Here is a 57,671-nt window from a genome sequence, read left to right on the forward strand (position 1 = left end):
TACTATGAAATTGTGGTGGAGCAAATCCACTTAATAGTGCATTTTGATTCCAAACAGGTTTTTCCATCACACCAGGTGCTAAAAACACAGCCAATGCAAGAGTAGCTAAACCTAATAGAACTCTAAAGAATGATATTTTCCCATATTTTTTCCCGATAAATCCAAATAGATATAATGCAGTTAGTAAAGAAATTACTGTCCATATACCAATAAATACCTCTCTCTTTAATAAATCCCAATGACCTACTAAATCGGCATTTGATAAAAATTTAAAAGCAAAAGCTAATTCTAAGAAACCTAAAACCACTTTAACTGTATTTAACCATCCACCTGATTTTGGTAAAGAATTTAACCAACCAGGAAACAGCGCAAATAAAGCAAAAGGTAAGGCTAAGGCAGATCCAAAACCAATCATACCTGCAGATAATTGCATAGCACCTCCGCTAGATCCTAAAGAACCTGCTAATAAAGATCCTAAAATAGGTCCTGTACAAGAAAAAGATACAATTGCTAGAGTTAGAGCCATAAAGAATGTACCTATAATACCTCCAATATTAGAAGCACTATCAGCTTTATTACTCCAAGAGCTTGGTAAGGTTAATTCATAAAAACCAAAGAAAGAACCTGCAAAGAAAATTAAGACAGTGAAGAAAAAGATATTTAACCAGATATTGGTTGAAATACTATTTAAAATTTCAGGGTCTAACGTGTCTAAATAATGGAAAGGTAAACTTAACAACCCGTAAATTAATACAATAAAGAAACCATATAATAAGGCACTACCAATCCCTTTTCCTTTTTTCTCGGTACGTTTTGTAAAAAAAGATACTGTTAAAGGCACCATTGGAAAAACACAAGGAGTTAGAAATGCTAATAAACCTCCAACAAAACCTAGTAAGAAAATGTTTAATAAAGTATCTCCGCCTTCTTCAGAAGATTTTTGTGTTGTGCTTTTTAATAAAGCAGTATTTTTTAAGTTTAAGTTTAAAGATTGAGATAAAGATTGACTTTTATCATCAACTTCAACAACAGTTTGTGAAACTTCTTCCCCTATTAATGAAAAAGTAAAGTCTTCATCAAAAGGTAAACAATATTCTTTACAAACTTGTGCGTCTAAATTAAGTGTTATTTGAGTTAAGCTAGCATCAGAAATAGTTATTCTCTGTACTAATCTTCCTTCATCTACAAAGAAAATTTCGTCTTTCCCCCAAATTTCACTGAATTCTGTTTCAGTATCACCTTCTTTTGCTTTTCCATTAAGAGTGTAACCTGTTTGTCCTTCAGCAGGAGAAATTGACATAGGTAAAGAAGCATCTTCAGGATTGTACTGTGAGTACAAATGCCAGTCTTCTGCAATTTCAATTTCGAAAATTAAATCGTATTCCGTATCCGAAATTTTTTCAACGGTAGGTGTCACCACAATAGGATTATCATCAGATTGGGAAAATACCGTTAAACCGATGAATAATAAAAATAGAGTAAAGAATTTTTTCATTCGAGTTAGTTTATAAAGGGGTTGTTTTTAATTAGTTATTCTTAATAATTGAGTTGTTTTACTTGAAGGTAAAAAGCGTTTATCTTGTCGCCTTCCAATAATCCATATAATTTCACCATCATTTGAACAAAGCAACCATGTGTTGTTTTTTTCAAAAAGCGACATTTTTTCATCTTTATAGTACTTGCTAATTTTTTTCTTGCCTAGCATCCCTGTCGGATAAAAATGGTCACCAGATTTTTGTTTTCTAATGATGAGGGGGTAATTTAACAAATTTTTATCAACAAAAATACAATTTACATTAATATTTGTTTTTTTGAGAACGTTTTCGAATAACAGGTTAATCGGTTTTGTTATTTTTATCTTATCATTATGAATGATAATCTCTTCATCTTCAGTAATTTTATCTGCACTGGTGCGTAAAAGTAGTAAAAAATCTCTATCTTTTAATAAAGTATATGAATTTGTTGAGACTTTCTTGCCTGATTGTGCATAAATTAAACTGTAAACATCATTCCATTCAGTGAATTTATACGCTTTTAAAAGTTGATATAAGTAAGGCTTAGGATCAGATAGTTTTAATAACTCTAAAAGGCTTAATTTTAATATTGCACCTTCCTTAACAAGTATTTTAGGTGATACTTCTTCCATTCGGTCAGCAATAATTTGCTGAGATTGTTTAAGAAAATCGGTAGTCTTATAGTGTGTTTTTAATAAACTAGGGTTTAATTCTTTTAAAAGCGGAACAATTTGATGCCTTATTTTATTTCGGACATATTTTATTTCAGAATTACTAGCATCTTCTCGCCATTGAATATTATTATCTGTGGCGTAAGTTTCTATTTGTTCTCGTGAAAAATTTAATAAAGGACGCACGATTTTTCCGTTTACGGCAGGGATGCCTGTTAAGCCATCTAAACCTGTACCGCGGGTTAAATTAATAATAAAAGTTTCTAGATTATCATCAGCATGGTGACCTGTTAAAATATAGTCGAAATTATTTTGTTTTATCAACTCATCAAACCAGTTATATCGAAGTTTTCTGGCAGCTATTTGAGTTGATAATTTGTGTTTTTTAGCATATTTGGATGTTTCAAATAGTATTGAAAAAACAGGGACATGTAATTTATTTGCAAGTTCTTTAATAGAAACTTCATCTAAGTCACTTTCTTCATCTCTTAGCTGAAAATTACAATGTGCTAATGAAATAGTAAAGTTTAATTGATGTAATAAATATGTTAAAACAACGCTGTCAACTCCTCCAGAAATTGCAATTAGGAGTTTTTTTTCTTTTAAAAACGAAAAATGGGTGTCAATATGTTCCGATAATTGTTGCAGCATTTTTAGAACTATCTTTATTTATAGTTGATTATTTAACCAGTTAACAATGTCTTGCATCATTTCTTCTTTACATAAATCATGTTGTAGCTCATGGTAACCGCCTTCATAAAGTTTTAGACTTGCTTTTTTTGTTGCATTGGCAAAAGTTTCTGTTGCTTTATAATCGATAATTTTATCGCCTGTACCATGTAATAATAACATAGGTTTTTTTAAGCTTGCTGCATTTTGAATCGCCCATTCACCGGAATCAATAAAAGATAAAGAAAAATTCGGACTAATTTTATCATGCACTAACGGATCGTTAATATATTTTGCTACTTCAGTTTTGTCACGAGAAATATCATTAGCATCTAACTCATTTCCTAAAGTTATTGACGGTGCAATTTTTTGCATCATTTTACCTAAAGAAAGTTTCCATGCTGGCGGATCAAAAGCTAATTTTAGCATTGGGCTAGTGGCAATGATTCCTGTTAAGTTATTTTCTTTACGAAGTGCGTAGTTTATAACTGCGTTACCCCCCATAGAATGTCCGTATAAAAATAATGGTTTCTCTCCGAACACATTTTTTGCTTTTGCGATTAACTTCGATATGCTTTCTAATACAGTATCAAAACCAGGATTATGACCTCTTTTACCTGTGGTTTTACCGTGGCCGAAATGATCAAAAGCAATAACGCCAAAATTATTGTCATTTAATTTTTTAGCAACATGTTCATAGCGGCCAGAATGTTCTCCCATTCCGTGAATAATAACCACCACTGCTTTTACTGCTTTGGGTTGCCAAAATTGACCAAAAAAAGTAGTTTTATGATAATCGAAATTAAATTCTTGATGTGTCATAATTTATTTTTTTGTAGCCATTGCCTTATCTCTTTTCTTAAAGAAACTTCGGGTTTAGGTAGCGGAATTGTTTTACCAAACTGTTTTCCTCTCTTAAATTTAGAGAAGGTGATTTTATGTTGTTTCCAAGCTTCAGGATACAATTCTAAAAATTTATTGAAAAAACTTTGCTCATTTACAGTTCCTTCTATTTTAGGTAATACTTCTTTAAATTTTTCTTCTTGATCTATAATCATTACTTCTGATTTTTTTGAGCGATAAGTTTTCGCATCTCTTTAACACTAATCGTACTTCCGTTATGACTCCATCCCGGAGGACCAAAAATATACATAAATTTATGAACCCAATTACTAGATTTTTTGGTGTCGTTAAAAATATCTTTGTATTCATGGGTTAAAATTATCCAAGGATTATAAGAGTTCGGTGCATGTGTTACGCCGTATTTAATATCAATTTCTTCATCTAATTCTTTCCATGTACCAAATAACCTATCAAAAACATTTAGAAATCCCCCATGGTTTTTATCCATGTATTCAATATTCTTTGCATGATGTACTTGATGCATTGTATGCGTGTTAAAGATTATATCAATATACTTAATTTTAGAGATATATACCGAATGTAGTTGAAATTGCCATAAGGCTTCAATTCCTAAACAAACAACCACCATTTCTGGAGAAAAACCAATTGCAGGTAACCACATGTAAAAAAAAGGTTTGTATAAAATGGTAAACCAACCGTTGCGAACAGCGGTTCCTAGATTAAAATTATTTGATGAATGGTGTACGATATGTGCGGCCCATAAAAAACGAACCATGTGATTTTGTCTGTGAAACCAGTAGTAACTAAAATCATCTAATAGCTGGCAAGCAATCCAAACATACCAAGCATATCCAAAAGATTCCCAACCCATAATGTTCATGCGAATACCATTTACAAACGGATTAAAAACTTCATACACATAATTAAAAATAAGAATTGCAGAAACTGTTTTAATTAAAGGCGCTATAATAACAGATCCGATACCCATTGTTAGGCTAGATACTAAATCCTTCCAGTTATATAAATCTTTTTTATTGTGCGTTTTACTATACGTAAGTTCTAATAAAATAAGACCCAAAAAACAAGGAATACCATATACTAATGGATTGGTAAAATTCATGTAATTTTTAAATATTTAGGGTTCAATATAGTGAACTACTTTGAGTTTAAGAGCACATATTTCATTGCTTTTGCTTTTAGTAAGCACTCTTCATATTCTTTCTCGGGAGTTGACTTGGCTGTAATTGCTCCGCCAACTGAATATGAAACGTAATTTTCATCAGCATTGTATAAAATACTTCTAATAATTACATTAAAATCAAAGTCGCTATTAGGCGTAAAATAACCAATAGTTCCTGAATACAAACCGCGTTTGGTTTCCTCTAATTCTTCAATAATTTTCATGGCTGATACTTTTGGTGCTCCCGTCATGCTTCCCATCGGAAAAGTGTCTTTAATAACATCAACAGGATCTGTAGTTGTTGCTATTTCTGAAATTATTGTAGATATCATTTGATGCACTTGTTTAAAAGAATGCACTTTGCAAAGTTCTTCAACAATTACACTTCCTTTTTTTGCAGTTTTTGATAAGTCATTGCGAACTAGATCTACAATCATCACATTTTCTGCTCGTTCTTTTTCGTCGCGTGATAAATCGAAAGCTATTTTATCATCTTCAATAACATCAATTAAACGTTTTGCGGTTCCTTTAATAGGTTGTGATATAATTTTTGTTCCTTCTTTTTTTAAATACCTTTCAGGTGTTGCCGATAATAAATATAAATTTTCGTGCCTGAAAAAAGTAGCGAAAGGCGGTTCAGAAATGTCGTTTAATTGCGTATATATTTTATAAGGATTGATATTGGTGTTTTCGGCATAAAACTCTTGGCAGAAATTAGCTTCATAAATATCGCCTCTATGAATATGTTTTAAAACTTTCGATACTTTTTGATGGTATTCATCTTTGTGAATGCGAAGTTTTATTTTGATTTTTTCTTGTTCTGATGATTTTTCGACATCACTCAAAGTAACATTTGGATTCGTTTCTAAGATGTCATTAAAATCTTCTTCTAGCTCATCATCTATCATTTGTAAATAATGAAACTCAACCGTATTGCCTTTAATGAAAATTAATTTTTGAGGTTGAAAAAAATACAAGTCAGGAAAATGAAGTCCGTCAAAATTAGTTGACTCTAGTTTTTCAACATCATTTTTTACATCATAAGAAATATAGCCAAAAAGATAATCTTTAGTATATGATTGATATTCTTTTAGTTTATCAAAAGCATTTTGAGCATCAGTTTTTATAGATGTAAATTCATCTGCAGCCAAACAACAATCGAACGAAGAATATTTTTGCTCGTAATTATTAGAATCCAACCAAATAGCAGTTTCAAACTGTTTAGACCAAGCAAATAGTTTTTGCTTAAACTCTTTAGGGTTATCTATTTTAAAATCAGATTGGGTTCTTTTAGACATCTTACAAAAATAAGAAACCCGATAGAATATAGCTATCGGGTTTCTATAAAATATAGTTGTTAAATTATTTTATTTCTTCAATATCAACTTTTATTTCTTTGAGGGTTTTATTGCCTTCTTCTGTGGCGTTGATATTAATTTTATCTCCGCTATCTTCAAAAGCTTTTATTTTCTTTTTTACTTTTTCTAAAGTTCCTTCTATAACTTCTTCTTCTTTTCTAATTTCTTCTCCGTTTCCAGTAGTAGTTGTAATTATTGTAGCTTTTGCAGTTCCGTCAGCATTTTTGCTAATAGCTACTTTAATAATTTTATTGATTTTATTTTTAATGACGGTTGTTTTGCCGTCGTCATTAGTATAAATACCATTATTGAGTTCAACTCTAACCGTTTCACCATTTTTTGTCATGGTAATGTTTTCAGAAAGAGAATTTGCATCAATATTATGGCCGCCTAAAATAGGAGCAATTACCAATCCAATTAAACAGGTAAGTTTGATTAAAATATTCATTGATGGACCAGAAGTATCTTTAAAAGGATCACCCACCGTATCTCCGGTTACAGCGGCCTTGTGAGCATCAGAACCTTTGTAAGTCATTTCTCCGTTGATTTCTACACCAGCTTCAAAAGATTTCTTAGCATTGTCCCAAGCGCCACCAGCATTGTTCTGAAAGATTGCCCAGAGCACACCAGAAACTGTAACACCCGCCATATAGCCACCTAGCATTTCGGCAATTGCTAAATTATTCATTCCGAATAGCATTGGGACAAAGGCAATAATTAAAGGAAATCCGATTGTTAACAATCCTGGTAACATCATTTCTCTTAAAGAAGCTTCTGTCGAAATCGCGACACATTTATCGTATTCTGGTTTCCCAGTACCTTCCATTATCCCTGGAATATCTTTAAACTGACGCCTTACTTCTTGTACCATTTCCATGGCTGCTTTACCAACAGCATTCATCGCTAAAGCAGAAAAAACTACAGGAACCATTCCTCCCACAAATAACATAGCTAAAACAGGTGCTTTAAAAATATTAATTCCGTCTATTCCTGTAAACGTTACATAGGCAGCAAATAAAGCTAATGATGTTAATGCCGCAGAAGCAATTGCGAAACCTTTACCTGTTGCGGCAGTTGTATTACCTACGGCATCTAAAATATCTGTGCGTTCTCTAACGATCGGTTCTTGTTCGCTCATTTCTGCAATTCCACCTGCATTGTCTGCAATTGGTCCGAAAGCATCAATGGCTAATTGCATAGCGGTAGTTGCCATCATTGCAGATGCCGCTAATGCTACTCCGTAAAATCCTGCTAAAGCATACGATGACCAAATTGCGGCAGCAAATAATAAAACAGAAGGAAATGTAGAAATCATACCAGTTGCTAAACCGGCAATAATATTTGTTCCGGCGCCCGTAGAAGATTGTTGTACTATTTTTAAAATAGGAGATTTTCCTAAGCCTGTATAATATTCGGTTACTGAAGAAATAACAGCACCAACAACCAAACCAACCAATGTTGCGTAAAATACTCTCATTGATGAGATATTTTGTAAACCTTCACCAAAGAATTCCATTTGCATGTTTTCAGGAAGCATCCATTTACATAAAACAAAACAAGCGATTGCTACTAGAGCAATAGAAACCCAGTTACCTAAGTTTAAGGCGCTCATTACTTGAGATTCTTTAGCATCATTACTTTTAATTTTTACCAACATGGTTCCGATCATCGAAATTATAATTCCGATACCCGCAATTGCCATTGGTAATAATATAGGTCCAATTCCGCCAAAGGCATCAGAAATACTTCCGCCCATATCTTTAATAACATAATTTCCTAAAACCATTGCTGCTAAAACAGTTGCAACATATGAACCGAATAAATCTGCTCCCATACCGGCAACATCACCTACATTATCACCTACATTATCAGCTATTGTAGCAGGGTTACGTGGGTCATCTTCAGGAATACCAGCTTCAACTTTACCTACTAAATCGGCACCAACATCGGCAGCTTTTGTATAGATTCCTCCACCAACACGGGCAAATAGTGCAATGCTTTCTGCACCTAAAGAGAATCCAGCTAGGGTTTCAAGAACAATAGTCATATCCATCGTGTTTGTCCAAACACCTCCCATAAAGAAATAGAAGAAAGCAATAAAAAATGTGGTTAATCCTAAAACAGCTAATCCGGCAACGCCGAGTCCCATTACAGTTCCACCTCCAAAAGATACTCTTAAAGCATTAGGTAAACTTGTTTTTGCAGCTTGCGTAGTTCTTACATTTGTTTTGGTTGCTATTTTCATTCCCATGTTTCCTGCGAAAGCAGAAAAAATAGCACCACAGATAAATGCGATTACAATTAAATAACTTGTTGTTGGAACAAAGTAGGCTACAATCGCCAGTAAAACACTAACGATAATTACAAAAATTGTTAATAGCTTGTATTCTGCATTTAAGAAAGCTAAAGCGCCTTCATAAATATGGTCAGAAATTTCTTTCATTTTTCCATCTCCAGCATCTTGTGTCATTACCCATTTTTTCTTAATGAGCATGTAAAGTAATCCTATTACAGCAGCTGCAATTGGCATCCAAATCATTATTGATTCCATATAATTTATGTTTTGATTAGTTAATTGATGTTCGTAAATATAACTAAATCAGCGACTAAACAAAAAACCTCTCAGAATATTCTGAGAGGTTTTTGATAATTTATATAGAAATTTACTGATTAAATAGTAAAATCTCCGTTTGCTTTATGCTCGCTGTTTTCGTAACGTTCAATACACTTATCTAAGATTTCATAAGCTTCGTTTGCGTCTCCCCAACCACCTACATCTACTTTTTTCTTTTCTAAATCTTTATAAACTTGAAAAAAGTGAGTAATTTCTTTAACTTGGTGAGGGTTCATATCTTTTAAGTCGTTTAATTGACTCCAGATAGGATCAGAAACAGGAACACAAATAATTTTTTCATCTTGTCCTTTTTCATCTGCCATATGGAAAACACCGATTGGTTTTACTTCCATAACACACATAGGAAAAGTTGGCTCAGCTCCTAAAACTAATACATCTAATGGATCGTTATCTAAAGCTAAAGTTTCTGGAATGAAACCGTAATCTCCAGGGTACATCATTGATGAAAATAACATTCTATCGAAACGAATCTTTCCTAAGTCAAAATCGTATTCGTATTTATTTCTACTTCCTTTTGGTATTTCAATTAAAACATCTACTGTTTTTCTTTCTTTTGCAGTCATATTATCTTGCTTTTCTTTGTTTCTAAAAATCGGTTTGCAAAAGTAATAATTTATTAGTGTTTTTTAACAAAAAAGAACTATTATTTTATTGTTAAACTAATGATTATAAGCCCGGTTTAACTCCTATGCGTATTGCAAACTTCGGTGTTGGTGGTGCAAATGAGCCTGTAGGAGGTTTGTAGTTGCTCCTCCAAATAGCATCTATACGAAAAAAACGCAAGTTACCATACCCAATATTTTCAAGACCAACACTGTATTCGTAATACAGTTTATTAGGAGTGTTGTAGTTAATGTTTGCAGCACCACTACTATTTACTAAACCATCATTAATAGCTCTATTTTCTTTTGAGATTGTTCCATATGCAGCTCGAAATGTAACCAAACTACGTAGCTTGAGTTTTTTTAGTAAAGGAACTCTGTTTAAGATAAAGCCATTAAAATGTTGCTCGAAATGTGTAGCTAAATAAGAATCAGTAACAAAATCATAATAATTCAATAAAGCAAATGTGTTTTTTGTTAATGATAATGTTTGGTTTGCTGGTATTACGTTTAATAAACCTATTGGTAATGTACCAAATGTTTTTCCTGCTTCTAGAGTGGCATCTAAAATACCAAATTTACTTAAAAGAATAGGGTGGTTGTATTTAAATTGTAATTTATCGTAGGTATGTGACCCGTTAAAAACTCCTTTATATCCTCTGCGGTAATTTAAGACTAAAGTCGGAAAAATATTACGCCCGAAACGTCTTTCAACTCCAAGGCCATATACAAATCTACCAGGGGTATAAGAAATATAAAGGTCAGAAGCAACATCAGTTATTCTAGATTTAATGTTTCCGCTTTCATCACGATAGTCCATCGAGAAATCTTTAGGAGATGCAGATTTTATAGTTGCGTGTGAAAAATTAACACCTATATGTAAGTTGGTTTTAATTTGATAATCGAAATTAGTAGCAATTTTTTCAACTTTAGATAAAAAGAAGTTGTCACCTCTAGAAAATAAAGCATCGGTACCAAAAGAAGAACCTAAGAGTTGGGTGGTGTTCAATAAAACGCTTCCTAATTGTTCTATGTCTTTTTGATATGCTAATCCAACTGCTATTCTTGGCTTGTATGATAATAAATAACGACCTTCTAAACCGTATTTAAATCCTTTGTCTTTAAAGCCATAAGCTAAGTGACCACTCAAACGAAAACGATCGTCTTTAGATTTAAAGGTTCTAAAGCCGACTTTGGTCCTGAAGCCTTCTACTTGATTGTTAGCGAAAATTGTCCAAAATGGACCTAATTGAATTCCTGCAGGGGTATTTATAAACCCACTAGCCACAGTGTTTATTAAACCAGTTATGTTTTTAATTTGTTTTTTTTCTTTTACTACTTTTATGAAGTTATATGTTGAATTACTCTCTTCATTTTGTTTTCCTTTCCAATAAGAGTCTTCTTTTTTGTATTGATCTGGCCTTATTTTTACAATCTCTTGTGTGTAAAAATCTTTAGCAAGTGGTTTGTCTAATATATAGTTGTTATAAAGAATTGTTTTTTTGATTGTTAATCCTTTATTGTTTTCATTTTTGTCAATAAACGTAAAATCACCTACATAGGCATTTTTGGTAGGTATGTATATACTATCGTTTCTTAGTTCAAATTCTTTTTCAAATGATAAGTCCCTAACAAAATTTAAGTTGATACTTTTATGGACCTTCATTTTTATTTTTTCGATAGAAAATGTTTTGTCTGACACCCAAAAGTTTCCTTGAAAGGCTAGGTCACCATCTCTGATAGGAAAAAAGTATATGTTGTACGTTTTTTTGTTGTTTTTAACGATACTGTCATAAAGTACATAATCATAGGTTGCAAAACCATCGCTAGATAAAGGGCTAATAAAAGACTTTGTTAATAAAGTAATGTTGTTTTTAAACACATCAACATCTTGAAATGTATTTGACATTTTATCAAAAACAAAACCTTTGGTTCCTATTCCTTCAGCCTTTTCAGCTTCAATATCTTCTCTAACATTATCGTTTTTATTATCTCCGTATATATTTGCTATTTCTTCGTTTAGGTAAATAGGTACGTAGTAGTTAACTCCATCGCTATCATACTTTACGTTGTCTATTGTTTCTTTATATTGATCTTTAAAAATGTTTTTTAAGAAAACAGTATCTAGGTTATTAAGCCCTAATTCAATAGTAGATTGTCTTTTGTATTGATAATAATTAACTAAATCAAGTCCATTTTTCCTCTTTCTTTTCCAAATTTCTTTTAAAACTCTATATGCCGGATTCTCTTTCTTTTTTAAGCGTTTTTTTGGTTTTGAAACAATTACCACTTCTTCTAATTCATTACCTTCTTCTTTTAGAACAATTTTTAAAAACTTAGTTTTTTTATTAACTTTTAAAATTTGCGTTTGAAAACCGATAAAAGAAACGTTTAAGGTGCCTCTAAATTTTTTTGTTTTTAAAAAAAATGTACCATCATCATTTGTTACAGTTCCGTATGCTGTATTTTTTAAAAACACATTAACAAAAGGCATCGGGTTATTAAATTCATCGACAACTTTACCCTTTAATGTGAGTTGAGCATATAAGGAGCTGGTAATGAGTAATAGTAGAATTAGTAGCGAATTTTTCATTTTTTTATTACTGCAAAATCCTTTTGACATTTGTCAAAAGGATTTTTTGTTTCTTTTCAATTTTCTATTTTTCTATTACTTGTTAAGATATAAAACATCTTTAACTGCTTTTACAACATCACTAGCATTAGGTAGCCACTCAGCTAATAAAACTGGTGAATACGGTGCTGGTGTATCAGCAGTTGTAATTCTTTTTATAGGAGCATCTAAATAATCAAAAGCTTCATCTTGTACTCTAAAAGTAATTTCTGAAGAGACACTACCAAATGGCCATGCTTCTTCAAGTATTACTAATCTGTTTGTTTTCTTTACGGATTTTAAAATTGTATTATGATCCATAGGACGAACAGTACGTAAGTCGATAATTTCAACAGAAATTCCTTCTTTAGCTAATTCATCAGCAGCTTTGTATGCTTCTTTAATAATTTTACCAAAAGAAACGACCGTTACATCTGTACCTTCTCTTTTAATATCTGCCACTCCAATAGGAATTATATATTCACCTTCTGGAACTTCCATTTTGTCACCATACATTTGTTCAGATTCCATAAAAATTACAGGGTCATCATCACGAATTGCTGCTTTTAATAAACCTTTTGCATCATAAGGATTAGAAGGTACAATAACCTTTAAACCAGGTGTGTTGGCAAACCAGTTTTCAAAAGCTTGTGAGTGTGTAGCTCCTAATTGACCAGCAGAGCCTGTTGGGCCACGAAAAACAATAGGACAATTAAGTTGTCCACCACTCATTTGACGAATTTTGGCAGCATTGTTAATAATTTGATCAATACCAACTAAAGAGAAATTAAAAGTCATGTATTCAACAATAGGGCGATTTCCATTCATTGCAGATCCAACCGCAATACCACCAAAACCTAATTCAGCAATAGGAGTGTCAATAACTCTTTTCTCACCAAACTCATCTAGCATCCCTTTTGAAGCCTTATAAGCTCCATTATATTCAGCTACTTCTTCACCCATTAAGTAAATGCTTTCATCTCTTCGCATTTCTTCACTCATAGCTTCGCAAATAGCCTCTCTAAATTGTATTGTTTTCATACGTTATATTAGTAGTTGTTTATCAAGATTGCAAAAATAATAAAAATACAAATAAGAAATAGGTTTTTAACTTAAACAAATGATTGCTTACATTTATAGGGTTCTATTGTTAATTAAGAGAGGTAAGCTAAAATATTTATTATGCATGCATAGTAAATTGCAAAAAAAGATGTAACTTCGTGGTTCAAAATTAAGTTTCTTAAAAACAACAATATATGAAAATATTAGTTTGTATCAGTCACGTTCCTGATACTACTTCGAAAATCAACTTTACAGACAACGATACAAAGTTTGATACTAATGGAGTTCAATATGTTATAAATCCTTATGATGAGTTTAGCTTAACTCGCGCAATGTGGTTTAAAGAAAAGCAAGGAGCTACCGTAACTGTTGTAAATGTTGGAGGAGCTTCAACAGAGCCAACTTTGCGTAAAGCCTTAGCTATTGGTGCAGATGATGCAATTCGTATAAACGCAGAGCCAACCGATGGCTTTATGGTGGCTAAAGAATTAGCAGCTGTTGTTAAAAGCGGTGGTTACGATTTAGTATTAGCAGGTAAAGAGTCAGCAGATTATAATGGTCAAATGGTGCCAGGAATGTTAGCCTCATTGGTAGATTTTAACTTTGTGAATGCTTGTGTTGGTGCTGAAGTAGATGGAATAAATGTGTCTTTAAGCAGAGAGATTGATGGAGGTGAAGAGAAAGTGTCTTCAACTTTACCAATAGTAATTGCGGGGCAAAAAGGGTTAGTAGAAGAAAAAGATTTACGTATACCAAATATGCGTGGAATTATGATGGCTCGTAAAAAGCCTTTAGCTGTATTAGAATCAACAGGTGTTGCTGCAAGTACTGCGACTCAAAATTTCGAGAAGCCTTTAGCAAAAGGAGCTGTAAAGTTAGTTGATACTGTTGATGAATTAATCGACTTGTTACACAACGAAGCAAAAGCAATTTAAAAGTAAGATTTAAAACCACGTTGTTGCGAATAAAGTGAGGTAGTTTGTTTTGAAAATTACTTTTCTCGTGAGAATATAAAAAAAACATAAAAATATGTCTGTATTAGTTTTTGCCGATTCATCGGAAGGAAAATTTAAAAAAACTGCTTTTGAAGTAGTTTCATACGGAAAAAAAGTAGCAGAACAATTAGGAAGCGATATGTTGGTGTTAACGATCAACGGAGGAGATGCTTCTGAATTATATGCATACGGAGCAGAAAAAGTAATTGAAGTAAAGAATGACTTAGCATCTTTTAATGCAAAAGCATACGCTTCAGTTATTAAGCAAGTAGCAGAATCAAAATCAGCAAATACAGTAATCATAGATTCTAGTATTGATGGTTTTACAGTTGCGCCTTTAGTAGCTGTTGCTTTGGAGGCAGGTTATGCCTCTAACGTTGTAGCTTTACCAAGTAGTGTGAGTCCGTTTGTAGTAAAAAGAAAAGCTTTTTCAAATAAAGGATTTAACAATACTGAAATTTCAACAGAGAACAAAGTAGTTGGAGTAGCAAAGAACTCATACGGAGCTCACGAAAATGCAGTAAGTGGATCAACAGAAAGTTTTGACGCTACTTTGCCAGAACTAGGAGTGAAATCAGAAAGTATTAGTAAAGCTAGTGGTACAGTAACTATTGCAGATGCTGATATCGTAGTTTCTGCTGGTCGTGGTATGAAAGGACCTGAGAACTGGGGAATGATTGAAGAGTTAGCTACTGTTTTAGGTGCTGCAACAGCATGTTCTAAGCCAGTATCTGATTTAGGATGGCGCCCTCACAGTGAACACGTAGGGCAAACTGGTAAGCCAGTAGCCTCAAACTTATATATTGCCATTGGTATTTCTGGTGCAATTCAGCATTTAGCAGGTATTAATGCATCAAAAGTAAAAGTGGTTATTAATACAGACCCAGAAGCTCCTTTCTTTAAGGCCGCAGATTACGGTATTGTAGGTGATGCTTTTGAGGTTGTACCTCAGTTGGTGGAAAAGTTAAAAGCGTTTAAACAAGCATAATTTTGTTGGGCAAATTTTCTTTTTGTAGAAATTAGAGGTCAACTCATAATTTTTAGTAAATTGTGCCCACTTAAGAAGGCTGTCTAAATTTGAAGCGTAGAGCCTAAAATTAGACAGCTTTTTGTTATTTTATAATTGTACATGAGTTTAATAAAACTAACTATTAAAGGGATTTCGTATAGCCAAACTCAAAGTGGAGCTTATGCATTAGTGTTAAGTGAAATGGATGGTACAAGAACCCTACCTATTATTATTGGAGCATTTGAAGCGCAATCTATAGCAATCGCTTTAGAGAAAGAAATACGCCCACCAAGACCACTTACGCACGATTTATTTAAGACATTCTCAGATAAATTTTCGATCAAAGTAACCCAGGTTATTATACATAAATTGATTGATGGTGTTTTTTATTCTAGTTTGATATGTGAAAGAGAAGGTATAGAAGAAGTTATAGATACCCGTACTTCTGATGCAATAGCATTAGCAGTACGTTTTCAAGCGCCTATTTTTACGTACGAGAATATTTTAGATAAAGCAGGTGTTTATTTAAAATTAGATGAAGAGTTAATTATTGAAGAAGATTTAGAGTCTGACGGAATAGAGTTCTCTTTAGAAGAAGAGTTTGAAGAGGAAAAGGGATATACGCATTTATCATTACAAGAATTACACGAACAACTTAATGAAGCTGTTGCAAATGAAGACTATGAGTTGGCAGCAGAAATTCGCGACGAAATAAGCAAGCGTTCTTAATAAAATATATAAAATGAAGAAATTATGTACTCTCATAATGCTTTGTGCATCAATACTAACTTTTGGTCAAAGCATAGAGAAAAAGTGGAATTTTTCATCGATTACTACTACTGATGGTAATTCGGTAGTAGCCATAAATCCATCAGATGTATTAAATCTAACTAGAGGTAATTTCAATTACTCTATAGTAGCTAAAGATAGCTTACAAACAGCAGGAAACTATATTCATCAGAATAATTTATTAATCCTTAATCATAAACAGCCTATTGATACAGTTCGCTACTATAATGTAGTTGAATTAACAGAAGAATCATTAGTGTTAGCAGAAAAGGATGTGTTATATAATTTTACATCTGGCCAAAACACGGTTTTTATAGCAAGTAAAGTTCAAGAAGATGCCGAGATATCTGAAGCGATTATACCTAGTAAAGGTTTTTCTGCTCAAAGTTTACTGCGTGGTGCTCTGGGAATGATTTCATTGTTAATTATTGCATTTTTATTTAGCGCGAATAGAAAAGGAATCGATTGGAAAACAGTAGGTTTAGGTTTGGCCTTTCAGTTGGTTATAGCTGTAGGTGTTTTAAAAATACCTATTGTACAAAGTGCCTTTGAAATAGTTGGAGGTTTATTTGTAAGTGTGTTAGATTTTACGCGAGCAGGAAGTGAATTTCTATTTAGCGGGTTGGTATCAGATATGAGTTCGTTTGGATTTATATTTGCTTTTCAAGTATTACCAACCATTATTTTCTTTTCAGCATTAACATCATTGTTATTTTACCTTGGTTTAATTCAAAAAGTAGTAAAAGCCTTAGCTTGGCTTTTAACTAAAACGTTAAAAATATCTGGAGCAGAAAGTTTGTCTGTTGCAGGAAATATATTTTTAGGTCAAACAGAAGCTCCTTTATTAATTAAGGCATATTTAGAAAAAATGAACCGATCAGAAATACTGTTAGTAATGATTGGGGGTATGGCAACGGTAGCCGGAGCTGTTTTAGCAGCTTATATTGGATTTTTAGGGGGAGAAGATGAAGGGTTGCGATTGTTGTATGCAAAACATTTGTTAGCAGCATCGGTAATGGCAGCACCAGGTGCTATAATTATTTCTAAAATTTTGTACCCACAAACAGAAAAAGTAAATACAGAAGTACAGGTATCATCAGATAAGATAGGTTCAAATATATTAGATGCTATAGCCAATGGAACAACTGAAGGTTTACAATTAGCAATGAATGTAGCAGCGATGTTATTAGTATTTATTGCTTTTATTGCAATGATAAACGGGATTTTAGGTTGGGTAGGAGATGTTACAGCCCTAAACACTTGGATGGCAGAAAACACAAGTTATGCTAAGTTTTCTTTAGAAGCAATTTTAGGATATGTTTTTGCGCCTTTAATGTGGTTGATAGGGGTAGCAAAAGAAGATATGGCTTTAATGGGGCAGTTGTTAGGAATTAAATTAGCAGCAAGTGAATTTGTTGGCTACATTCAGTTAGCTGAACTTAAAAATATAGCAAACGCAACACATTTAACGTATAATAAATCAATTATTATGGCAACTTATATGCTTTGCGGATTTGCAAATTTTGCATCAATCGGTATTCAAATTGGGGGTATTGGTTCATTAGCACCAGGACAACGTAAAACATTATCAGAATTTGGAATGAAAGCTTTAATTGGAGGAACAATAGCTTCTTTAATGTCAGCAACAATTGCAGGTATGATTATTGGGTAGCGAGTCGCTACTAACAATTTAAAAAGTTAATAACTTATTAATATAAATTTGAAAAGCTTCAGCATTAAATGTTGAAGCTTTTTTATTTTTACAGAAATCAAAAGTAGAAGATGAAGCAATATCTAGATTTAGTAAAACACGTTTTAGAAAACGGTAACGAGAAAGGTGATAGAACAGGAACAGGAACAAAAAGTGTTTTTGGTCATCAAATGAGATTTGATTTAAATGAAGGTTTTCCGATGGTAACCACTAAGAAGTTACATTTAAAATCGATTATATATGAGTTGCTTTGGTTTATAAAAGGAGATACAAATATTAAGTATTTACAAGAAAACGGCGTTAAAATATGGAATTCGTGGGCTGATGAAAACGGCGATTTAGGACCTGTTTATGGTCATCAATGGCGTAATTGGAATAGTGATGAAATAGATCAATTAAAAGATGTTATTGAGACACTAAAAACGAATCCAAACAGTCGCAGAATGTTAGTTTCTGCTTGGAATCCTTCTGTAATGCCAGATACATCAAAATCATTTTCTGAAAACGTTGCTAACGATAAAGCAGCTTTACCACCGTGTCATGCATTTTTTCAGTTTTATGTAGCAGACGGAAAATTATCTTGTCAGTTATACCAACGAAGTGCCGATATATTTTTAGGTGTTCCGTTTAACATCGCTTCATATGCTTTATTTACGATGATGATAGCTCAGGTTTGTGGTTATGAAGCAGGGGAGTTTATTCATACTTTTGGTGATGCACATATTTATAACAATCATATAGCGCAATTAGAATTGCAATTGTCTCGTGATACACGTACACTACCAAAGATGAAAATGAATCCAGAAATTAAAAATATTGAAGATTTTACTTTTGAAGATTTTGAGTTGGTAGATTATAATCCGCATCCACATATTAAAGGTGTTGTAGCAGTGTAATTTAACATTATTTTATGTAAATTCTTTACTAGCTTTGTAATAAGAACCTAAAAAGAAATAAAATGACTACAAATGTTGATGTTTTAAAAGATTCCCTCTATGATAAAATAGCTGATATTAATGATGAAAAAGTTTTAGAAGCAATTAAAACCTTAGTAGATAATATAAAAACAGATGTTTTAGGTGAAGCTATTACAAGAAAAAGAGACTTAACAAGTTATATTAAAGAATGGGTAAAAAGTGTATAGCCATTCATTAAATACTATTTATGATTACAATAATTGCTGCAATAGCCAATAATAATGCTTTAGGAAAAGATAACGATTTAATTTGGCACCTTCCTGCTGATTTAAAACGGTTTAAAAAAATTACCTCAGGACATCATATTTTAATGGGACGTAATACTTTTGAAAGTATTGGAAAACCATTGCCAAATCGCACATCAGTAATCATAACTAGAAATAATGACTATTTTAAAGATGGATGTTTGGTGGCGAATTCAATTGAAGAAGCGATTGATATGTCAAAAGCAGCTTCGGATGTTTTTATAATTGGTGGAGCCCAAATTTATAAACAAGCAATCGAAAAAGGGTTGGTTGATCAATTAGATATTACCATTGTTCATCACGATTTTGAAGCGGATGTTTTCTTTCCAATAATTGACTTAGACGTTTGGAAAGAAGTATCTCGAGAGGATTGTAAAGCAGATGAGAAAAATAAATACGATTATAGTTTCGTTTCTTATAAGAGAGTGTAATTAATCCCGTCATTGCGAGGAACGAAGCAATCTGTTAGCTATAAGATTACTTCAGCTTTTTCGCAGCAACATTTTTTTAAAAGATCAACCAAAATATGTCAATACAACTTACTTCTATATCTAAAGTTTACGGAACACAAAAAGCAGTCAATGACATTTCTTTTGAAGCCGAAAAAGGAGAAATAGTTGGGTTTTTAGGTCCAAACGGAGCCGGAAAATCTACCACTATGAAAATCTTAACCGGATTTATTCAGCCAAGTGAAGGAGCTGTTTTTGTAAGCGGAATAGACGTTGTTAAAAATCCAATTGAAGCACAGAAAAAAATAGGATACTTACCCGAACATAATCCGTTGTATTTAGATATGTATGTACGCGAGTATTTACAATTTCAAGCAGCAATTTATAAAGTTGAAAAAACAAGTATCGCTGAGGTAATCGAGAAAGTAGGATTAACGATTGAATCACATAAAAAAATAGGGCAACTCTCAAAAGGATACCGTCAAAGAGTGGGTTTAGCTGCAGCTATTTTACACGACCCAGAAGTGTTAATTTTAGATGAGCCAACCACAGGATTAGATCCGAATCAATTAGTAGAAATTCGTGAGTTGATTAAAGAATTGGGGAAGAATAAAACAGTTTTATTATCTACTCACATTATGCAAGAGGTAGAGGCAGTTTGCGATCGTGTAATTATTATAAATAAAGGAGAGTTGGTTATTGATAAACCAATTACTGAACTTAAAACAAGCAAGGAACAAACAATTAAAGTAACGTTTGATTATAAGTTAGAAGAGCAATTTATACAGCGTTTACCGAATCTTACTCACTATAAAAATACGGTAGAAAATAACTGGATACTTACTTTTGAAACGACGGAAGATATGCGTCCAGTAATTTTTGATTTTGCGCAAGAAAACGGTTTAAAGATACTTGGCTTAAATACTGAAAACAAAAATTTAGAAAGTTTATTTAGAGAGTTGACTAATTAGAATAATTAGCTCGAAACCATACTTTTTTCCAAACTCTTTTTAATATTAAAAAGACAATACTTTCGGTATAGGTGTCAATATTTGATGCTTCTTTTTTATAAGTCATTACTTCAGGAATATCAACAATATATAAAAGGTTTTTATAGCTGTTTAAATCCGTCAGAATTAAATGTTTTATTACTTTTCTTAACTCATCTTTTAATGTAGCTGGAGTGCTGTTTTTAGTTAAAATAATTGCTAAATTAGCTAAGCTAAAATCTTTATTTAGCTGAGTAATTAAGTTTGCGTACAATTTTTCATTAACTGCGTTTACTAATAAAGCATCACTGTTAAGATGTTTAGGAAACATTTTTAATTTAATTTATAATTAATATGTTGCTCATCCAATAACTTTAAAAATTCATTAGAAATTTTAATTTTAGTATTTCTGCTTGGTAAATTCAGCTCTATTTTTTCTTCGGTGTCCCAAATAGTAAAATGTAAATTTTGGGTTCCTCTATTAGTCGCAAATAAATGTTGTAAATCTTTAATTCTGTTCTCTTTTACATCCTGTAAAGGCATCTTTATGGTTATTTTTTTACACATTTTATCCATAATGTCATGAAGTAACAAGAACTCGTTAAAACTAACTCTAGGTTCTCCTTTTACACCTTCTTTATTTGTCCAGCCTGGTTTTACCATTGTTTTTACAAACAAGAAAGAGTTGGGTACCAAAAAGTGTTTAAATCGAAGGTATTCTTCGCCAAAAATTCTAAACTCGAAATTCTCACTATAATCCTCAATAAAAAATGTAGCCCAACCTTTTCCTGCTTTTGATATACGGTGTTGTACGTCGGTTACAATACCACCGAAAGACAATGCCATACCTTCGTATTTAGGTAAATCGTTGTAATGCGATAGTGCAGCGTTGCAAAATTTTAATTCGTTTTTAAAATCATCTAACGGATGCGCAGAAATATAAATACCGACCACTTCTTTTTCTTTACCTAGTAGTTCCATAGTTGCCCAAGTATCACAAGTAGGAATAATTGGTTCTGGCATTTCTTCTTCAGAAGCTCCACCAAATAAGGAAACTTGAGAAGAATTCTGATTTTCTTGGTATTTGTTACCAAAACGCAATGCTTTTTCTATAAATTTTTGATTCTTTTCATCCTCTACAAAATATTGAGCTCTGTGGGTATTTGTAAAAGAATCAAAACCACCAGCTAAAATTAAACCTTCAAAAGCTTTTTTATTTGCTACACGTAAATCAACTCGTTTAGCAAGGTCGAAAACAGAAGAAAAGTGACCATTCTCTTCACGTTCATTAATAATTGATTTTACGGCAAGGCCACCAACACCTTTAATTGCTGCCATTCCGAAACGGATTGCTCCTTCTTTATTTACTGAGAATTTAGAAAAAGATTCATTTACATCAGGACCTAAAACGGTAATTCCGGCACGTTTACATTCTTCCATAAAAAACGAAACCGATTTAATATCGTTCATGTTATTCGAAAGCACAGCCGCCATATATTCTGCAGGATAATGCGCTTTTAAATACGCAGTTTGATAAGCAATCCAAGCATAACAAGTAGAGTGTGACTTGTTAAAGGCGTAGGATGCGAATGCTTCCCAATCTGTCCAAATTTTCTCTAATTTTTTAGCATCATGGCCGTTTGCACTTGCTTGTGCAACAAACTTAGGTTTCATTTTATCAAGAACCGCAATTTGTTTTTTACCCATTGCCTTACGTAAAACATCGGCTTCACCTTTGGTAAAATCAGCTAATTTTTGCGACAGTAACATTACCTGCTCTTGGTATACTGTAATTCCGTATGTTTCGGATAGGTATTCTTCCATCGCTGGTAAATCGTATTCAATTTCTTCATCCCCGTGTTTTCTTCGGATAAAAGAAGGAATATATTCCATTGGTCCTGGACGATACAAGGCATTCATGGCAATTAAATCTTCAAAAACGGTAGGTTTTAAAGATCTCATGTGTTTTTGCATTCCCGGAGATTCATATTGAAAAATACCAACAGTTTCTCCTCTTTGGAAAAGCTCATAGGTTTTTACATCATCTAACGGAAAATTTTCAGGGTCTAAAAGAATGTCATGTCGTGCTTTTACAATTTTAACGGTATCCTTAATTAAGGTTAGCGTTTTTAATCCCAAGAAATCCATTTTTAGTAAACCAGCATCTTCAACAACCGAGTTGTCGAACTGAGTTACGTACATGTCTGAATCTTTGGCAAGCGCAACGGGCACGAATTTGGTAATATCATCAGGTGTAATAATTACACCACAGGCGTGAATACCAGTGTTACGAACAGAACCTTCTAGAATTCGAGCTTTATTAATGGTTTCTGCCATTAAATCAGATCCGTTAGAAAGTCTTTTTAGTTCGTTTACCAACTCTATTTCTTCGGTTCTAAGTTTCTCTTTTAGTTGTTTTTCATCCAAAGAAAATATTTTCTTCAGTTTCATTCCGGGAATTAGCTTGGCAATTCTATCGGCCTCAAAAAGTGGTAAATCTAATACACGCGCGGTATCCCTAATCGAGGATTTTGCCGCCATGGTTCCGTAGGTAATAATTTGTGCTACTTGATTAGCACCGTATTTATTAATTACATAATCCATTACACGACCACGCCCTTCATCATCAAAATCAATATCAATATCGGGCATTGATACACGTTCGGGATTTAAGAAACGCTCAAAAAGCAAATCGTATTTAATAGGGTCTATATTGGTAATCCATAAACAGTAGGCAACTACCGATCCAGCTGCAGAACCACGTCCTGGCCCTACGGCAACATCCATGTTTCTCGCTTCGCGGATAAAATCTTCAACAATTAAGAAATATCCAGGATATCCTGTTTTCTCAATAACTGATAATTCAAAATCTAAACGTTCTTTAATGCTTTCGGTAATTTCACCGTATCGTTTTTTGGCACCTACATAGGTTAGGTGACGTAAAAAATTATTTTCACCTCTTTTTCCTTTGTCTTCCTCATCTTTAGTGTCTTTAAATTCATCAGGAATATCAAAAGCAGGTAATAAAACATCACGCGCTAAAGTATAAGGTTCTATTTTATCTACAATTTCCTGAATGTTTATAATTGCTTCTGGAAGATCAGCAAATAAAGTTTTCATCTCTTCGGATGATTTAAAGTAGTACTCGTCGTTTGGTAAACCATAACGATAACCACGTCCTCTTCCTTTAGGAGTTGCTTGTTTTTCTCCATCTTTTACACACAGTAAAATATCGTGTGCATTTGCATCTTCTTTACTTAAATAAAAAGTGTTGTTTGAGGCAACTATTTTTACGTTATGCTTTTTAGAAAACTTTAAAAGTGTTTCATTAACAACTTTTTCATCTTCTTGATTATGGCGCATTAATTCAATATACAAATCCTCGCCAAATTGCTCTTTCCACCAAAGTAATGCTTCTTCAGCTTGTGCTTCACCAACGTTTAATATTTTACTTGGTACCTCACCATACAAACTACCTGTAAGTACAATAATGTCTTCTTTATATTGTTCTACTACTTTTTTATCAATTCTTGGGATGTAATAAAAACCATCAACAAAAGCAATAGATGACATTTTTGCTAAGTTGTGATATCCTTTTTTATTTTTAGCTAATAAAACAACTTGATAACCGTTATCTTTCTGGCTTTTATTAGTGTGATCATTACAAATATTAAATTCACAACCAACAATTGGTTTTAAAGGTTGTTGCGTAGGTTCTTCTCCTTTTTCTATTGCTTCAATATTAGCCGAATCAACAGCCTTGTTGTGATTTAAAACGGCTTGTACAAAATGAAAAGCAGCCATCATATTACCAGTATCGGTCATTGCTACTGCCGACATGTTGTCTTTTGCAGCAGCATTTACAATAGCACCAATTTGTATGGTAGATTGTAAAACAGAATATTGTGTGTGATTATGAAGGTGTGCAAATTGGCTGTCTTTTAACTCAGCTAAGCCTTCATTGGTACTTATTGTTGTTGTTTCGCCTTTAGCTTTTTCAATTCTAGCGCGAATTTTTTCACTTTCTCTTTTAAGATTTAAGTGATTTAATCCTATGATTTGAGTAACGCTCGGGTTGTTTTGAGTGTAACGATCAAAAAAATCATCAGTAACCTGAAGTTGTTCTTTGGTAAATTGGCGTAAGCGAATTAATTCTAAAAAACATCGTGTTGTTGCTTCTACATCGGCAGTTGCGTTGTGGGCATCTCCGAAACCATCACCAAATAAATGCTGGTGTAATTCGGTTAATGTTGGTAATTTAAATTTACCACCACGGCCACCAGGTATCTGGCACATTTTTGCAGTGTGCTCTGTACAGGTATCTAATATTGGCAGTTTTGTTAAATTATTATCAACACCTAAACGATGGAATTCACATCCCATAATATTAATGTCGAAAGCAAGATTTTGCCCAACTATAAATTTTGTTTTACTTAAAGCTTCATTAAATAAAGCTAAACCTTCAGAAAGTTCAATTCCTTGTTCTTGCGCTAAATCGGTAGAAATACCATGAATTCTCTCAGCATCATACGGAATATTAAATCCGTCAGGTTTGATAAGGAAATCATTATGCTCAATTAAATTACCTAATTCATCATGTAATTGCCAAGCAATTTGTGTCGCTCTAGGCCAATTATTTGTATCGGTAATAGGAGCGTTCCAACTTTTAGGTAATCCGGTAGTTTCAGTATCAAAAATTAAATACATCTAGAGTGTTTTATTGAAGCGTTTAGGCATTATCAAAGTGTAAAAATACGAAGAAATTGTGGTGTTTTTAGGAGAAGTTATTAACGGGTTTATAGTGTGTTTTTAAGTTTTCTAATCAATAGAAACACATAATCTATTGTTATGTAGATGTTAAGTTTTAGTAATGTTGAAATAAAATTATTTAAGAATCGAATTATAAAAGTATCTTTGCACTTTATTAAATATAATATTTTTTTACAATGAAAGAAGGAACAGTAAAGTTCTTTAACGAATCTAAAGGTTTTGGATTTGTTACTGAGTCAGGATCAAACACAGAGTATTTTGTACATGTATCAGGTTTAATCGATGAGATTAGAGAAGGTGATACAGTAGAGTTTGACCTTAAAGAAGGAAAAAAAGGTTTAAACGCAGTTGATGTTAGAGTATTATAATATCTAAACGCACCAAAATTTTCTTAAGAGCTTGTTTTTCAGGCTCTTTTTTATTGCAATAATGTTACGTTTTTAGTTTTTAGTGAAAAAAAAATTATACATTTGCGCCCACTTATCACGAGATGATAAGATTTGTTAATAATCAAGGTCGCGTACCTTAAAAATTAAAAATTATGCCTGTAAAAATTAGATTACAAAGACACGGTAAAAAAGGAAAACCTTTTTACTGGGTAGTAGCTGCTGATTCAAGATCAAAAAGAGATGGTCGTTATTTAGAAAAAATCGGAACGTACAACCCTAACACTAACCCTGCAATAATCGACTTAGATGTTGATACAGCTGTAGAATGGTTACAAAAAGGAGCTCAACCAACTGATACTGCAAGAAACATTTTATCTTATAAAGGTGTTTTATTAAAGAATCATTTAGCTGGTGGAGTTAAAAAAGGAGCTTTAACACAAGAACAAGCAGATACTAAATTTGCTGCTTGGTTAGAGGAAAAAACTGGTTTAGTAGCTGGTAAAGTTGATGGTTTAGCAAAGGCAGATGCTGATGCAAAAGCAAAAGCTTTAGAAGCTGAAAAAGCTGTAAACGCTGCACGTATTGCTGCTAACACTCCTGCTGCACCTGTTGCAGATAGTGAAGAAGTAGCTGCAGATAACGGAGCAGATAGCGAAGAATAAAAAACTGTACTACAATGATGATGCAAAAAGAAGAGTGTTTTTATCTTGGCAAAATCGTTAAAAAACATAGTTTTAAGGGTGAAGTGGTTATTAAGTTAGACACTGATGAACCCGATCTTTACGAAAATTTGGAATCAGTTTTTGTCGATTTAGGCAATAATCTGGTTCCTTTTTTTATTGAAAAATCTTCGTTAAGTAAAAGCACTATGTTTCGTGTAAAATTTGAAGATGTAGATACCGAGCAAGATGCTGATGCTATCATGAGAGCAGGAATTTATTTGCCTTTAAATTTACTGCCAAAACTTACTGGAAATAAATTTTATTACCACGAAGTTATAGGTTTTACGATTATTGATAAAAACTACGGAGAGGTAGGTACTTTAGCATATATAAATGATAAAGCAGCGCAACCTCTTTTTGAAATTGAAAACGGAGATACCGAGATTTTTATTCCTATGATTGATGACTTTATTAAAAAAGTTGATCGAGATAATAAAACAATTGAAGTAGAAACGCCAAAAGGATTAATCGAATTGTATTTTGAAGATTAACTTTTCCTTTTAGAAAATAAATTAATAAAAAAAGCCTAGAAGATTTAATCTTCTAGGCTTTTTTTAATTAGAGAAAACTTTAACAAAGAAGTATCAATTTTTAAAAATATATTCGAAAACGCTATCCTCGCTATCATCAAAAACACGCTGTAAACCAATGTATTTAAAGCCTAACTTTTTTAAAAGTTTCTGAGAGGCTTCGTTTTTAGGCATCGTAAAAGCTAATACCTTTTCTTGCAGAAACTTAGCTCGAACATATTCAATAATTAACTTGGTAGCTTCTGCGGCATATCCTTTACCTCTTCCTTTGGGTAAAAAGCCGTACCCGACATCAACAAATTCTAATTTATCTCTTTGTAAGGCTGTTGAAGCACCAATAGGTTTGTTCGTTTCTTTTAAGATTACGGTAAAAAAACCTAATCCACCTAATTTAGAGTTTTTAAGTAAAACATCTTTTAAATAGTTTTCAGTTTCTTTAACAGATTTTAAACCTTTGTCGTTTATAAAATTTAACCAATCTGGGTCATTAAATAATTCGAAATAAAAAGGAGCATCACTCACTTTTGCTTCTCGTATAATTAATCTTTCACTTTCTAAATGCATCCGATAAAGATAAAATAAAAATGTATTTTTACAGACCTTAATTTATAGATTAAAAGAATGAGTTTATTAGAAGAATTACAAGATAGAAGTGGAAATCAATGTGAGTTATGTGCTTCAAAAGATAATTTATCAATTTATGAAGTTAAACCAATGCCTATCGGTGGCGTAGATGGTAGCTTGTTAGCTTGTGATACTTGTGTTGAACAAATCGATGATGTTGAAAAAACAGAAGTGAATCACTGGCGTTGTTTAAATGATAGTATGTGGAGTGAGTATAGAGCTGTAAAGGTTGTTGCTTGGAGAATGTTATCTAGACTTCGTAAAGAAGGTTGGCCTCAAGATTTGTTAGATATGTTATATTTAGAAGACGACGATTTGCGTTTTGCTAAAGAAAGTGGAGATCATTTAGATGAGAGTGAAAAAATAATTCATAGAGATGCTAATGGAGCAATTTTACAAGCAGGAGATTCTGTAGTATTGATTAAAGATTTAAAAGTAAAAGGTTCTAGTATGGTTGCCAAGCAAGGTACTGCTGTTCGTAGAATTTCTTTAGATCATGAAAATGCTAATTATATTGAAGGTAAAGTAGGGCCTACTCAAATCGTTATTATTACCGATTACGTTAAGAAAATGGCAGAGAAGGAGTAAGAATCGAACGATGAGATTCTGAAACAAGTTCAGAATGACGTTAAAAAATAACAATTAAAAAAGGGAACGTTTTAAAACATTCCCTTTTTTAATTCTTATTTTTCAGTATTGTAAAATACTTTGTAATATTTCATTTTTTTCTCTTCATCATAACCTTGTTCTAGATATTCTGAAGAAGCATCAGGTGCATCTACATCAATTTTAATTAGAATGTTAGTGTCGAGTTTAAATTCAGTTTTAAACTTACTTTTTTCTTTTTTTAATACTGCATCTGAAACTTCAAAGTTATTACGGATTAAAACATCATTTAAGCCTTCAAAGTGTTTTTTGTAGTCTTCAAACATATCTTTATGTTTTTCATCCTCAAAAATTTCTTCTTTAAAACCATGATAATCTACATTTTCATGTTCTTTAAAATAATCAACTGTACTTGCTAAGAAATTACTTTGTTCTTGTTTTCCGAATTCAGGTTTTATAATTTCTTCAGAAAAATCTTTACACATCTCTAAATAATTCTGAGTATGTAAATTACGGTCATCTGCAAATTTGGCGTTTAAGAAATTTTTAATCCAATATTGGGCATCATAATTATTGTTATCTACTGATAAAATTACGGTTCCTTCAGTATCCGAAGAATTTATGATTAAGCATCCTTTGTCTAGTTTTTTTGTTGAAATTCCTTTCTGAACGACAACATCAAAACTATCCTCATCTAAATAGGTTTGCAAAAAATCTACTTTGCTTTCAATTTTAAAAACACCAACAGCTTCAGTTAAGATGTCTTTATATTCAATGCCTTCAAAATAAACCACTAAAACATCTCCTGTTTTAATATTGGCAGAATTTGATTGTTCATATAAATGATTTACAATGTTTTTAGAATGTTCGATGAAGGTGTTTTCATCTTCAAAAATATCAGAAGTGTATTTGTTAATCTCGTTCAAACGAACATCAGCATGATGGTTAAAACGATAACTTTGTGTTACTGTACCAAAGTTTTTTAATAAAAAAGGCATCAGTAATTCGTAGCTTTCTTCATCGAAACGAACTAAGCTTTCTGAAAAAGCATTTTGGCCACTATTGTATTTATTAGCAACTTTATGAATAATACATTTGCTAATTTCTGCACGCGTTCTTTTAATCATCTTCTAAAATATTGAAAGACAAAAATAGAGAAACTAAAGTTTTAATTTAAATTGTTCGGGAAGTAATTTAAAAGTCATTCTGTGATAAGGAGTTGGTCCAAACTCACGAATAGCGTTTCGATGTTCTTTTGTTGGGTAGCCCTTATTTTTTCTCCAGTTATACTGCGGATATTCTTGATGGATTTTTTCCATATATTCATCTCTATAGGTTTTTGCTAATACAGATGCTGCTGCAATACTCATAAATTTAGCATCACCTTTTACAATTGTTTCGTGCGGAATTTCCTTATAGGGCTTAAACTTATTACCATCAACAATAATAAATGCTGGTTGCGGAGAAAGTTGTTCTATAGAGCGTTGCATACCAGTTATAGACGCTTGTAAAACATTTATGTCATCTACTTCTTTATGGTCAACAAAAGCAACTCCAAAGGCCAATGCGTGTTCTTCGATATAGGGACGCAGTTCTTGACGCTTTTTTTCTGAAATTTGCTTAGAATCATTCAGTAAATCATGATGAAAATCTTCAGGCAAAATAACAGCTGCTGCAACAACGGGTCCTGACAAGCAGCCTCTACCGGCTTCATCTGTTCCTGCTTCTAAAATATGTCCGCTATAATTTAATTTCAACATATTACAAATTAACAGTTTTCAAAGAAATTATTCACAATTTTTGTCGTTTAATTATTTTACTTTTGTCATTATGAAGAAATTTTTTATAATCATCATTTTATTAGGGATAAGTACTCAGTTGTATTCTCAGAAAAGAGACCTTCCGAGAGGTTTAAATGTAGGGAGTAGAGGTGGTTTTAATCAGAATAATGATTCTATATATGAAGGAGAAGTTAACGTAAAACTTAGCGGTAAAACAAAGTACACCGATTATAAGATAATCTCTTTTAAAAACGATACTACGATTGTAGATACAACACTAACGTTAAAAAAGCATTATAAGTTTAATTTTTTAAGAAAGGATAATTTCGAGTTATTACCGTTTCATAACCAAGGGCAAACATTTAATAATTTAGGATATAATTTTAAAGATATCTCTCAGTTTCCGGATATTGGTTTTCGTGCAAAACAGTTTAATTATTTCGAAAAAGAAGATGTAGATTATTACCATGTGCCAACGCCAACAACCGAAGTTTTATACAGAACAGGATTAGAGCAAGGGCAAGTACTAGATATTTTATTTACAACGAATTTTTCGAAACGATTTAACGTAGCATTGTCTTACAAAGGTCTTCGCTCATTAGGTAATTATAGGCGGGCATTAGCTAGTTCAGGTAATTTTAGAATGAGTTTTAAATACGAATCTCCTAAAGGGCAATATGCTATAAAGGGGCAGGCAGTTAATCAAGATTTTTTTAATCAAGAAAACGGAGGTTTAACAGAAACTTCTATGGATGCTTTTTTAAATGATGATCCTAATTTCAGTAGTAATAGAGGTAGGTTAGATGTTAACTTAAATGATGCGGAAAATACGCTTGAAGGAAAGCGATTGTACTTTGAGCATACTTTTAAATTAGTGTCTGCAAAAGATAGTCTACATGAAAATGATTTTTCTAACCTAAAAATAGGACATTCTTTTACAAGAGATTCTAAATACTATCGTTTTAGCCAGACAACTGCAACGCCGTCTTATTTCGGAGACGCAAACACATCAGGAAGTATAAACGATAAAGCCACTTATTTACTATATAACAATCAAGTTTTTTTAGATTTCAACTCTAAATATGTATTAGGTAAATTTAGAGTGAAAACAGGGTATGCATCTTATAGTTATGGTTACGAAAACCTGCAAAATAATTTAGTTGGAATTACTAAGAATAAATTAACAGGAAAAGCGGTTTCTTTTGGGGCAAATTGGAATGGGAAAATTAAAAATTTCTATGTAAATGCATCTGGTAATTTAACACCTGGTAGTGCAAGACTTTCGGGAAACGATTTAAAAGCAGAAGCTTTTTATAAAAAAGATAGTTTATTTACAATAAAAGCCCACTTAGAAATAAGTAATAAATCACCAAATTTTAACTTTTTACTACACCAAAGTAGTTATAATGACTATAACTGGGAAAACGATTTTGAGCCTACAGGAACTAGAACATTAGGTGGTGTATTTGAATCTAAATGGGGAAATGCATCTGTAGATATTACCAATATTAATAATTATACTTATTTTGATGAAACGAGTTCTCCGAGACAGTTTTTAGATAATGTTAATTATTTAAAAGCGAAAGTATCAAAAGAATTTACTTTCGGAAAATTTGCCCTAGATAATACAGTAATGTATCAAAAGGTCGCAAATGGTAATGCGGTATTTAGAGTTCCGGAAATTGTAACAAGAAACACCTTATATTATTCTGACAACTGGTTTAAAGGAGATCCTTTATATGTGCAAATAGGAGCAACGTTAAATTATTTTTCAGAGTATAAAGCAAATATTTATAATCCATTATTAGCCGAGTTTAGGTTGCAAAACGATACAGAGATTGGTTACCCTACGGTTGATTTGTTTTTTAATGCAAGAGTACGTAGAACACGTATTTACTTTAAGGCTGATAATGCGAGTTCTTTTTTCTTGAAAAAGAATTATTTATCCGATTCTAACAACCCATACAGAGATTTTGTAATCCGTTTTGGAATTGTTTGGAATTGGTTTATATAACTATAATGTATAGTTTATTGATAAGTATGAAACAACAAATAAAACAAAACTGGAAATTATTTTTAATAGCGAGTTTAACCTTAGGGTTGGCGCCTTTTAACCCGCCACATATTGTTGGTAAACTAAATTGGATTTTAGGTGGTAACGCATTTTCTGGAGCACAAGCAATGCAGTTTAAAGATTGGTTTGATGTTTTATTACACGGCTCACCTTGGGTGCTTTTAGTAATTTCTATTGTGTTAAATCTTTTTGCATTACTGGCAAAAAACGATTCGGAATAGTACTTTCTTTTTTATCGATTATTATAAATCCTTGGCTTTTATAAAAAGCTACCGCGTTTGGGTCAGCCAGTAAGTTTAATGTGTTAGCGTTCTGTTTTCGTGCTTTCTCAAAAGTATGAAGTAATAATTGTTTGCCAATTCCTTTTCCAATAAATTCAGGAAGTACAAATAACATTTCTAGTTCAATCTTATTTCCTTTTGGTTGATTTAAAATATAAAAACCTATAATTTTATTATTTTGAATGAATTTATAAACGAATACATTTTCAATCATTTTAGAAGTAACAGTTAAATCGCTTTGCCAACTTTCAATTAATTCATCAGTATATCCCCAATATGCTTTAGAGGTTAAAGCGATATCGGTTAATAAATCCGTGTCTTCTATTGTGGCTTTTTGTACCATATAAAAAAGATTCCGTCATTCTGAACAAAGTGACGGAATCTATAAAAAATAGGTTTTTAATTATAAGATTACTTCGGAATAAAAATTCCTCGTAATGGCGTATTTATTTTTTAGCGATTTCTCTAATTTTAATTCTAAAGGCAGCAAAAAGTAAAGTCATAAACGGACTTAAGTAATTAAATATGGCATATAAAGCGTATTCGCCAACACCAACACCTAAAACACCGGCTTGGTAAGCACCACAGGTATTCCAAGGAATTAATACAGAAGTTACGGTTCCAGAATCTTCTAAAGTTCTACTTAAATTCTCTGGGGCCAAACCTTTGTCTTCATAAGCTTGTTTAAACATTTTACCAGGGATTACTAAAGCCAAATATTGATCTGAAGCAATAATATTTAATCCTAAACAGCTAATAACAGTACTAGCAAATAACCCGAATACAGAAGTTGCAATCGCTAATAATTCTTTTGTAAGTTTTGCTAAGGCACCAATAGCATCCATAACACCACCAAAAACCATAGCACATATAATTAGTAAGATTGTCCAAAGCATTCCTACAACACCTCCAGCACTAAATAATTCGGTTAATTTTTCATTATCAGTTTGTACTTGAGTATCTGTTATAACAGCATTTAAAACGGATTGATATCTAGATTCAGATAAAGCATCTAACACATCACCTTGAAAAATAAAAGCAAAAACAGCCGCTAAAATAACTCCGGTACCTAAAGCAACTAATGGTTTTGTTTTTAATAAAATCATAGCAATAACTACTGCAGGAACGACAAATAATACTGGTGAAATATGAAATGTATTTTTAATGCTCGCTAATAAATTGCTTATATCTGTGCTTCCTGTAGTGTTAATTGTAGCGCTTAAAATAGCAAAAACAATAAGTGTAATTATAATTGTTGGCACTGTGGTTAATGCCATGTATTTTATGTGTGTAAATAAATCGGTACCAGCCATTGCAGGTGCTAAATTTGTAGTGTCAGAAAGTGGCGACATTTTATCACCAAAATAAGCTCCAGAAATTACAGCACCAGCAATCATTCCCGTAGGAATTCCTAATGCACTACCAATTCCTACCAACGCAATACCTACCGTTGCTGAGGTGGTCCAAGAACTTCCTGTGGCTACCGATATAATGGCTGCAATTATTACCGATGCAGGTAAAAATATTTCAGGACTCAATACTTGTAATCCGTAATATACCATGGCAGGTATAATTCCACTTACTAACCAAGTTCCTGCTAAAGCCCCAACTAAAAATAAAATCATAATGGGTACAAAAACACTTTTCCAGTTTTCTAAAACTTCAGAAACCATTGTTTTTAATGGCACTTTATTGAAAAAACCAACACCAGCCGCAACGAATCCTCCTATTAATAAAATATATTGATTAGAATAATCTCCTAGCCAAGCTCCGTCTGCATAAAAAATATTATATGCCAACAAGCTCATTAAAATAATTACAGGAATTAAAGCTTCCCAAATATTTAGCTCTTTATTATCAATAATTTTTTGACCTTCTATATTAATTTCAGATAAGTTTTTATCGTCTTGCATTGTATCCTATTTTTCGGTTTGTAATGTTACGATTTTGTATAGAATTATACAAGTAGAATTCGTTTACTACATTTGCTTTATATGGATTCATTAACTCAAATTGTTTTAGGTGCTGCTTGCGGTGAACTGGTACTTGGTAAAAAGATAGGAAATAAAGCATTATTGTTTGGCGCAATAGGTGGTACAATACCCGATTTAGATGTTTTTATTGGTGGATGGTTGTATGGAAATGAAATTGATGCTATGGCTTTTCACCGAGGGTTTATGCATTCAATGTTATTTGCTGTTTTAGGGTCTTTTCTCTTCGGGTGGATAACTTTTAAATTATACAATAAAGGTAAACGTAGCGAGACAACGACATTGAGAAATTGGATTTGGCTTTATTTTTTAGCGATTTTCACACATCCTATATTAGATAGTTTTACACCCTACGGAACACAATTGTTTTTACCATTTTCTGATTATAGAGTCGCTTTTAATAATATTTCGGTGGTAGACCCTTTATACACATTGCCGTTTTTAATATGTTTAGTTGTTGCGATGTTTTATAATCGAAAAAGAACAAGAAGAACAGCTTGGCTAAAAGCAGGTATTTATATTAGTTCGGCCTATATGTTATTTACTTTAGGGAACAAAATTTATATAGATGGGGTGTTTAAAAAATCATTCGATAAAGCTGGTATTTCTTATAGTCGATTTTCTACACAACCAACAATATTTAATAATGTTTTGTGGTACGGAGTTGCAGAAACAGAGAAGAATTATAAAATAGGGTTCTACTCATTATTTGACACCAAAGCAACAGTAGATACAATACTAACGATTCCTAAAAACAGAAAATTGTTAGATGTAAATCATCCCGATATTAAAACCTTAACCTGGTTTAGTAAAGGTTATTACAATTTAGTGCCAATAGATTCGTCAGAAAATGTACAATATTTAGATTTACGTTACCCTTTATTAAACCCTAAAGATTCTACAACATCAGTCTTTCGATTTGAGCTAAAAGAAGATGGAAATCGCTGGGATATGGTTCCGTTTTCAGGAAACCCACCTTCTAAAAAAGATTTAAACGAGTTTTTAAAACGATTTTGGGGAGTTTAAAGAGCGCTAAAAATATCTAATAATATTGGTTTTAATCCGCTAAAGAAAAACTCTACAGCAATAACCATAACAATTAACCCCATTAAACGCATCATAACATTAATACCAGTTTGACCAATAACTTTTATAATTTTAGATGAGCTATATAGTATTATATAAGTTAGTAAAATTACTAAGAAAGCAGTAAAAATTAAAGCTATTTTTTTCTCAATAGAATCAGCATCTTCCATCATAACAATTGCGTTTGTTAAAGCTCCAGGACCACAAATCATAGGGATTGCCAGTGGTGTTACAGAGATGTCGTTTACATAGTTTTTTACTTCAGGATCTTTCAATTTTACTTTTCCTAATCTTGCGTGTAGCATATCCATTCCCATTAAAAAGAAAATTACTCCACCAACAATTCTAAAACTATTAACTGAAATTCCAAAAAAGTTGAATAATAATTGACCAGAAAAAGCAAAAATTAAAATAGTAATGAAACTAACTATCGATGCTTTTTTTGCAGTTTTTGTTCTATGATTTTGATCTAAATCGGCCGTCATAGTCATAAAAATAGGCATGGTGCCAAAAGGATTTATCAACGTAAAAAAAGACGTAAATGATAAAATACCAAAAGCAATTACTTCATTCATGATTTATCTGTTTATTTATAAAATATTAGTTTTTAACATACAAGATTTTATGTTTTTATATGTTCTTTCAATATCGTTATCTAAACCAATAGAAAAACGAATTAAGCCGTCAGATAAACCCATTTCTTTTTGTTCATCTTCTGGTATTTCTGAAGAAGTTGAGGTTCCTGGAGCAGAAAATAATGTTTTGTAAAAACCTAAACTTACGGCTAAATAACCGATGTTTTTTTCTTGCATTAACTCCATTAAAGCATTCGCTTTTTCTAACGATCCTGCATCAATAGTCAACATTCCACCAAAACCGTATTCTTCATTCATCATTGCTTTATATATTTCATGAGACGGATGTGATTTTAACCCAGGATACACTGTCTTTAATCCGTCTTTTTCAAATTTATCAGCTAAATAAGCAGCGTTTTTACTATGTTGTTTCATACGGATATGAAGTGTTCTCATGTTCTTTAAGATTGATGAAGAGCGTAAAGAGTCCATCGAAGAACCAAGCAACATACTGGCACCATCAATTACACTTTTTTGTGCGTTTATAAAATCTGTTGAGGCACAAACAACGCCACCCATAGTGTCAGAAGAACCATTTATAAACTTTGTTAAACTGTGTATTACTGCATCAGCACCTAATTGAGCAGGCGAAATAGACAATGGCGAAAAAGTATTATCAACCACTAATTTTAAATGGTGCTTTTTTGCTAAAGCAACTAATTTTTTAATGTCAGCAACTTCTAATAGCGGGTTACTTACAGATTCGCAATAAATCATTTTTGTTTTTTCGGTAATGGCCGCTTCTACGATTGCTAAATTTGTAATATCAACAAACGATGTTTTTATGCCCATTCTAGGGGTGAAATTTTTTAAGAAAGCATATGTTCCACCATAAATAGTTCTACTAGAAACAATATGGTCATCAACACCGCAAATTTGTAGAATTGTAGGTGTAATTGCTCCCATACCAGAACCAGCAACATTTGCAGATTCAGTACCTTCCATAGCAGCCAAAGCTTCACTTAAATATAAGTTTGAAGGAGATGTGTGACGAGAATATAAATAACATCCATCAGTATTGCCTTCAAAAGTATCAAGCATTGTTTTTGCCTCTAAAAATGTATAGGTAGAAGAATCGGAAATAGAAGGGTTTATGCCTCCATATTCTCCAAAATATTGTAAGTCTTGAATATTATCAGCAGGTTTAAAATCCATAATACAAGTTTTTAGTTGTTTTTATCGCTGTAAATCACTTGTTTTTTTGATTATAAATCAATGTAAATATTAAATTATAGATTATTTTTCTTTAAATTTGAAGCTAAGTAGTTTTAAAAGGTGGTTTTTAGCTTTTTAATGCTTAAAAACAATTAAAATTTTCAGATGAAATTAGATGCAATTGATAAAAAACTTTTAAGGTTACTTCAAGAAGATAGTAAACAAACAACAAAGCAGTTGTCTTTACAATTAAATTTATCGGTAACGGCTGTTTACGAGCGAATTAAAAAGCTAGAAAGAGAAGGGGTTATAACTCAGTATGTAGCCCTCTTAAATAAGAATAAGGTAGCAAAGTCATTTTTAGTTTTTTGTCATTTAAAACTAGAAAAACACACCAAAGAAAACATTGTTGATTTTGAGAGTGAAATAACTAAGCTAGAAGAAGTAACTGAATGTTACCATTTGAGTGGCGATTACGATTATATCTTAAAAGTTTATGTAAAAGATATGGATGAATACCGTGATTTTATGGTAAACAAATTAACTACTTTAAGGCATATAGCTAGTACTTATAGTACTTTTACTATCGGAAAAGTTAAGAGTTCTAATGTGATAGTATTATAAAATATTCTGTTGATTTTTATAAAAAGTATCGGCTTGAAGTTTCATGAGGTTACGTGCCATTTTTTGTTTGTAATTGTATAATTCCTCCTCGGTTTTTAAATCGGAATATACTTTGTTGTTGATGTCAATGTCTGTTTTTAAAATAGCTTCTCGTTGCTGTACTTGTTGCTTAATCCACGTTTTTATAATGGATTCTTGATTCTCTAATTTAAAATCATATTCTCCTTTAGAACTGATAAGTTTCGAGAAGATAGGCGCGGTTTCAATAGCTAAGAACAATAAGAAAATAAAGAAGGACGGTAGCCAAGGAAGTTTATTTAAAGCTTCTATCCGAGCCATTAATCCGTCGAAATTAGAAATTATGGGTTGTGTTTTCGTTTCTGTTAATTTCTGATTTTCTTGTAAGTTTACAATTGCTAATTCTTTCGCTTTAATTTTTTCGTTATTACTTTCCTTTAATAATTGTAGCTCAGCTAAAGCAGCATCGTGTTTGGCTCGTTTTTCTTTGTATACAGGGCCTTTTCCTAAACGCTTCGTTCCTTTTGTGCCTTCAGCTTCTGCAATATAAGTTTCATACAAGGTATTTGTTTCGTTCTCTTTTACAATGTTTTCGTTTTTTAAAGCTTCAATTTCTAAATTAATATTGTTTATTTCGGGTGTAAACTGTTGTGCAATTTGAATTTTGTTATCTAAAGTCATTTGGTTTTTATCTGTCAATAACACTTGATTAATTTCTTTCTCGAATATTTTTAACTCTAGTGGTTTAGAAATTACCACAGCAATAATAAAAGCTAAAAGCAAACGCGGAATTACCTGTGCTATTTCTTGACGTTTTGATTCTCTTTTTTTGATGGTTGAAACAATAAAACGATCTAAATTAAAGATTAGCAACCCCCAAATAAATCCAAAAAAGATAGCTGAGTATAAGTTATCGAAAACTGTAAATAAAGCATAGCTACAAGCAATGGTTGCCATTAGTGCTGTAAAAAAAACAGTAGCACCAATACCTGCGTATTTATTTTGCTCTCCGTTAGAGCAATCTTTAATTAAAAGTAAGTCTACTCCCGAACAAATTAAGAAAAATTGTTTTAACATATAATCGATTATATATAGTAAGAACGATGCTTTTAGAAGAATGTTACAAAAAAAGCCTCAATTAAGAGGCTTTTAACAGAATATGGACTAATAAGACTATTTTTTATGAGATATGATGTATACAGAACCATTGCCATCTTTACTCTTTTTAACATTTACTGATTTAATTTTTTCAGGATTAATTTTGTCTATTTCTTTTTTACTGACAAGTTTTCCATCCAAATAATATTTAGTATTTGCATGACGCGAATTGTTTTTATTTATCTCTTTTCCATTTTCATCAACAGATCTTCCCCATCGGTTAAAATAGATAGTTTCTCCTTCTTTTTTTACATAATATAAAGTTTGATTATTAACCTGTTTCCAACCTTTTTCTTGATTGTCTTTGCTTGTAAATAGAATTACTTTTTTAGTATCAATATTTTGAGTTGATACATTTAGTCCTTTTTTATTTTTTACTAATCCAAGGATTTCTTTATAAGGAACTTTCTTACCATCAAAATAAAAAGTAGCATTAGGATGTTTAAACACCAATTCTTTAGCACTCACTGGCGGAGGTGGTGGAGGAATATTAGAAACCTCACCTTTTTTAACCTTAGGAAAATTCACTTTAGGCGGCGGTGGAATGTTTCCTGTCCTTATCTCCCATGCAGTATAGGCTTTTTTTGCATTTAAGATTTCTTCTTTACTCGCGTTAGGAATAGGAGGTGGAGGAGGAAGTAATAATTTGTCTTCTGCCGTTAACTTATTTTTTAATTTATAAAATATCTTATTATTTTTCCTTAACTTAACATAAGGATGTTGAGGGAAAACAGGTCTTTTAACTTTCTCTTTCTCTAAGCTTGAAAGTTTAAAATACATGCCACTTAGTTCAGAAAATAAATTCTTTATTTCACTTTGTCTTTTTTCTGAGCTTTTTATAAAATGAGGGTTCTTAGTTCTTACTTTTTCATAAGTACCGTTTAATGCAATATATTTTTTAACATCATCATAAGGGAGCTTTTTTGTTAAAACCTCTTGATTTTCTTCAATACTGAATTTAAGAGCATCTACATTTTCTAACTTCAGATTAATATCATCTAAAACTTGTTCAGAAGAAATACTTTGTTTTGACGATTCTCTTTTAATAGGTGCGTCTAAATATTTTTTCTTCGGAGCTTCTTTAATTGTTATCTCTTCAATTTTATACTTGCTTTTTAAAGGAACTTCTTCGGAAATTGTTTCTTGCGCTTCAACTCTTTCAGCAAACAAGAATACGAATCCTACCATAACTGGTAGTACAGCCAGTTTTTTTAATAAGACTTTGGTTGGTGAACTTTGTTTTGTCATCATTAGTAATCTTTTTTTAGTTAATAAATAATTCAAATTACTGGCCAAGTAATATTCGTTGTTCCAAGCAGTTTTATTCAATAATAAATATTGATACTCAGAAATATTTTTATGATTAGAAATCACTTTTGTGTCTGCTAAAAACTCATGATTTAATTGTATTGTTTTTTTTAAGAAGTAAAAAATAGGGTTAAACCAAAAAACAATTTTTAAAACCTCAATAAGCAACACATCAAAAGTGTGTTTTTGTGTAGCATGTGTAAGTTCGTGGGTAAATAATTCTTCTTCAATTTTTTGTGAATTATATGCTGCTTTATTGATGAAAATATAATTCCAAAATGTATGCGGACTTATTTTATCATCAACTAAAACCAACGTCGCTTTTTGATGTTTTATTGTAGTGTTTTTTCGTGCTTTCTGATAAATAGCAACTACGTTTTTTATAAACCGAATTAATAAGATACTCGATATAATAATGGAGAAGCATATTAAGTAATTAAAATAATTAACAGGTGTTTCAATGACTTCTGCAGTTTCAAAAACAATAGGTTCTTGTGTTGTTAGTTGCGCAGTTTCTATAATTTGAAAAGGAGCAACTTTTGTGTAAATTATAAATAACGGCGCTAAAAATGAAAATAACACACTACCTAACAAATAAAAACGATTGAATTTGTGCATTTTTTCTTGCTCTAATACCAAATGATAAAAAAGTAGCAGTAGCGTTAAGCAAATTCCAGATTTTATGAAATAACTAATCATTATTGTTGTTTTTTAATTTGACTATCGATAATTTTTTTTAAGCTTTCTAATTCAGATACGGACAAATCAGTTTCTTTGGTAAAGAAAGAAGCAAACTGACTAGCAGAATCATTAAAGAAATTTTTTATCAATCCGTTTACGTGCTTCGAGAAATAATCTGTTTTTTTAACTAGCGGATAATATTCTCTAGACTTTCCGAATAAATTATATGCAATAAAACCCTTATCATTCATTCTTTTTAACAAAGTTGCTACTGTTGTTGTTGCTGGCTTAGGTTCTGGGAACTCCGCTAATAAATCTTTCATAAAAGCTTTTTCTAGCTTCCATAATAATTGCATTACTTGTTCTTCGGTTTTTGATAATTGCATAGTAATTTGCTTTTATTGCTCTACAAACATAGAGCAAATATTTTAATTCTACAAACGTAGAGTTAGTTTTTATTTGAATTAGATAGTAATGTTAGCGTTAAGGATTGCAGAGAAAATCCTTTTACTGTTGTTTCTAGTTATTTTGAGGAACGAAAAATTATAGGAAAAACAGTAAAAGATTGTAACGGAAAGCCTGCCGTAATTATTCTTAAAATAATTACGGAACGCCCAACTTCTGAATGTAATTTTATGCTTATGTAAAATCAATAAAAGTGACAGGTATAAAAAAAACCGCTCATTGCTGAACGGATTTTTGTTTGTAATTATTAGATAAATTAATGTCTATTGCAGCACTGTCGAGAACTTTTAAAATCGTTCGACTGCACTCAAAGTGATATTATTTAGATAATTCAGTAAAATACTTATAAAAATATGGAATTGTTTCAATACCTTTTAGGTAATTCCAAATACCGAAATGCTCGTTTGGTGAGTGAATTGCATCCGAATCTAATCCGAATCCCATTAAAATAGTTTTACTTTTTAATTCTTGCTCAAATAAAGCCACAATAGGAATACTTCCTCCACTACGTTGCGGAATAGGAGTTTTACCAAAAGTTTTGGTATAGGCTTTGCTAGCTGCTTTATAGGCGATGTTATCGATAGGTGTAACATAACCTTGGCCACCGTGATGCGGTGTAACTTTTACGTTTACTGATTTCGGAGCAATGCTTTCGAAATGATTTTTAAACAATTCGGTAATTGCTCTCCATTCTTGATTTGGCACTAAACGCATTGATATTTTAGCATAAGCTTTACTTGCAATTACTGTTTTTGCACCTTCACCAGTATAACCACCCCAAATTCCGTTTACATCTAAAGTAGGGCGAATAGAGTTGCGTTCGTTGGTTGTGTAACCAGCTTCACCATGCACATCTTCAATTTTTAAAGCATCTTTATATTTGTCTAATGAAAAAGGTGCTTTTGCCATTTCATCACGCTCTTCACGAGATAATTCTTCTACATTGTCGTAAAAACCAGGAATAGTGATATGATTGTTTTCATCATGTAACGAAGCAATCATTTTTGTTAAAACATTGATTGGATTTGCTACTGCACCACCATATAAGCCTGAGTGTAAATCACGATTTGGCCCAGTAACTTCAACTTCAACATAACTTAAACCTCGTAAACCTGTAGTAATTGATGGAATATCGTTAGCGATCATTCCTGTATCAGAAATTAAGATAACATCGTTGGCTAATTTTTCTTTATTTCTTGGTACAAACCAAGCTAAACTTTCAGAACCAACTTCTTCTTCACCTTCAATCATGAATTTTACATTACAAGGTAAGTTTCCTGTACTTGTCATGTATTCCATTGCTTTTACGTGCATATACATTTGGCCTTTATCATCACAAGCACCACGCGCAAAAATTGCACCTTCAGGGTGGATGTCTGTTTTTTTAATTACAGGCTCAAAAGGAGGTGAAGTCCATAAATCAATAGGATCCGCAGGTTGTACATCATAATGACCATACACCAAAACGGTTGGTAAATTTGGGTCAATTATTTTTTCACCATAAATAATAGGGTATCCAGGGGTTTCGCAAATTTCTACTTTATCACATCCCGCTTTTTCTAAACTGTTTTTAACAACATCAGCAGTGTTTAACACATCTTTGCTAAAGGCAGGATCTGCACTTACTGAAGGGATTTTTAATAAATCGATAAGCTCGTTTATAAATCTATCTTTATGTTGAACAATATAATCTTGTACGTTTTTCATGTGTTGTAATTTAGTAAGCATCAAAAATAATAAAAATTTAGTGCTTCTCCTTTGTAGTTTACAAGTATTGTTTATATTTGCAGCCACAATTCAATATGTATGCGGGTGTGGTGGAATTGGTAGACACGCTAGACTTAGGATCTAGTGCCGCAAGGTGTGAGAGTTCGAGTCTCTTTGCCCGTACAGATTTAAAAAAAGCTTCTCATTTACTAGAAGCTTTTTTGTTGTTTTAAAAGTTTGTTGTAATTACCTAAAACTCCAGTTTTTATAATTACTAGAAGCTTCTAGCTTCGCTTCAATAGCATCCGGCAGTTCAGGAAAAAAATCGATTCCCGTTTTTTCCTCTAAGGCATCAATAGAAACTACAAAATCATATAAAGGTTTTTTACTTTCTTTATGAGGAAATAAAAAAGCAATAGCCTTTATTTCTGGCTGTGTATAATCTAAGAGTATCTTATAAAATTCAGTAGGAATACTTACTTTATCTTTTCCAATAGTTTTTAAACCCGGTTTTAAAACACCACCGGTTACTACATATAAATGTTGATTCTTTTTAGCCCAATACCGTGTTTTTTGCTCTAATCTGTTCCAAATACCAGCATTAAAATCATGCTTTTGTGGCGAAATATTAGAGGTGTAAAAAGTTTCATCGTGGGCTTCTTTAGAATAACGTTTATCGGCAGCAGGACATAAATGCCCTTTGTCATACCCAGATTTCTTATAACTCCGCCAATTGGCAGATTTTGTCTTTACTTTCGGGTCGTTAATAAAATAAGGACGCTTAAAATCATTATAAACAATATCATTTTTACTTAAAGAATACGCAACCCATTCCGCTTGTTCATTTTCCTCATTATAAGATAACTGATATCCATCGTGTTTTATAATAACACCCGTTGTTGAGCTTGGTAAATAATTAAAACCATTTACATCTTCAATTACTATATCCGCAGGAAAATCAATAGCATTTTCTTGAGGTTTTAAATAATAAGCAACGATTAAAACGATAATAGCAACTACTAATTTTATTTTTTTAGAACTACTCATTAACTAAACACTTTTTCTGTTAGGGCCTTCTTTTACGTTATTCTGAATTTATTTCGGAATTTCATCTAAAAGAAAGCTAATCATTTGTGATGGGAATCTGAAACAAGTTCAGATTGACGAAATCAATTCATTGCTGAGAAAGAAATTAACTTTTTAGTAGAATCTCTTTAAAATCTTCAGTTTTTTCTACTTGATCAAAAATTGTTTGAAATTTGGTTGGAGGCACCGATAGTTTTCTCTTTACCAGATCTAACCAAGCTCCGTACACGGTAATTACTGCTGATAATTTTCCTGCTTCATTAAAAACTTCATGTTGAATTTTCCAACGTTCTCCTTTACTCGATAACCCAATCACTTTAAGATTCACAGAAATATCGGTTCCCATATGAACTTCACGTAAAAACTTGGTGTTCTCCTCAAATAAAATCGGACCTGTTTTTTCTTTTGTAAAATCCTGAATAGTAATATCATGTTCTTTAAAAAAACGCAATCTTACCTCTGCAGCATAATCGTTGTATGCTGTGTGTCGCATATGTATATTGGCATCAAAATCTGACCATCTTGTTTTAAAATCTACACTAAAACTCATTTTGTATTTTTTTGAAAAGCGAAGATACAAATTTTCATTTTTTTAGCGTTACCACAAGGGTCGGGCTTTTCGCACTCGCTTTTTGTTCGTGCCTAACAAAAGAGCTTAAACAAATGCTACAATCCCTAACGCAAGTATAATTATTAACTTTCAGTGAAGTATTAAAGTTAAGACTTAACATCTAAAGCATCACGAAGCGTGTTACCTATTAACATAAAGGCCATTACTAAACTCATAATTGCCAATCCAGGAATTAATGCTAAAAAGGGCTTTCCTAAAATAATATAGTTATAATGATTTTTAATCATTGCTCCCCAAGACGGAGTAGGAGGTTGTGCACCGATTCCTAAAAAACTCAAGCCACTTTCTATTAAAATTGCCGCTGCAAAATTAGCCGCAGATATTACAATTATAGGTGCTAAAATATTCGGTAAAATATGTTTAAAAATAATTCTGAAATCAGAAAAACCCAAGGCTTTCGCTGCTTCAACATATTGTTGTTGCTTTGTAGTAATTACTTGACCGCGTACCACACGAGCAACTTCTACCCACATTGTTAAACCAACGGAAATAAACACTTGCCAAAATCCTTTTCCTAATGCTAAAGTAATTGCGATTACTAATAATAACGTAGGTATAGACCAGGTGATATTAATAATCCACATAATAAAATCATCAACCTTTCCACCAAAATAACCTGCAATTGCTCCAATCGGAATTCCGATTAAAAGCGAAATAAACACAGCTATAAATCCGATGAAAAAAGAAATTCTTGCTCCGATTAATAACCTGCTTAATAAATCGCGCCCGTATTTATCGGTACCAAACCAAAAGGTTTTTTGCTGAATATATTCTTTAGGTTGATTTTTAAACAAAGACAGCGGATAGGTTTTCGCTAAACCGTCGGAATATTTTAAAATTTCTAACTGATTATCTGTTAAGGTATATGATTTTATGGGTATTTCGGTAGGCAAATGCTGTTTTCCATCCATAAAAACAGAAAACCATGATTGTTGTTCTTTTGATTTTGACGGAATACTAAGCATCATAACAGAAAACCCTGGAGATTTAGAGTGAATTTCTAAATGCATCTGGTTTGCAGCGTTGCTATTGTCTGGCGCAATCACGTAACAAAAAACAGCTGTTAATCCGCAAAAAACTATAAACAAAAAGCTAAAAACACCAATTTTACTTTGCTTAAATTTTTTGATAGCTAATTGCCATAAAGAGTTGCTTAGATTATTTTTCACGTACAGTATTTTCTTTTTTAGTAACAGAAATGTCTCTTAGATTTTGGATATCAATACTTGATGGATTTTGAAAAATTTCTAAATCGAAATATTTAACAGAAGCCAAAATATGATCAAAAATATTAGCCATAACACGCTCGTAATCTTCCCATACTTTTTCTTTACTAAAAGCATAAATCTCTAAAGGAATTCCGTTTGGTGTTGGCTCTAATTGACGAGACATTAATAGCATATCTTGATTTATTTGTGGGTGATTTTGAATGTAATGATCTAAATACACCCTAAAAGAACCAAAATTAGTTAGGTTTCTACCGTTTAATAAAACTGTTTTGTCAACGTTGTGTTCGGTATTGTAATCATTTACCTTACCACTAGCTTCATTGATATAATCAGTAATTAAATCAATCTTTTTAAAATTTTCAATATCCGATTCCGTTAAAAAACGGATACTATTTATCTTAATTAATATAGCGCGTTTAATTCTTCTTCCGCCAGAGTTACTCATTGTTCTCCAGTTTTTAAAAGAATCTGATGTTAAATAATAGGTTGGAATACTAGAGATAGTATTATCAAAATTTCTAATAATAACTGAAGTTAAATTAATTTCAACTACATCACCATCTGCGCCATATTTATCCATTGTAATCCAATCACCAATTCTAACAGTATCATTTACGGCTACCTGAATACTTGCTACAAAGCCAAGAATAGTGTCTTTAAAAATAAGTAGTAACACTGCAGAAAATGCTCCTAATGCAGTTAAGAACTTAATAAGAGGTTTTCCTGTTAATACAGAGAAAGATAGTATGATACTTATTAGCCACAATGCAATCATAAAAATTTGCACATAACTATCTAAAGGTTTGTCTTTAAAAGCATCCATAGTTCTTAAAAAGTCTTTTATACTATTCAGTACACTTTTTAAAAACCAAACAACAGAAAATATAATAGCAATACTAAGAATACGCTCGGCGCTCGATAAAATATTAGGGAAATCTGCTAAAAGTTCTTTTATGAAGTTAAATACAATGATAAGAATTACACTTCTAGATAGATTTAAGAACACCTTGTTTTTAATAAGCATATCATCTAACTGAGTGCCTGTTTTATCTGCTATTTTATGAATGGTTTTCCTACCAACATATCTAATTATTCTAAAAAGAATAAAACCTAAAAAAAGAAAAATAATAAAGTTTACTATAAGGTTTAGATAGGTTGCTAATGTTTCAGAAAGTGATAATTGCTCTTTAAAGATGTTGTAAAAAAATTTATCAGACATAATTTAATTTAAGAGTCAAAAGTAGGTATTTCTTGGCCAACTTTTAAATTGAATTTTTTTCTAAACCAAAAAACAATAAGATATAAAATAGGAGTATCTAGCGCAGCTACAATAACTTTAAATAAAAATCCGCTAATTAATAAGCTTGTAAAAATATTCCAAGGAAGTACTTTAAAAGAGCACAATAAAAATACTACGGTAAAAGTGTCTATAAACTGAGAAAGAAAAGTTGAGAAGTTGTTACGCAACCATAAATGTTTTCCGTTGGTTAAGTTTTTCCAATAATGAAAAATTCGAATATCAACAAACTGAGCAAATAAATAGGCAAGCATGGATGCTAAAACAGCTAATGGAGATAAACCAAATACTGTAGAAAAGGTTTTGTTATCAATAGGAGAGCTATTAATTGCAGGAGCATAATCGGCAATTAAAATAATTAGCATAGAAAAGAACGAGGCAAAAATACCAGCGATTACAACCTGATTGGCTTTCTTTTTTCCGTAAATTTCAGATAAAATATCGGTAATTAAAAAAGTAATTTGGTACGGTAAAATTCCTGCAGAAATTTCAAAACGATATAAATTAAATGGTTCCCAGTAAAAAAATTTCTGAAAAATTAAGTTAGAAGTCACCAAAGAAGCAATAAATAATGCTGCTAAAATTAAATATATAAGTTGAGCTTTGCTTTTTAAATGTTCAGTCATAGAACGAAATTACTAATTAATAATGATTTTAAAAATGTGTATGTTTGCAACTTATATTAAACGATAATTAAAAGACAAAATCTTCTTTATCGATTATATCAAAAAATAATAACAAATTAGAGAAAAACAGATGAAAGCATATATTTTTCCGGGTCAAGGAGCGCAATTTACAGGTATGGGATTAGATTTATATGAAAAATCTCCATTAGCTCAAGAACTTTTTGAAAAGGCAAACGATATACTAGGTTTTAGTATTACTGATGTAATGTTTGAAGGTACGCCAGAATCTTTAAAAGAAACAAAAGTAACCCAGCCAGCCATATTTTTACATTCAGTAATCTTAGCAAAAGTATTAGGTGACGATTTTAAACCAGAAATGGTTGCGGGTCATTCGCTAGGAGAATTATCAGCTTTGGTGGCAAACGGAGTTTTATCTTTTGAAGACGGATTAACATTAGTGTCTAAACGAGCTTTAGCTATGCAAAAAGCGTGTGAAATTAAGCCGTCTACTATGGCAGCTGTTTTAGGTTTAGATGATAAAATAGTTGAAGATACTTGTGCAGAGATTGACGGAGTTGTAGTTGCTGCAAATTATAACTGCCCAGGGCAATTGGTAATTTCGGGAGAGGTAGAAGCAATAGAAAGAGCTTGTGCGGTGTTAACTGAAAAAGGAGCACGTAGAGCTTTGGTTTTGCCAGTTGGAGGCGCATTTCATTCGCCAATGATGGAGCCTGCTCGTGAAGAGTTAGCAAAGGCAATTGAAGAAACTATTTTTAGTGAACCAACGTGTCCGGTATATCAAAATGTAGTTGCAAGAGCAGTTACAAATCCTACAGAAATAAAAGAAAATTTAATGGCGCAATTAACGGCTCCAGTAAAATGGACACAGTGTATTCAAGCAATGATTGCTGATGGAGGAACTGAGTTTGTAGAGGTTGGTCCTGGTAAAGTATTACAAGGTCTTATGCGTAAAATAGATAGAAGTGTAGCGGCTAGTGGTGCTAGTATTGAAGCTTAGATAAATTATTTATAAAGTATAAAAAAAGCGAACTCAATTTTGAGTTCGCTTTTTTTATATCTATAGTTCAGGGTTTTTAATTTTTAAAAGTTTATATATTTTATCTTCTTTAGGTGCTAAAAGAATCATATAAAATAAAAGAATAACTCCAAAAAGAATAAAATCTGGTTTTAATAATAGGATTATAAAACACGCAGCTTCTATAATGGCCCACTTAAAAATAGAGGCACTTTGATAAATCACGAACTTTTCATCATCACTATCACCTTCTTTTATTTTGTTTAAAGTATTTTTAAATATAAAATTACTCAGTACGTATGCAGCAGCAGGAATAAAAGAATAGATTAATGAAGCATTGTCTATTTCTAAATTTAAAATATTTTTAAAATCACCAATTAAAAAATAAGCTAAAGTAACTCCAGATATTAATGCGAGGTGAATTATTTTAAGTGTTTTTATTTTCTTATTCATAGTTATTTATTAAATAAAGGCATTGATTTTTTTTGTAATAAAAGCCAATTGTTCTTCATCCAATTCGGTATGCATTGGTAATGAAATTACTTCATCAATTAACTGATTGGTAACTGTAAAATCAGCTTCATTATAACGTTCATCTTTATACGCTTTTTGAGCATGTAAAGGAACAGGGTAATAAATCGCATTCGGAATATTATTATCTAATAAATATTGATGTAATTCATCACGTTTTCCATTCGTAATTCTTAAAGTATATTGATGAAAAACATGGCAGTTGCAGGTATCACATATATTGTTACCACAAGAACTAGTTGAAGGTGTTATTATATTAGTATTACTAGCAAAAGCATTGTTGTAAAACATGGCAGCTTTTCTACGCGCATCACAAAAACTATCTAATAAAGGTAGTTTTATTTGTAAAACAGCAGCTTGTAAACTATCTAAACGAGAATTTACACCAACAACATCGTGGTAATAACGCTTGTACATTCCGTGATTTACAATTCCTCTAATAGTATGTGCTAAATCATCATCGTTGGTGAAAATTGCACCACCATCACCATAACAACCTAAGTTTTTAGAAGGGAAAAATGACGTTGTTCCTACGTTTCCAATAGTTCCAGATTTCTTTTTTGTTCCGTCAGAAAAGGTGTAATCTGCACCAATTGCTTGTGCATTGTCTTCAATAACAAATAAGTTATGCTCTTTGGCAATTTCCATAACCGCTTCCATATTTGCACACTGCCCGAATAAATGAACAGGAACGATAGCTTTGGTTTTTGGAGTAATAGCCTTTTTTAAAGCATCAATATTAATGTTAAAAGTATCAGCATCAACATCAACTAAAACCGGCGTTAATTTTAATAATGCAATCACTTCTACAGTAGCGGCAAAAGTAAAATCGGCAGTAATAACTTCATCACCTTGCTCTAAGCCTAATCCCATCATTGCAATTTGCAATGCATCGGTTCCGTTAGCACATGGTATTACGTGTTTTACATCTAAATATTTTTCTAAATCAGTTCCGAAGCCTTTAACTTCAGGTCCACCAATATAATAGGCTGTGTCTAAAACACTTTCGAAAGCCTTATTTACCTGTGGTTTTATTTTTGCATACTGACCCTGTAGGTCAACCATTTGAATTTTTTTCATCTTAAAAATGAATTTATTGAATTTCAAAAATACGAATTAAATTTCTGTTATCTTTGAAGAAAATCCTTAGTAAATGAAGTTATTTAAAAAGCTTTTTAAAATTATAGTAGTATTACTAATTTTAATATTAGCTGCTGTTTGGCTGTTTTCTAGAACCTTACATCCTACCTATGACGGAGAGTTAGAGTTGTCGACTATTTCAGATAAAGTTACTGTGTATTATGATGAGGTTGGTGTACCGCATATAGATGCTAAAAATCAACAGGATGCTTATACAACTTTAGGTTATGTGCATGCGCAAGATAGGTTGTGGCAAATGGAGTTGATTAGAAGAATTGCTGCAGGAAGATTGGCTGAGGTTTTTGGTAAAGAGCTAGTAAGAACAGATACTTTTTTCTCTGGATTAGGAATTGAAGAAGCTGCTGGTAAAACGATTCGTAATTTAGATAGGAATTCTGAAGCATATAAATTAACAGAAGCGTATATAAACGGAATAAATCAATTTATAGATGAGGGAGCTACGCCGTTAGAATTTTATTTAGTCGGACTCGAAAAAGAAAAATATACAATTAAAGATGTGTATAATGTTTTTGGTTATATGGCGTTTAGTTTTGCTGTTGCCCATAAAACAGATCCGTTATTAACAGAAGTAAAAGAAAAATTAGGGGATGCTTATTTTGAAGAATTAAACGGGGCAAACTTCCAAAATCTTACGTTCATTAAAAATGAGAAAAACCCTGAAATGAATGCCAGTTTTGCACAGGCAATGAATGCATTATTAGATAAATTACCAATTTCACCTTTTATAGGAAGTAATTCGTGGGTTTTAGGACCTGAGAAAACGAAAAGCGGAAAAGTAATTTTTGCTAATGATCCACACATAGGGTTTTCACAACCTTCGGTTTGGTATCAATCACATATTAAAACTCCAGATTATGAGATATACGGATTCAATTTAGCGCTAACTCCATTTCCTTTATTAGGTCATAATCGTGATTATGCTTACGGATTAACAATGTTTGAAAACGATGATGTTGATTTTTATTACGAGGAAAACAATCCGAATAATCCGATGGAATATAAAACTCCGTTTGGATATGAGAGGTATAAGTTAATTGATAAAAAAATAAAGGTTAAAGGTGATGTTGATACCACTTTTCAAGTAAAAGTAAGTAAGCACGGGCCTGTAATGAATGGTTTAATTGATTTTATTGATGATGAGCGACCAATTGCAATGCAGTGGATTTATACTAAATTAAACAATCAATTATTAAACGTTTCTTATGAAATGTCTCACGCTAAATCGTTGCAAGAGTTTAAAAACGGAGCAAGTAAATTACATGCTCCCGGTTTAAATATAATGTACGGAGATGCCAAAGACAATATTGCTTGGTTTGCTTCTGGTAAATTATACAAATACAGAGATAGCCTAAACACAAAGTTAATTTTAAACGGAGCTTCAGGGAAAGATGAAATTAAAGAATGGTTAGATTTTGAAGAAAACCCGCAAGCCATAAACCCTAGCTTAAATTATGTGTATTCAGCAAATAATCAACCAGATTCTATTGCCGGGATTTTATATCCTGGATATTATTTATCTGAAGATAGAGCAAAAAGAATTGTTGATTTGTTAGCTCCTAAAAACGATTGGACAAAAGAAGATGTCGGCGAAATGATTTATGATGTTACCTCGCCAGTGGTACCTGAGATAATTATGCATTTAACCAGAAGTGTAAATAGATCTCAGCTTACGGCAAGTGAGAAAAAAGCTTTTCATATACTAAAGAACTGGAGAGGGTATTACGGAAAAGAAGAAATAGCTCCTGTAATTTATACCCGTTTATGGTATGAGTTTGTTAAAAACACTTATAAAGATGAAATGGGAGTTGCTTTTAAGCAGTTTGCAAATACACCTTTAGAGGAGAAAGCAGTAGCGAGTCAGGTAAAGAAAGAGCAATCTGTTTGGTGGGACGATATTACTACCAAAAAGATAGAAGATAAAGAAGCCATAGTAACAAAGTCTTTTCAGAATACGGTTACTTTTTTACAAAAACAATTAGGTGAAAACGTTGAAGGTTGGCATTGGAAAAGAGTAACTTCGGTAGAGTATGAGCACCCAATAGGGAAAGCAGGAGGTTTATTGCGTAAATTTTTTAATGTTGGGCCTTTTGAAACAAATGGAGGAGATCAGGTAATTAACAATCAGATTTATACAATTGATAGTACAGGTGTTTATAACATAAAAGCAGGACCTTCTACACGAAGAATTGTAGATTTTTCTGATGTAGAAAATAGTATTGCTATTTTACCGACTGGGCAATCAGGTAATGTATTTAGTGCGCACTATAAGGATCAAGCTAAAAAATATATAGATGGTGAGTTTGTGAAGATGAAATTGAATCAGTCGAGTATTAAAGAAAGTAAAAATAAGTTGATTTTTTCTCCGAAGGATTAACAACTGTTTCAATTAAAACTAAACAAAATACATATAAAAGAGAAACTGTTAATTTACTACAGTTTCTCTTTTTTTATCTAATTTAAGTAAGCTGTCGTTTGTTTTTAAAAAATTTAACTCTGCCCTTATTATAGAATCTCTATGGTTTTTTGTTTTAATAGGAATGGTGTCTGATAAATTTATGGTTTGGTCAATCCATCTTTTTTGTTGCTCAATTATTTCTTCTGTTTTGTTAAATGTAACTTCTTTAAAGCTTGATAAAACATTGTAAGAAAGTATAGAAAATAAAACAAGAACAACCGTAATTATACCAAGTGTAAGTTTCGTTTTTTTTGGATTCATTTATTAAACTTCTTTGTAAACATCATTAAAAGGAATTCTAAAACGCTCTCCATAAACTCCTTTTTCTGTTCTTATGCCACAGCTAACAATCATGTTAATTTTTGCACCTCTTGGTAATTTTAATAAACGCTTTACGCGCCAAGTATCTGATCCTTCCATCGGGCAAGTATCATAACCCTCAGCAGCCATAGATACCATAAAGTTTTGAGCTGCTAATCCTGTAGTTTTTTGGGCTACTGTTTGCATATCACTATTACGAACCTCACGATATGTTGGTCTAAATAAGCCCGTAATTAATGTTACCAAGTATTTTAACCAACCAAAAATCCCTAAAAAATCGAAATAGATGAACGGAATTACTTTTCCGTAATAACTTCTAGCTACTTTTTCTCTACTACTTTGTGTTTTTTTTAGATTATCTTTTCCAAAAGTTTTATCGATAAAAACCAAATTTGCTTTTGCACGTTCGCGCCATAAATCTTTTCGAGTAACAAAAACAACTAATTGTTGTGCGGTTTTTGCGGCGTTTTGATTAAAACACATCGGAGCAATTTTAGTGATAGTTTCTTTAGAAGTGATATGATAAAATTCCCACAATTGCATATTACTACTCGTTGGAGCTAAACTTGCTTGCTCAATACATTTTTTTACGATATGGGTATCAATAGCTTTTTCTGCATCAAATATTCTTACAGAACGACGATAATTAATTGCTTCTGAAACTGTTTTTTCTGTCATTTTTTGATATTGTTTCTTATTTTAAATAAAGAGTAATTAACTTATTTTCATTAAGAATTTTAGTTGTTTTAACTTTCCTTTGTAAGGAGCGTAACGCGTAGGAACATCTAGCCAGTTACCTCTTGTAACCACACCTTTTTTATGAGAAAAAGTATCAAATGTTTTTTTACCGTGATAACCTCCAATTCCGCTTTCACCAACACCTCCGAAAGGTAAACGATGATTTGCAAAGTGAACAGTGGTGTCGTTAATTGTTCCGCCCCCAAAAGAATATTTAGTAATCATTTTTTTAGCGAAACGGTTTCGGGTTGTAAAAACATATAAAGCTAACGGTTTGTCGTATTTAGCAATAATAGCATCAAATTCTTCTTCTGTCTCGTATGAAATTAAAGGAAATATTGGCCCGAATATTTCACCCTTCATTACTTCACTATCTAAACTAGGTTCATCAATAATAGTAGGAGAAATATAGTTGTCATCTCTATTTATTTGCCCTCCAATAGTAATTTTTTCACCTTGTAAAAGCGCAGCAAGTCTATCGAAATTACGAGTATTTACAATACGCGGATAATCTTCAGAAGTTTCTGGGTTTTCACCATAAGCATTTATTATTTCCTTTTTAAAATGATTTATAAACTGCTCCTTTACTGATGTATGAATCAATAAATAATCAGGAGCAATACAAGTCTGTCCTCCGTTAATAAATTTACCCCAAACTAAACGTTTAGCGGCCAATTTTATATTAGCGGTTTCATCCACAATACAAGGGCTTTTTCCTCCTAATTCTAATGTAACAGGTGTAAGATATTCTGCGGCAGCTTTAGCTACAATTTTACCTACGGGCACACTTCCTGTAAAAAATATATAATCCCAACGTTGTGCTAATAATTCTTTAGAAACAGCTACACCACCTTCTATTACCGCAACATGATTTTTATCAAAAACAGCTTCAATAATTTCTTTGGTAACTTTACTTGTGTGAGGTGTTAATTCAGATGGTTTTAAAACAACATTGTTTCCTGCAGCAATTGCTCCTAAAAGAGGAGCGAAAGCGAGTTGGTAAGGGTAATTCCAAGGTGCAATAATTAATACTGTTCCGTATGGTTCGCTATGAATTTTTGCAGAAGAAGGAAAGTTTAATAAAGATGGTAAAACACGTTTTGGTTTGCTCCAAGAATGAATATTTTTTATAGTCATTTTTAGCTCGGCTAAAACAATAGATGTTTCTGTCATCAACGCTTCGTATTCCGATTTCTTAAAATCATTATAGAGTGCTGCAACGATGTCTTTTTCTCGTTTGATAAGTTCTTTCTGAAGTTTTTTTAGTGCATTTTTTCTAAAGGAGACATCTTTAGTTTGTTGTGTTTTAAAAAAACTTTTTTGGGATTTAACCAATTGTGATATATCCATAAAATTAAATTTCTTGTAGTTTTTTATTCATTACTAAAAACCAAAAAGGGGGAATCAAAGAAAGTAGCATCATGCCAGGGTAACCGGTTGGCATTTGCGGACTTTCGGGAATAGTTTTTAATAATTGATAATGTTTAGATCCGTTATAATGATGATCAGAATGTCTTGATAAATTAAATAATAATACTTTGCCAATTACATGGTCAGAGTTCCAGGAGTGTATTCTTTGTACGCGTTCGTATCTTCCGTTTTCATTTTGTTTTCTTAACAAGCCATAATGTTCAATATAGTTTATTGTTTCTAGTAATACTATTCCGAAAACTGCAGCTCCTATAAAGGAGAATAATACAAACAAATTAAAGGAAAAATAGATTAATCCGAGAAGTAATAGGTTACAGATAGTATAAATAATCATTCTGTTTTGGTAATGAAACCAATTTCTATCAGTGCTTTTTAAACGTTGGTTTTCACTTTGCCAAGCTTGGTAATAACTTGTAATGTGTGAGCGTATCCAAAATAAATATAAAACCTCATTTTTTCTAGCAGTTGCTGCATCTTTTGGTGTGGCAACATTTAAGTGATGGCCGGCATTATGATAGGGTAAAAAATGTGTATTTAAAGAAGTAAGCAATAAAACTTCTCCTAAAAACTCATCAAACCTGTTATTGCGATGACCTAATTCATGACCAACATTTATACCTATAACACCGCACATAATTCCTAAGGCAAGAATACGACCTGTAATATCTGTAGTTGTTAAATTTACTTCTTGAATAACATAAAAAAACCATCCAACAAATAGTAGCTGAATAGGTATTGTAGCATATAAAATTAGTGTATATAATTTATTCTCTTTTTCAATAAGGGCTTCCTCTTTGTTTAAGTTTTTTTTATTCGTCTGAAAAAATAGTTCAGCAAAAGGAACTGCTCCAAAGAAAGTTATTATAGGTAAGAAAGTAATCCACCCTTTATTAGTAAAAGCTAAAAATACCGTAATGGGTAAAATAACGATTGATAAATATTTGACGGGTTTCATGCTTGAAATTTCCCTAAAGATACAACTTACAAGCAAGCATCCCAAATGGCTTCTTTTGGGGTTGGAGCGGTAATTTTTACTAGCTCTTTACTTACGGGATGAATAAATTCAATTTTACGAGCATGCAAATGAATACTACCATCTTTATTGCTTCTTTTAGCGCCGTACTTTAAATCTCCTTTAATAGTAGCGCCAATATTTGATAGTTGCACCCGGATTTGATGGTGACGACCCGTTTCTAAATCAATTTCAAGTAAAGAATAATTGTCTAGTTTTTTAAGCGTTTTATAATGAAGAATAGCCTTTTTACTACCGTCAATTTCTTTAGGATATACAGTAGATTTATTGTTTTTAGGGTTTTTCTTTAAAAAATTAATAAGGGTATCTTCACTTTTTTTAGGTGCGTTTTTTACAACGGCCCAATATGTTTTTTTGATGGTTTTTTCGCGAAGCATCTTGTTTAACCGTTCTAAAGCTTTTGAGGTACGCGCATAAATTACAACGCCAGATGTTGGTCTGTCTAAACGATGAACGGTGCCTAAATAAACAGCGCCAGGTTTGTTGTATTTATTTTTAATATATTCTTTAACAACGTCAGAAAGTGGTTTGTCTCCTGTTTTATCTCCTTGAACAATATCACCAGCTCTTTTGTTGATAACAACTATATGATTGTCTTCATGTAAAACTTGTAGATTGTCTTTGTTAGAATGCATTTTTAAAGGATCACTTCGAACTTGGTCGAGAAATTATTTAAAGTCTTTAGCTATAGCCTCATTAGTATCTTCAATGAATTTTAAGAATTCATCGCGTCCTAACCCTGTTTCAGATGAGGTAAGAAATGAGGTTGGAAGAATGTCCCAATGTTGTAATAATTTCTTTTTGTAAGAAGCAATTTGTTGATTTATTTTAGAACTCCCTAATTTATCAGCTTTTGTAAAAGCGATACCAAAAGGAATTTGGTTTTCGCCTAAAAACTGCATAAACTCTAAATCTATTTTTTGTGGGTCATGACGAGAATCTATCAAAACAAAAGTAAAAACTAGTTGTTCTCTTTCTTTAAAGTAGTTTTCAATAAAAAACTGAAAAATAGTTCTTTTCTTTTTAGAAATTTGAGCATAACCGTAACCAGGTAAATCGACTAAAAACCATTCTTCATTTATTTTAAAGTGATTAATAAGCTGTGTTTTACCGGGCTTACCAGATGTTTTAGCTAAGTCTTTACGTTTCATCAACATGTTG

54 protein-coding genes and 1 tRNA gene (2 of these 55 only partly in view) are annotated in these 57,671 nt (G+C 32.1%); 19 read left to right on the top strand and 36 right to left on the bottom strand.

Going from position 1 to position 57,671, the window contains the following annotated elements; translation table 11 throughout:
• The 10 genes from ACQ629_RS09860 to ACQ629_RS09905 all read right to left on the bottom strand — a co-directional run.
• Positions 1-1,495, bottom strand: partial view of a protein-disulfide reductase DsbD family protein gene (locus ACQ629_RS09860; protein ID WP_483704580.1) — the 5' portion only. The gene continues 470 nt to the left of window position 1, outside the view; the window shows 1,495 of its 1,965 coding nt (coding positions 1-1,495); it begins with the start codon at positions 1,493-1,495; its stop codon lies off the left edge, out of view.
• A gap of 27 nt (positions 1,496-1,522) precedes the next feature.
• Entirely contained in the window at positions 1,523-2,836 is a 1,314-nt protein-coding gene (tilS, locus tag ACQ629_RS09865) for a tRNA lysidine(34) synthetase TilS (protein ID WP_483704582.1), read from the bottom strand.
• Positions 2,837-2,854: 18 nt separating this feature from the next.
• Positions 2,855-3,676, bottom strand: coding sequence for a lysophospholipase (locus ACQ629_RS09870; RefSeq protein WP_483704584.1), 822 nt, complete (start codon positions 3,674-3,676; stop codon positions 2,855-2,857).
• Positions 3,673-3,912, bottom strand: coding sequence for a hypothetical protein (locus ACQ629_RS09875; RefSeq protein WP_483704586.1), 240 nt, complete (start codon positions 3,910-3,912; stop codon positions 3,673-3,675). The genes ACQ629_RS09870 and ACQ629_RS09875 overlap by 4 nt, the downstream gene beginning before the upstream one ends.
• Positions 3,912-4,838 carry a sterol desaturase family protein gene (locus ACQ629_RS09880; RefSeq protein ID WP_483704589.1) on the bottom strand — a complete coding sequence of 309 codons (927 nt, stop codon included), beginning with the start codon at positions 4,836-4,838 and terminating at the stop codon, positions 3,912-3,914. The genes ACQ629_RS09875 and ACQ629_RS09880 overlap by 1 nt, the downstream gene beginning before the upstream one ends.
• Before the next feature lie 35 nt (positions 4,839-4,873).
• On the bottom strand, positions 4,874-6,196 hold the full coding sequence (locus ACQ629_RS09885; RefSeq protein WP_483704591.1) for an anthranilate synthase component I family protein: 1,323 nt from the start codon (positions 6,194-6,196) through the stop codon (positions 4,874-4,876).
• A gap of 64 nt (positions 6,197-6,260) precedes the next feature.
• Positions 6,261-8,807, bottom strand: a complete 2,547-nt coding sequence (locus ACQ629_RS09890; RefSeq protein WP_483704593.1) for a sodium-translocating pyrophosphatase — start codon at positions 8,805-8,807, stop codon at positions 6,261-6,263.
• A 119-nt stretch (positions 8,808-8,926) separates the two neighbouring features.
• A complete protein-coding gene (locus tag ACQ629_RS09895; RefSeq protein ID WP_275315439.1) occupies positions 8,927-9,454 on the bottom strand; it encodes an inorganic diphosphatase in 528 nt (175 codons plus the stop codon).
• Positions 9,455-9,557: 103 nt separating this feature from the next.
• The gene (locus ACQ629_RS09900; protein WP_483704595.1) at positions 9,558-12,116 is read right to left on the bottom strand and encodes a DUF5686 and carboxypeptidase-like regulatory domain-containing protein; all 2,559 of its coding nucleotides are present in this window, start codon (positions 12,114-12,116) and stop codon (positions 9,558-9,560) included.
• A gap of 45 nt (positions 12,117-12,161) precedes the next feature.
• The gene (locus ACQ629_RS09905) at positions 12,162-13,145 is read right to left on the bottom strand and encodes a pyruvate dehydrogenase complex E1 component subunit beta (protein WP_218772143.1); all 984 of its coding nucleotides are present in this window, start codon (positions 13,143-13,145) and stop codon (positions 12,162-12,164) included.
• A 215-nt stretch (positions 13,146-13,360) separates the two neighbouring features.
• Between ACQ629_RS09905 and ACQ629_RS09910 the strand changes: the two genes are divergently transcribed.
• The 8 genes from ACQ629_RS09910 to gldA all read left to right on the top strand — a co-directional run bounded on the left by ACQ629_RS09910 (position 13,361) and on the right by gldA (position 20,312).
• Entirely contained in the window at positions 13,361-14,101 is a 741-nt protein-coding gene (locus ACQ629_RS09910) for an electron transfer flavoprotein subunit beta/FixA family protein (RefSeq protein WP_483704597.1), read from the top strand.
• Positions 14,102-14,195: 94 nt separating this feature from the next.
• A complete protein-coding gene (locus ACQ629_RS09915; RefSeq protein ID WP_483704599.1) occupies positions 14,196-15,149 on the top strand; it encodes an electron transfer flavoprotein subunit alpha/FixB family protein in 954 nt (317 codons plus the stop codon).
• Positions 15,150-15,290: 141 nt separating this feature from the next.
• The gene (locus ACQ629_RS09920) at positions 15,291-15,899 is read left to right on the top strand and encodes a bifunctional nuclease family protein (RefSeq protein WP_483704601.1); all 609 of its coding nucleotides are present in this window, start codon (positions 15,291-15,293) and stop codon (positions 15,897-15,899) included.
• Positions 15,900-15,912: 13 nt separating this feature from the next.
• On the top strand, positions 15,913-17,631 hold the full coding sequence (locus tag ACQ629_RS09925) for a NupC/NupG family nucleoside CNT transporter (RefSeq protein WP_483704603.1): 1,719 nt from the start codon (positions 15,913-15,915) through the stop codon (positions 17,629-17,631).
• A 110-nt stretch (positions 17,632-17,741) separates the two neighbouring features.
• Positions 17,742-18,566 carry a thymidylate synthase gene (locus ACQ629_RS09930; protein ID WP_483704605.1) on the top strand — a complete coding sequence of 275 codons (825 nt, stop codon included), beginning with the start codon at positions 17,742-17,744 and terminating at the stop codon, positions 18,564-18,566.
• A 62-nt stretch (positions 18,567-18,628) separates the two neighbouring features.
• On the top strand, positions 18,629-18,814 hold the full coding sequence (locus ACQ629_RS09935; protein WP_483704607.1) for a hypothetical protein: 186 nt from the start codon (positions 18,629-18,631) through the stop codon (positions 18,812-18,814).
• Between the two features lie 20 nt (positions 18,815-18,834).
• A complete protein-coding gene (locus tag ACQ629_RS09940) occupies positions 18,835-19,323 on the top strand; it encodes a dihydrofolate reductase (RefSeq protein ID WP_483704609.1) in 489 nt (162 codons plus the stop codon).
• Positions 19,324-19,418: 95 nt separating this feature from the next.
• Positions 19,419-20,312: a gliding motility-associated ABC transporter ATP-binding subunit GldA gene (gldA, locus tag ACQ629_RS09945; RefSeq protein WP_483704611.1), complete on the top strand. Its 894-nt coding sequence runs from the start codon at positions 19,419-19,421 to the stop codon at positions 20,310-20,312.
• Here the strand turns inward: gldA and ACQ629_RS09950 are convergent.
• Together ACQ629_RS09950 and dnaE are read right to left on the bottom strand one after the other, a co-directional pair.
• Positions 20,305-20,661 (bottom strand): hypothetical protein, encoded by a 357-nt coding sequence (locus ACQ629_RS09950; protein WP_483704613.1) that lies wholly within the window; start codon positions 20,659-20,661, stop codon positions 20,305-20,307. The genes gldA and ACQ629_RS09950 overlap by 8 nt on opposite strands.
• A gap of 2 nt (positions 20,662-20,663) precedes the next feature.
• On the bottom strand, positions 20,664-25,037 hold the full coding sequence (gene dnaE, locus ACQ629_RS09955) for a DNA polymerase III subunit alpha (protein WP_483704615.1): 4,374 nt from the start codon (positions 25,035-25,037) through the stop codon (positions 20,664-20,666).
• A gap of 239 nt (positions 25,038-25,276) precedes the next feature.
• On the opposite strand from dnaE, the gene ACQ629_RS09960 reads away from it, so the two are divergent.
• The 3 genes from ACQ629_RS09960 (at position 25,277) to rimM (ending at position 26,702) form a co-directional block, all read left to right on the top strand.
• The gene (locus ACQ629_RS09960) at positions 25,277-25,468 is read left to right on the top strand and encodes a cold-shock protein (protein ID WP_260587001.1); all 192 of its coding nucleotides are present in this window, start codon (positions 25,277-25,279) and stop codon (positions 25,466-25,468) included.
• A gap of 173 nt (positions 25,469-25,641) precedes the next feature.
• Entirely contained in the window at positions 25,642-26,151 is a 510-nt protein-coding gene (locus ACQ629_RS09965; protein WP_483704617.1) for a 30S ribosomal protein S16, read from the top strand.
• Positions 26,152-26,171: 20 nt separating this feature from the next.
• On the top strand, positions 26,172-26,702 hold the full coding sequence (gene rimM, locus ACQ629_RS09970; RefSeq protein ID WP_483707200.1) for a ribosome maturation factor RimM: 531 nt from the start codon (positions 26,172-26,174) through the stop codon (positions 26,700-26,702).
• A gap of 93 nt (positions 26,703-26,795) precedes the next feature.
• Here the strand turns inward: rimM and ACQ629_RS09975 are convergent, their stop codons facing one another.
• Positions 26,796-27,305 (bottom strand): GNAT family N-acetyltransferase, encoded by a 510-nt coding sequence (locus ACQ629_RS09975; protein ID WP_483704619.1) that lies wholly within the window; start codon positions 27,303-27,305, stop codon positions 26,796-26,798.
• Between the two features lie 57 nt (positions 27,306-27,362).
• On the opposite strand from ACQ629_RS09975, the gene ACQ629_RS09980 reads away from it, so the two are divergent.
• Positions 27,363-27,953 carry a PhnA domain-containing protein gene (locus ACQ629_RS09980; protein ID WP_483704621.1) on the top strand — a complete coding sequence of 197 codons (591 nt, stop codon included), beginning with the start codon at positions 27,363-27,365 and terminating at the stop codon, positions 27,951-27,953.
• Positions 27,954-28,048: 95 nt separating this feature from the next.
• On the opposite strand, the gene ACQ629_RS09985 is transcribed toward ACQ629_RS09980, so the two are convergent.
• Both ACQ629_RS09985 and ACQ629_RS09990 read right to left on the bottom strand, forming a co-directional pair.
• Complete coding sequence (locus ACQ629_RS09985; protein ID WP_483704623.1) at positions 28,049-29,098, bottom strand: nucleoid-associated protein; 1,050 nt, start codon at positions 29,096-29,098, stop codon at positions 28,049-28,051.
• Positions 29,099-29,131: 33 nt separating this feature from the next.
• Entirely contained in the window at positions 29,132-29,731 is a 600-nt protein-coding gene (locus ACQ629_RS09990) for a ribonuclease HII (protein WP_483704625.1), read from the bottom strand.
• 70 nt (positions 29,732-29,801) lie between these two features.
• Between ACQ629_RS09990 and ACQ629_RS09995 the strand changes: the two genes are divergently transcribed.
• Together ACQ629_RS09995 and ACQ629_RS10000 are read left to right on the top strand one after the other, a co-directional pair.
• Entirely contained in the window at positions 29,802-31,766 is a 1,965-nt protein-coding gene (locus ACQ629_RS09995) for a putative porin (protein WP_483704627.1), read from the top strand.
• A gap of 26 nt (positions 31,767-31,792) precedes the next feature.
• Positions 31,793-32,047: a hypothetical protein gene (locus ACQ629_RS10000; RefSeq protein WP_483704629.1), complete on the top strand. Its 255-nt coding sequence runs from the start codon at positions 31,793-31,795 to the stop codon at positions 32,045-32,047.
• Here the strand turns inward: ACQ629_RS10000 and ACQ629_RS10005 are convergent.
• Positions 31,998-32,450, bottom strand: a complete 453-nt coding sequence (locus ACQ629_RS10005; protein WP_483704631.1) for a GNAT family N-acetyltransferase — start codon at positions 32,448-32,450, stop codon at positions 31,998-32,000. The two genes, ACQ629_RS10000 and ACQ629_RS10005, sit on opposite strands and share 50 nt — an antisense overlap.
• A gap of 103 nt (positions 32,451-32,553) precedes the next feature.
• Positions 32,554-34,020, bottom strand: coding sequence for a Na+/H+ antiporter NhaC (nhaC, locus tag ACQ629_RS10010; RefSeq protein ID WP_483704633.1), 1,467 nt, complete (start codon positions 34,018-34,020; stop codon positions 32,554-32,556).
• A gap of 81 nt (positions 34,021-34,101) precedes the next feature.
• Between nhaC and ACQ629_RS10015 the strand changes: the two genes are divergently transcribed.
• Complete coding sequence (locus tag ACQ629_RS10015) at positions 34,102-35,124, top strand: metal-dependent hydrolase (protein ID WP_483704635.1); 1,023 nt, start codon at positions 34,102-34,104, stop codon at positions 35,122-35,124.
• Here the strand turns inward: ACQ629_RS10015 and ACQ629_RS10020 are convergent.
• Both ACQ629_RS10020 and ACQ629_RS10025 read right to left on the bottom strand, forming a co-directional pair.
• Entirely contained in the window at positions 35,121-35,759 is a 639-nt protein-coding gene (locus tag ACQ629_RS10020) for a MarC family protein (protein WP_483704637.1), read from the bottom strand. The two genes, ACQ629_RS10015 and ACQ629_RS10020, sit on opposite strands and share 4 nt — an antisense overlap.
• Positions 35,760-35,774: 15 nt before the next feature.
• Positions 35,775-36,974 (bottom strand): aminotransferase class I/II-fold pyridoxal phosphate-dependent enzyme, encoded by a 1,200-nt coding sequence (locus ACQ629_RS10025; protein WP_483704639.1) that lies wholly within the window; start codon positions 36,972-36,974, stop codon positions 35,775-35,777.
• 165 nt (positions 36,975-37,139) lie between these two features.
• Between ACQ629_RS10025 and ACQ629_RS10030 the strand changes: the two genes are divergently transcribed.
• A complete protein-coding gene (locus ACQ629_RS10030) occupies positions 37,140-37,598 on the top strand; it encodes an Lrp/AsnC family transcriptional regulator (protein WP_483704641.1) in 459 nt (152 codons plus the stop codon).
• Here the strand turns inward: ACQ629_RS10030 and ACQ629_RS10035 are convergent.
• From ACQ629_RS10035 to ACQ629_RS10050, 4 genes are all read right to left on the bottom strand, one after another.
• Positions 37,593-38,693: a DUF4407 domain-containing protein gene (locus tag ACQ629_RS10035; protein WP_483704643.1), complete on the bottom strand. Its 1,101-nt coding sequence runs from the start codon at positions 38,691-38,693 to the stop codon at positions 37,593-37,595. The genes ACQ629_RS10030 and ACQ629_RS10035 overlap by 6 nt on opposite strands.
• A 96-nt stretch (positions 38,694-38,789) precedes the next feature.
• Positions 38,790-40,781, bottom strand: a complete 1,992-nt coding sequence (locus ACQ629_RS10040) for a M56 family metallopeptidase (protein WP_483704645.1) — start codon at positions 40,779-40,781, stop codon at positions 38,790-38,792.
• Complete coding sequence (locus ACQ629_RS10045; RefSeq protein ID WP_218772171.1) at positions 40,781-41,149, bottom strand: BlaI/MecI/CopY family transcriptional regulator; 369 nt, start codon at positions 41,147-41,149, stop codon at positions 40,781-40,783. Before ACQ629_RS10045 ends, ACQ629_RS10040 begins: the two co-directional genes overlap by 1 nt.
• Before the next feature lie 397 nt (positions 41,150-41,546).
• On the bottom strand, positions 41,547-42,935 hold the full coding sequence (locus ACQ629_RS10050; RefSeq protein ID WP_483704648.1) for a dipeptidase: 1,389 nt from the start codon (positions 42,933-42,935) through the stop codon (positions 41,547-41,549).
• 101 nt (positions 42,936-43,036) lie between these two features.
• On the opposite strand from ACQ629_RS10050, the gene ACQ629_RS10055 reads away from it, so the two are divergent.
• Positions 43,037-43,118 (top strand) — tRNA-Leu (locus tag ACQ629_RS10055).
• 63 nt (positions 43,119-43,181) lie between these two features.
• Here ACQ629_RS10055 and ACQ629_RS10060 read toward each other — a convergent pair.
• The 5 genes from ACQ629_RS10060 to ACQ629_RS10080 form a co-directional block, all read right to left on the bottom strand.
• Entirely contained in the window at positions 43,182-43,982 is an 801-nt protein-coding gene (locus ACQ629_RS10060; RefSeq protein ID WP_483704650.1) for a DNA/RNA non-specific endonuclease, read from the bottom strand.
• 145 nt (positions 43,983-44,127) lie between these two features.
• Complete coding sequence (locus ACQ629_RS10065) at positions 44,128-44,571, bottom strand: acyl-CoA thioesterase (protein WP_483704652.1); 444 nt, start codon at positions 44,569-44,571, stop codon at positions 44,128-44,130.
• A 167-nt stretch (positions 44,572-44,738) separates the two neighbouring features.
• Entirely contained in the window at positions 44,739-45,821 is a 1,083-nt protein-coding gene (locus ACQ629_RS10070) for an ABC transporter permease (protein WP_483704654.1), read from the bottom strand.
• Positions 45,811-47,100 (bottom strand): mechanosensitive ion channel family protein, encoded by a 1,290-nt coding sequence (locus ACQ629_RS10075; protein ID WP_483704656.1) that lies wholly within the window; start codon positions 47,098-47,100, stop codon positions 45,811-45,813. The genes ACQ629_RS10070 and ACQ629_RS10075 overlap by 11 nt, the downstream gene beginning before the upstream one ends.
• Before the next feature lie 8 nt (positions 47,101-47,108).
• Complete coding sequence (locus tag ACQ629_RS10080) at positions 47,109-47,804, bottom strand: queuosine precursor transporter (RefSeq protein WP_483704658.1); 696 nt, start codon at positions 47,802-47,804, stop codon at positions 47,109-47,111.
• A gap of 130 nt (positions 47,805-47,934) precedes the next feature.
• On the opposite strand from ACQ629_RS10080, the gene fabD reads away from it, so the two are divergent.
• Positions 47,935-48,822 carry an ACP S-malonyltransferase gene (gene fabD, locus ACQ629_RS10085; RefSeq protein ID WP_483704660.1) on the top strand — a complete coding sequence of 296 codons (888 nt, stop codon included), beginning with the start codon at positions 47,935-47,937 and terminating at the stop codon, positions 48,820-48,822.
• A 60-nt stretch (positions 48,823-48,882) separates the two neighbouring features.
• On the opposite strand, the gene ACQ629_RS10090 is transcribed toward fabD, so the two are convergent.
• Positions 48,883-49,293, bottom strand: a complete 411-nt coding sequence (locus ACQ629_RS10090; protein WP_483704662.1) for an MFS transporter — start codon at positions 49,291-49,293, stop codon at positions 48,883-48,885.
• Between the two features lie 9 nt (positions 49,294-49,302).
• Complete coding sequence (locus tag ACQ629_RS10095) at positions 49,303-50,451, bottom strand: DegT/DnrJ/EryC1/StrS family aminotransferase (protein ID WP_483704664.1); 1,149 nt, start codon at positions 50,449-50,451, stop codon at positions 49,303-49,305.
• Positions 50,452-50,524: 73 nt separating this feature from the next.
• Between ACQ629_RS10095 and ACQ629_RS10100 the strand changes: the two genes are divergently transcribed.
• Complete coding sequence (locus ACQ629_RS10100) at positions 50,525-52,906, top strand: penicillin acylase family protein (protein WP_483704666.1); 2,382 nt, start codon at positions 50,525-50,527, stop codon at positions 52,904-52,906.
• A 48-nt stretch (positions 52,907-52,954) separates the two neighbouring features.
• Here ACQ629_RS10100 and ACQ629_RS10105 read toward each other — a convergent pair whose 3' ends face one another.
• The 6 genes in view from ACQ629_RS10105 to yihA are tightly spaced (at most 36 nt apart) and all read right to left on the bottom strand, a layout consistent with a single transcriptional unit that may run on beyond the window.
• On the bottom strand, positions 52,955-53,248 hold the full coding sequence (locus ACQ629_RS10105) for a hypothetical protein (RefSeq protein WP_483704668.1): 294 nt from the start codon (positions 53,246-53,248) through the stop codon (positions 52,955-52,957).
• Positions 53,249-53,251: 3 nt separating this feature from the next.
• Positions 53,252-53,986 carry a nitroreductase family protein gene (locus ACQ629_RS10110; RefSeq protein WP_483704670.1) on the bottom strand — a complete coding sequence of 245 codons (735 nt, stop codon included), beginning with the start codon at positions 53,984-53,986 and terminating at the stop codon, positions 53,252-53,254.
• A 36-nt stretch (positions 53,987-54,022) separates the two neighbouring features.
• The gene (locus ACQ629_RS10115) at positions 54,023-55,396 is read right to left on the bottom strand and encodes an aldehyde dehydrogenase (RefSeq protein ID WP_483704672.1); all 1,374 of its coding nucleotides are present in this window, start codon (positions 55,394-55,396) and stop codon (positions 54,023-54,025) included.
• A 4-nt stretch (positions 55,397-55,400) separates the two neighbouring features.
• Positions 55,401-56,432 (bottom strand): alkane 1-monooxygenase, encoded by a 1,032-nt coding sequence (locus ACQ629_RS10120; RefSeq protein WP_483704674.1) that lies wholly within the window; start codon positions 56,430-56,432, stop codon positions 55,401-55,403.
• Positions 56,433-56,458: 26 nt separating this feature from the next.
• Positions 56,459-57,145: an RluA family pseudouridine synthase gene (locus tag ACQ629_RS10125; RefSeq protein WP_483704676.1), complete on the bottom strand. Its 687-nt coding sequence runs from the start codon at positions 57,143-57,145 to the stop codon at positions 56,459-56,461.
• Between the two features lie 33 nt (positions 57,146-57,178).
• Positions 57,179-57,671 carry the 3' portion of a ribosome biogenesis GTP-binding protein YihA/YsxC gene (yihA, locus tag ACQ629_RS10130; protein ID WP_483704678.1) on the bottom strand. The gene runs 119 nt beyond the window's last position, so only the last 493 of its 612 coding nucleotides appear in the window; its start codon lies off the right edge, out of view; the stop codon is at positions 57,179-57,181.

This window comes from Tenacibaculum sp. SM2510 (genome assembly GCF_057002845.1).

Excerpts from the sequence above, each read along its gene's own strand:
- ACQ629_RS10005 (WP_483704631.1), bottom strand. The coding sequence starts at position 32,450 with ATGGTACAAAAAGCCACAATAGAAGACACGGATTTATTAACCGATATC.
- ACQ629_RS09975 (WP_483704619.1), bottom strand. The coding sequence starts at position 27,305 with ATGCATTTAGAAAGTGAAAGATTAATTATACGAGAAGCAAAAGTGAGT.
- ACQ629_RS09925 (WP_483704603.1), top strand. The coding sequence starts at position 15,913 with ATGAAGAAATTATGTACTCTCATAATGCTTTGTGCATCAATACTAACT.
- rimM (WP_483707200.1), top strand. The coding sequence starts at position 26,172 with ATGCAAAAAGAAGAGTGTTTTTATCTTGGCAAAATCGTTAAAAAACAT.
- ACQ629_RS10115 (WP_483704672.1), bottom strand. The coding sequence starts at position 55,396 with ATGGATATATCACAATTGGTTAAATCCCAAAAAAGTTTTTTTAAAACA.
- ACQ629_RS09940 (WP_483704609.1), top strand. The coding sequence starts at position 18,835 with ATGATTACAATAATTGCTGCAATAGCCAATAATAATGCTTTAGGAAAA.
- ACQ629_RS10000 (WP_483704629.1), top strand. The coding sequence starts at position 31,793 with ATGAAACAACAAATAAAACAAAACTGGAAATTATTTTTAATAGCGAGT.
- ACQ629_RS09995 (WP_483704627.1), top strand. The coding sequence starts at position 29,802 with ATGAAGAAATTTTTTATAATCATCATTTTATTAGGGATAAGTACTCAG.
- gldA (WP_483704611.1), top strand. The coding sequence starts at position 19,419 with ATGTCAATACAACTTACTTCTATATCTAAAGTTTACGGAACACAAAAA.
- ACQ629_RS09920 (WP_483704601.1), top strand. The coding sequence starts at position 15,291 with ATGAGTTTAATAAAACTAACTATTAAAGGGATTTCGTATAGCCAAACT.
- ACQ629_RS10025 (WP_483704639.1), bottom strand. The coding sequence starts at position 36,974 with ATGGATTTTAAACCTGCTGATAATATTCAAGACTTACAATATTTTGGA.
- fabD (WP_483704660.1), top strand. The coding sequence starts at position 47,935 with ATGAAAGCATATATTTTTCCGGGTCAAGGAGCGCAATTTACAGGTATG.
- ACQ629_RS09980 (WP_483704621.1), top strand. The coding sequence starts at position 27,363 with ATGAGTTTATTAGAAGAATTACAAGATAGAAGTGGAAATCAATGTGAG.
- ACQ629_RS09930 (WP_483704605.1), top strand. The coding sequence starts at position 17,742 with ATGAAGCAATATCTAGATTTAGTAAAACACGTTTTAGAAAACGGTAAC.
- ACQ629_RS09985 (WP_483704623.1), bottom strand. The coding sequence starts at position 29,098 with ATGATTAAAAGAACGCGTGCAGAAATTAGCAAATGTATTATTCATAAA.
- ACQ629_RS10095 (WP_483704664.1), bottom strand. The coding sequence starts at position 50,451 with ATGAAAAAAATTCAAATGGTTGACCTACAGGGTCAGTATGCAAAAATA.
- nhaC (WP_483704633.1), bottom strand. The coding sequence starts at position 34,020 with ATGCAAGACGATAAAAACTTATCTGAAATTAATATAGAAGGTCAAAAA.
- ACQ629_RS09915 (WP_483704599.1), top strand. The coding sequence starts at position 14,196 with ATGTCTGTATTAGTTTTTGCCGATTCATCGGAAGGAAAATTTAAAAAA.
- ACQ629_RS10030 (WP_483704641.1), top strand. The coding sequence starts at position 37,140 with ATGAAATTAGATGCAATTGATAAAAAACTTTTAAGGTTACTTCAAGAA.
- ACQ629_RS09900 (WP_483704595.1), bottom strand. The coding sequence starts at position 12,116 with ATGTCAAAAGGATTTTGCAGTAATAAAAAAATGAAAAATTCGCTACTA.
- ACQ629_RS10050 (WP_483704648.1), bottom strand. The coding sequence starts at position 42,935 with ATGAAAAACGTACAAGATTATATTGTTCAACATAAAGATAGATTTATA.
- ACQ629_RS10075 (WP_483704656.1), bottom strand. The coding sequence starts at position 47,100 with ATGTCTGATAAATTTTTTTACAACATCTTTAAAGAGCAATTATCACTT.
- ACQ629_RS09965 (WP_483704617.1), top strand. The coding sequence starts at position 25,642 with ATGCCTGTAAAAATTAGATTACAAAGACACGGTAAAAAAGGAAAACCT.
- ACQ629_RS09960 (WP_260587001.1), top strand. The coding sequence starts at position 25,277 with ATGAAAGAAGGAACAGTAAAGTTCTTTAACGAATCTAAAGGTTTTGGA.
- ACQ629_RS10105 (WP_483704668.1), bottom strand. The coding sequence starts at position 53,248 with ATGAATCCAAAAAAAACGAAACTTACACTTGGTATAATTACGGTTGTT.
- ACQ629_RS10035 (WP_483704643.1), bottom strand. The coding sequence starts at position 38,693 with ATGTTAAAACAATTTTTCTTAATTTGTTCGGGAGTAGACTTACTTTTA.
- ACQ629_RS09950 (WP_483704613.1), bottom strand. The coding sequence starts at position 20,661 with ATGTTTCCTAAACATCTTAACAGTGATGCTTTATTAGTAAACGCAGTT.
- dnaE (WP_483704615.1), bottom strand. The coding sequence starts at position 25,037 with ATGTATTTAATTTTTGATACTGAAACTACCGGATTACCTAAAAGTTGG.
- ACQ629_RS09875 (WP_483704586.1), bottom strand. The coding sequence starts at position 3,912 with ATGATTATAGATCAAGAAGAAAAATTTAAAGAAGTATTACCTAAAATA.
- ACQ629_RS10110 (WP_483704670.1), bottom strand. The coding sequence starts at position 53,986 with ATGACAGAAAAAACAGTTTCAGAAGCAATTAATTATCGTCGTTCTGTA.
- ACQ629_RS10065 (WP_483704652.1), bottom strand. The coding sequence starts at position 44,571 with ATGAGTTTTAGTGTAGATTTTAAAACAAGATGGTCAGATTTTGATGCC.
- ACQ629_RS10090 (WP_483704662.1), bottom strand. The coding sequence starts at position 49,293 with ATGAATAAGAAAATAAAAACACTTAAAATAATTCACCTCGCATTAATA.
- ACQ629_RS09990 (WP_483704625.1), bottom strand. The coding sequence starts at position 29,731 with ATGTTGAAATTAAATTATAGCGGACATATTTTAGAAGCAGGAACAGAT.
- ACQ629_RS09870 (WP_483704584.1), bottom strand. The coding sequence starts at position 3,676 with ATGACACATCAAGAATTTAATTTCGATTATCATAAAACTACTTTTTTT.
- ACQ629_RS09885 (WP_483704591.1), bottom strand. The coding sequence starts at position 6,196 with ATGTCTAAAAGAACCCAATCTGATTTTAAAATAGATAACCCTAAAGAG.
- ACQ629_RS10060 (WP_483704650.1), bottom strand. The coding sequence starts at position 43,982 with ATGAGTAGTTCTAAAAAAATAAAATTAGTAGTTGCTATTATCGTTTTA.
- ACQ629_RS10015 (WP_483704635.1), top strand. The coding sequence starts at position 34,102 with ATGGATTCATTAACTCAAATTGTTTTAGGTGCTGCTTGCGGTGAACTG.
- ACQ629_RS10100 (WP_483704666.1), top strand. The coding sequence starts at position 50,525 with ATGAAGTTATTTAAAAAGCTTTTTAAAATTATAGTAGTATTACTAATT.
- ACQ629_RS09910 (WP_483704597.1), top strand. The coding sequence starts at position 13,361 with ATGAAAATATTAGTTTGTATCAGTCACGTTCCTGATACTACTTCGAAA.
- ACQ629_RS10120 (WP_483704674.1), bottom strand. The coding sequence starts at position 56,432 with ATGAAACCCGTCAAATATTTATCAATCGTTATTTTACCCATTACGGTA.
- ACQ629_RS10045 (WP_218772171.1), bottom strand. The coding sequence starts at position 41,149 with ATGCAATTATCAAAAACCGAAGAACAAGTAATGCAATTATTATGGAAG.
- ACQ629_RS10020 (WP_483704637.1), bottom strand. The coding sequence starts at position 35,759 with ATGAATGAAGTAATTGCTTTTGGTATTTTATCATTTACGTCTTTTTTT.
- ACQ629_RS10125 (WP_483704676.1), bottom strand. The coding sequence starts at position 57,145 with ATGCATTCTAACAAAGACAATCTACAAGTTTTACATGAAGACAATCAT.
- ACQ629_RS09890 (WP_483704593.1), bottom strand. The coding sequence starts at position 8,807 with ATGGAATCAATAATGATTTGGATGCCAATTGCAGCTGCTGTAATAGGA.
- tilS (WP_483704582.1), bottom strand. The coding sequence starts at position 2,836 with ATGCTGCAACAATTATCGGAACATATTGACACCCATTTTTCGTTTTTA.
- ACQ629_RS09880 (WP_483704589.1), bottom strand. The coding sequence starts at position 4,838 with ATGAATTTTACCAATCCATTAGTATATGGTATTCCTTGTTTTTTGGGT.
- ACQ629_RS10080 (WP_483704658.1), bottom strand. The coding sequence starts at position 47,804 with ATGACTGAACATTTAAAAAGCAAAGCTCAACTTATATATTTAATTTTA.
- ACQ629_RS09935 (WP_483704607.1), top strand. The coding sequence starts at position 18,629 with ATGACTACAAATGTTGATGTTTTAAAAGATTCCCTCTATGATAAAATA.
- ACQ629_RS09895 (WP_275315439.1), bottom strand. The coding sequence starts at position 9,454 with ATGACTGCAAAAGAAAGAAAAACAGTAGATGTTTTAATTGAAATACCA.
- ACQ629_RS10040 (WP_483704645.1), bottom strand. The coding sequence starts at position 40,781 with ATGATTAGTTATTTCATAAAATCTGGAATTTGCTTAACGCTACTGCTA.
- ACQ629_RS09905 (WP_218772143.1), bottom strand. The coding sequence starts at position 13,145 with ATGAAAACAATACAATTTAGAGAGGCTATTTGCGAAGCTATGAGTGAA.